The following is a 57671-nucleotide window of genomic DNA, read 5'->3' as shown; positions in this document are numbered from 1 at the left end:
TGGTACAGAAGCTGGGCCCCGAAACAGTGGTCAGCTACGCCAAGCGCCTGGGCATTACCTCGCCCATCGAGGCGGTGCCGGCCGTGGGCTTCGGCTCGTCCGATGTAAGCGTGTACGAGATGGTGGGCGCCTACAGCACGTTCGTCAACAAAGGCATCTGGACTTCGCCGGTGATGGTAACGCGCATCGAGGACAAGAACGGTAATGTGCTGCGCGAATTCGTGCCCCAAACCCGCGAGGCCTTGAGCGAAGAAACGGCCTACCTGATGACCTATATGCTGCGCGGCGCTACCGAGGAGCGCGGCGGCACCAGCATCATCCTCAAAACCGGCTTCAAGTTTCCGTATGAGATGGGCGGTAAAACCGGCACCACCAACAACTACTCCGACGGCTGGTTTATGGGCCTCACGCCCGATCTGGTGTGCGGCATGTGGGTGGGCGGTGAAGACCGCAGCATTCACTTCCGCAACGGCTTTTACGGCCAGGGTTCGCGCATGGCCTTACCCATTTATGGCCTGTTCATGAAGAAGGTGTACGCCGACAAGAGCCTCGACATCAACACCGGCGCCTTCCCCAAGCCCGCCAATCTCACCATCGAAACGGATTGCTCGCGCTATTACGGCGGCCCCGGCGGCCAGCGCGACACCATCCCGAGCAGCGAGAAGCTTAACCAAGTGAAGATGGAAGACTTGAGCGGCGAGGACATCTAGCCTCGCGGATGGTCGCTGGCTTTCTGCTCAATGCACTGACTTTTATGAAATGTGGCCGGGACATCTCGGCCACATTTTTTGTTGGTCGTTTGGTGCAACTTACCTGAAGCTACCAGCGGCTTTCCTCATTCGCGCATCTTCTGCCGAGCCGCAAGCGTAGCTTTATATTGTTCTGTGCTTCTACCAAGAACCTGCGTAATCAGCTGAAAAATCAGCGAAACTCTGTGATGTTATGGCCGCCTCTCCCGAGCTGCAAGACCAAATTCGCCAACTCCCGCACCGTCCGGGGGTGTACAAGTACTTTGGCGACGAAGACACAATTATCTACGTGGGCAAGGCCATTGACCTGCGCAAGCGAGTCAGCAGCTACTTCACCAAACAAGACCACAACAAGAAAACCCAGCAGCTGGTCAAGAACATCCGACGCATCGAATTCACGATTGTAGACTCGGAATCGGATGCGTTTCTGCTCGAAAACAACCTCATCAAGCAGCACCAGCCCAAGTACAACATCCTGCTCAAAGACGGCAAGACCTACCCTTATCTGCTGCTGACCAACGAGCGGTTTCCGCGTCTGATACCCACCCGCACCAAGCGCCCCGGCGACGGCCACTACTACGGCCCCTACGCCAACGTGACGGGCATGAACCTGCTGCTGGAGCTGATGCGGGCGCTGTACCCGTTGCGTACCTGCACTTATAACCTCTCGGAGGCCAACATCGAGGCTGGCAAGTTCAAAGTGTGTTTGGAGTACCACATCGGTAACTGCAAAGGCCCCTGCGTGGGCAACCAGGATGAGGAAACGTACAACCAGTACATCCAGCAAATCCGGCAGATTCTCAACGGCGACCTGCGCCTACCCAAGCAATACTTCCGCGAGCGGATGGCGCAGGCGGCTCAGGAGCAGCAGTACGAGCTGGCCCACCAATTTAAGGTGAAGCTTGACAAGCTCGACGAGTTCCAGAGCAAGAGCACCATCGTCAATGCCAACCTGACGAATATTGACGTGTTTGCTATTGCCTCGAACGAGAAGTCGGCCTTCATCAGCTACCTCAAGGTGATGAATGGCAGCATCGTGCTCACCCAGTCGGTAGAGGTACAGAAGAAGCTCGACGAGCCCGATGACGAGATTCTGGCCGTGCTGGTGATGCAGATGCGCGAGGAGTTCGAGAGTGAGTCGAAGGAAATCCTGACCAACGTAGCCTTACCGCCCTTGCCGCTGCCCGGTGTAGCAATAGCCCAGCCCCAGATTGGCGACAAGCGCAAGCTGCTGGAGCTAAGCCTCAAAAACGTGCTTTACCTGCGCAAGGAAAAGGAGAGCATGAACGACCGGAGCAAGGACCTCAATGAGGTGCGCATCATGGAAACTATCAAGAAGGATTTGCGCCTGACTGAGCTGCCCAAGCACATCGAATGCTTCGACAACTCCAACTTCCAGGGCGACAATCCGGTGGCCGCTATGGTGTGTTTTCGCAACGCTAGGCCCAGCAAAAAGGACTACCGGCACTACCATATCAAAACCGTTATCGGCCCCAACGACTTCGACTCGATGTACGAAGTGGTCACGCGCCGCTACCGCCGCCTCACCGACGAAGGATCCAGCCTACCCCAGCTCGTCATCGTCGATGGTGGTAAGGGCCAGCTCAGCATGGCCGTCAAAGCCATTAAGGACCTCGGCCTATGGGGTCAAATGGCCGTAATCGGTATCGCCAAGCGCCTCGAAGAAATCTATGTACCCAACGATCCGCTGCCACTCTATATCGATAAGAAGAGCGAGAGTTTGCGCTTATTCCAGCGCATGCGCGACGAGGCCCACCGCTTCGGCATCACCTTCCATCGCGACCGCCGCGACGCGGGCACCCTCAAAACTGAGCTCACCGACGTGAAAGGACTCGGCCCCGTCACCGCCGACAAACTCCTGCTCAAGTTCAAATCGGTCAAGAAAATCCGCGAGCTGTCTGAAGCCGAGTTGGTAACTGAAGTCGGCAAAGCTAAAGCCCGCATCTTGGTCGAATACTTCAGCCAAACCGACGCGGCTGTATAAGGAACATTAGTAAGTTAAAAAGCAACAGGCCCCGACCAAATTTGGTCGGGGCCTGTTGCTTTTTAACTGTTGTGCTTCTGGAAGGCGTCCGCGTCTGCGTCATCCTATCATCTGCAACACCTGTGATTTAGAAAGACCACAGGTTGTACTCGTATTCAATCAGGTCGGCGGCGGCTTGCTGCGAGGCGAGGATGCCCTGCTGCTGGCTGCCATAGATTTCGTCGAGGCGCGAGTCGGTCGGGTTCGACACCTTCACGATATAGGAGTTGAACAGCCACAGCTCGAATGCATCAGCCAGGTTCTTGTGCTGGGCATCGTTCTGGGGATTGAACCAGATAGCCTTATCGGGGTTGGCCCGGAACACGCGCACCAAGTCGCTGTACTTGAAGCTGGCAATCGGCTTCTCAATGCCCGCCGTATTGGCGCTTAGCGTAGAAGGTACCAGCAGAGTTATTGACTTGATGTCGTGATACATTCTCGACCGTTTCTTGTCGAAAATCATATCCTCCTTCAATTCCATCTGGTAGATATCCTTGGGACGATAACCATAGCTGGGGGCCGCGGCCGGAGCTGCATTGGCCGCACCTTTCTTAGCAGGAGCGCCCCAATCATCAGTTGATTCGTTGGAGAAGCCTGCAGCCTTTTCCTCCTCGCTGAGGCCAGCAGCAGCCTCCTGATACGACATGTTGCTTACTACCTCCGCTGAGGACAGCGTAGTGGTTAGCGAGTCGTTACGGTAGGCCTGCAGTTCGCCGCGTTTTACGGCATCGAGGATGATACCGCTAATTTCGCGGCCCTCGGAGAACATGGGCTTGTTCTGCTTCTCACGCAGATCAATTGCCCGCCAAATCGTTTTGCGGAACATAATGTCCGAACTCGGAATTGGACGGTACGAGCCGTTGCTGCTCGCGGTAGTAGCTTGTTCCTGCGCCGAAGCTGCCACCGACAGCATAAGACCAGCCGCCAGAGCGGCGAAAGAAAGGACCTTGTTCATACCAAAGTAGTTGAAAGGATTCGGGTAATAAGTAGTGGGTTCAAATAAAGCCGGGAGGGCCAATGCATCCTTCCCCACTACCCAATATCCATACCAACGTTTAGTTCAGCGGAATATTGAACACTTTGGACATTGGCACATCCTCAACGTTACCCTGGAAGTTCTGGCGCTGAACGCCCTTCACTTCGATGTAGAGTCGGTCACCCTCACGAGCAGCATTCACTACAGCTGTCAGATCAGCATTGGGGCCGCTTACGGGAATCATTGGGATGGCCGGACGCTTACCGCGAACCAGCGTTACCTCGTAGCGCGATACCCGGAATCGGGCGTCGTCGGGCAGGAAAGTAGCGAAGCTAGCATCTGGCACCGCCTTCAGGTTCATGTTGCGCACGGCCGTAATAGGCGTGCCCTGCTTTTCGTTAGCCGGACGACCGCCCACCCAGCACTGAATATCGGGCTTAGGAATGCGGCGCACCTCGAATTTCTGCGAGCCGATGGGGTTGCCACCGCTGCTTACGCTCAGCGTTACTTCGCTGGCGTTAGGCACCAGCGTTACTTCGCCTTTGGAAGCACCTTTAATGGTAGCTGCACCGGTAGCCGAGAAGCTCGGGTCATACTGGGCACCCAAAGCGGGTACGTTTACGCTCAGCTTGTTGCCGCACCGGAAATACAGCGCCTGCACCGAAGCCGACTGAATCTGCATTACCGGCTTGGTAACGGTGTAAGGCATCGTCACTTTGAAAGTGGTGTCGCGGCCGTTCTGCTTGAAACGGATAGTACCCGTCCAGCTGGCTTTGGCGTTGCCATCCTTATCAAAGTTGCCCGGACGAGCTGTGAACTCCACTTTGGCGCGGCCATCAGGGCCTACCGAAACTGGCGAGCCGTTGAGGGTCATACTAGGATTGAGGCCCGAGGCCGAAGCCGTCAGGAACAACTCGGCTTTGTACTTAGTGCCGGCCGCTACCGTGTTCGATTCAGCGCTGGCAAAAGCTCCGATTTTGTCGAATACGATGATGGTACCACCTACTCTATCTGACAGCACTTTTAGCGCGTCCGACTCGTATTTCAACACTTCAGCTTCCTTCTGCGACAGTACAGCCAAAGCGGCTACTACCGGCGTGTTTTCGAAGTTGAGCTGGGCGAAGTTTTTGTTCTTCTGCTTCTTTTCTACCACCATCGGATCCTGACCGGCGTCGAGGGCCAAGGGCGTAACGCCGGGAATGATGCCTTTGATGTAATCGGAGTACTTGTTCAGCTCTCCTTTCATCTTGTAGCCGACACCGTCCTTGTTGGCACCCAGCATCAGCTCGGCCACCTTGTCTTCGGCACTCATGTTGGCAAACTCGTTTTTGCCTTTGTTCTCCGTTTTAGTGAGGAGTTGGTCCCGCACCGAAGCCAAATAGGCAATGGTTTCTTTGGTACGCTCGCGCACTTCCTGGCTCTGCTTGAACACCGCCACATCTTTGGGCTGGTTTCGTGCTTTTTCTACCTGGGCCTGAATACCCTTTACCGTTCCGTCGTTCGCCTTCGATACCTTCCCGTTGATAGAGGAAAGGCTGTCGTCGAGGAATTTAAATTTTAACAGAATTGCTGAATCTACCTGCAAGGCCAGAAGCGCGGTGAGTACCAGGTACATCATCCCGATCATCTTCTGCCGTGGAGTTTCCTTTTCTCCCGCCATCTTGTATGCCTGTTGCTATACTATATGAGTGTTGACTTGCTATACCGGATGCGGCTTAGCTACCGGCCCGCATGGCGTTCAGCATGTTGCCGTACACGCGGTTGAGCGAACCCAAGTTGGAAGTCAGGTTAGTTACTTCGGTCTTGAACTGATCGGTTTCCTTGCCAGCTTCGGTCAGGTTCTGCATGGCCTGGGCCAGCGTTCCGTAGAACTGGTTCATGGACTTGAGGTGCGAGTTGGCATCCTGCAGTTCCATTTCGTACACGGCGTTGAGTGCACCCAGGTTCTTGGTTACGTTCTGCACCTGGAGTTGGTAGGCACCCGCATCGGCGGTGGCGTCGGCCATCGTGCTCATAGCATCGGCCGTCTTCGAATACGAATCGTTGATGCGTTCCAGTGACTGGGCAGCCGAGCGAACTTTGGTCGTGTATTCGTCGGTAGCGTTGGTAGCGTCGCCTAAGCCGGCAAGCTGCTGGGTGGTAGTGCTGAGGCGGTTCAGGCCCTGGCCCAGCGAATTGATGGCTTCGGGGGTTACATTCGCATCCTTCAGCATGTCGTCAAGCTTACGGGTCAGGCCCGTGCCGCCATTGTCCTGCTGCAGGAAGCTGGCGTTACCAGTGGAAGGGTCATATCCCTCACTCAGCTCAGGGTAAACCATTGACCAGTCAACTTCCTTGGACGTAGGCTGGAACGCACTCAGAAAGAAGATAACAGCCTCAGTGCCCAAACCCACGATGAGCATTTCGCTGGCACCATCCCAGTGCTGAATTTTGAATAGAGCTCCTACGATTACGACTGCTGCGCCGATACCGTAAATTTTGGGCATCAATACATCGTACAGGAAATTACCGCCTTTAGCTGCCATTTGATTGTGTTGTTGAAGAAGAAGTGGTGAGGTATAAAAGGAGTCTTAAAGAAAAGCTGACTGGCCTAACGGCTGCCACCCGAACCAATCTGGATCATGGCGGTGCGGAAACCGATATAAGAGCGGGCCGAATCCTGGTATTCGAAATTGCGGGTTCCCGTCTCCAGGAAATACGCAATGTCCTTCCACGAACCGCCACGCACTACTTTGCGGGGCTCGTTATCATCAGGGTTAGTCGGGTTCATATCCCATACCACTGGCACAGAAGCTTCCATATAGGCATCGTCGCACCACTCGCCTACGTTGCCCGACATATCATACAGGCCGAAATCGTTAGGGAAGAACGAGGCAACCGGAGCCGTGTAGGCATGTCCGTCGGAAGCATAGTCGCCGCGGCCAGGCTTGAAGTTGGCCAGCATGCAACCGTTGGAGTTCCGCATGTAAGGACCACCCCAAGGGTACGTGGCTAGGTCGCGGCCACCACGGGCGGCGTACTCCCACTCAGCCTCCGAAGGCAAACGGAAATTAGGATAAGGGGCCAGACCGGCTTCTTCGTTGGCCTGGTTTTTTAGCTTGGTACGCCAGTTACAGAAATACTTGGCCGCAAACCAGTCAACGCCTACTACGGGGTAGTCGTCGAAGGCCGGGTGCGTGTAGTAATACTCCATCAGCGGGTCACCCATGTGGTAAGTGAAGTCGCGCACCCATACCGTCGTATCGGGGTAGAGCTCGGTCATTACGTACTCCTCACCCAGCACGTCAATCGAGTCCTGCCGGATGGCATTCATGAACTGGCGATACTGGTTGTTGGTGATTTCCGTCTCATCCATGTAGAAGCCGGCAATAGTTACCTGCTTGTTCATGTTAACCATGGAGGCCGAAATGTCCTGGTCGGTCTGTCCCATGTGGAAAGTACCACCAGGGCAGGGAACCATGCCGTAGGGCACTTCCTGCGGGTTAAATTCTGGCCGGTCTTCTGCGCCCACCAAGTCGCCGGTAGGGCCTTTGCTGAAACCGCACCCGCCCAACAGCAGAGCCGAGAAAGCGACAAGGGGCAGGATGAAAAACTTATTCATTATGAAAAGTAAAAAGACGACCGAGGGGGATAACCAAAGATTACAATTTTTCGGGCTGGCAAATCTAGTGAATCATCCGTTGGTACGCAAGCAATCCGCCCAACACTACACATTTGTCTACCAACTAAAGTATCAGCCGGTTAAACGATTGCTAGACCCGTTTGGCCGGTTGATTGAGCCAATATTTCATTTTCTGCAGCTACAGCACATTTTCTCCTCTTCAAAACAGTCTGCTAGAAGCTATACCGGGGTGTCCGGATAGCTGGCCGGATATTTAAGCTTGGTTTAGGCAAGCGGTAACTCAACATTATCTCAAATGAGCTCGTTGCTTTTGCTTCTTGGCCAAATGCAATTAGGTCATAGGCTAATCCCAACCGAAGCGCATTGTCCTGAGCGAAGGAAACTCCTCCCAGAGCCGTAAACGCATCTCCTGAGCGGTAGCCCAGGCCGCCCCAGAACCGGTCATTGAACGTGGCCCTAGCTCCTACCTCATACGAAGCATTACGCAAAGTCAGTTTGTCGCTGTCGCCAAATTCTCCCGGCAGCACGAGCTTCACTAGTGCAGTCGGGGTAATCACAACGTCCGAAGTCAGATCAATATTGTAGCCACCAGTCAGGTAGACATGGTTCTCAGTCAAATATTGCGCCGTTTTTTCGTTGGCGATGCCCTCACTCTTAAAGCGGTAGCCCGAACGCAGCAGATTGTTCATGCTCAGGCCGGCATAAAATTTTGGTGCTTCGTACCAGACACCTACCCCCGCATCAAATTTAGCATCTGAACCCTCCCGCGGCACGGCTATATCGTTCTCGTCGTTGAACCGGTATGTGCCGTGATAAATATTATTGAGCAGGCCTTGAATCCCGAGACCAAGTATGCCCTCGCCCAACTTGAGATGGCGCGAGTACGAGAGCTGCACGTTGGTCGTATATAACTCGGCAATCCGGTCTCGATAGATACCTATTCCCAAACCACCGGCCAGCACCGGCACTGGCAGGGAGGCCGTGAGGGAGGCCGTAGTAGGCGAACCACCGGAATCGAAGGAGGCATCGTAGCCATAATACTGAATGCGGCCGATGCCAGTGATTTCGCCGTAGCCTTTCACACCAGCATAAGCCGGGTTCAGATGCATGCCATTGAACCCATAGTGGCTGAACTGCGGCTGTTGCTGAGCAGTGGCTTTGCCCATGATCAACAGCGCTCCGGCGCATAGTATATATCTTTTCATATAATCTGCCGTGAGTCAGCCCCGGAGTAGTAGCGGGCCTACGTTCCCAAATGTAACGAAAAACCGCGCTAAATTTTTCATTAAACTCACGAAGTAAACAGCTTTTGCAGGCACCGTCTGCCCCTGCCGTATCTGCCCTTTGTTCTCCGATTTATACTTTACCGGCAGTTTTAGGCGAACCGTTATTCTGATGCAGCCGAATGTAGGCTTCAATAGCGCCCGTCATGGAAGGTGCGTTGGGATGCGGAGCTTCAATATCGAGTAGCAGGCCCGCGTCAAGTACGGCTTTGGCGGTAGTGGGGCCAAAGGCAGCAATACGCGTGTTGTTCTGTATGAAGTCGGGGAAATTGACGAACAGCGAGGTGATGCCTGAAGGGCTAAAAAAGGCAATACAATCGTATTTCACGTCAGTCAGGTCCGAAAGGTCGGCGGCAACGGTACGGTAAATGACCGCCTCGCTGAACTTGAACTTGTTTTCGCGCATAAACTCCGGAATATCATCCTTGCGGATGTCGGAGCAAGGATACAGGAACGTTTCGCCCTTGTGCTTGCGAATGACGTCGAACATATCGGCAGCCGTGCGCTGGCCCACAAACAGCTTGCGCTTACGCAGCACAATATATTTCTGCAGGTAATTAGCTGTCTGCTCCGAAATGCAGAAGTACTTCATTTCGGCCGGCATCTCGATTTTAGCCTCTTGACAGATGCGGAAGAAGTGGTCGACAGCGTTGCGACTGGTAAAAATAATGGCCGTGTGCTCCGAAATGTTGACCTTCTCTTTGCGGAAATCTTTGTAGGAAACCGGCTGAACGTCAATAAATTCACGAAAGTCTACCTTAATACCATACTTTTCAGCAATTGAAAAATACGGTGAAACGTCGCTGGTCGGCTTTGGTTGGCTGACCAGGATAGTGGCTATAGGAACGGCATGACGGCCTTTTCCCGGCTGGTCTTTATTGTCGGCCATTGGGTAGAGAATGAGGGTAAAATCTGGAGCGATAAGGAAGCGTTAGAAAGCGGGGAAGAGCGGCGTGAGTACCTGATTAATAGGTAAAAACGATTAATTTGAGCAAAATGACCAACGGAATCACTTCTGTGGCGCAAAGGTACGAAAACAAATGTAGATTCAGGAGTGACCTTTTACGGTGCAGCGTCCGGGCTACACGCCATACGGTGCCAACCAACAGCAAGGAAACCACCCCGTTGGACACCCATAGTACCGTTTCGGGCAGTTGCCGGTTAAGCCCTAAGTAGAGCAGCATCACGCCAGGCAGAAACAGCCCCATGAACAGCACCGTGCGAATAAACTCGCGGTACTGAATCGTGACCAGCTCAGCCACGTCGAAGATGTAACCCATTGACTCCAGAAACAGGTACTTGCCCAGCACGAAGGCCGCAACCAGCGCCGTGTAAAGCAGCACTTTCACCACAATAGTCGATTCGGCCACGTCGAACAGGCGGCGCAGGATTACGATATTTTCGATGTTAGTATGGATGGCCACCAACAGCAACGCAAACGACAGCGCAAACAGCAGCACTAGCACCAAGTTGAGCCAGGTGAGAGTAGGTTTTACCAGAAAATCCTGTTCGGCTGTTCCCTTGCCCCAAAGGCCTTCTAATTGGTAAATGCGGGCAAAACCTGGCTGGTAAGTAGCCCGCAGCCCTCCGTAGCCCAAACCAATGAGCAGCAAAAAGCCCAAAAATACGTTCTGGCCCTGGTGCCCCCGGGGCCTCGGTTGCGCTCCGGTTGTCAGCGCCTCCCGGGTCCCAACAGGATTTTCGGCCGGAGCCAAAGCGTTCTGAAAAGAGGTGAGGTTGGGAACGGCCTCGGGGTGCCATACGCACAGCAGGTACAGCTTGCCCTGCTGAGCCCCGGCGGGCAATAACGCTGCCAGGTCGAGAGTGTAAGAAGCTGGAGCAGGAGCCGTGAAAACGAGCTGGTTATTGAGAAACAAACTCAGGTCTTTGCGGGCCGTGAAGGTAATGGGCAGCGGCCGGCCGGGCCGCACGCTCAGCCACTGATAATAAGCCTGCTCGGGGGCATGGTAGTTGGGCAGGTATAGTACCAGCCGGTTACGGTTCGGATCCTTGATGAGCCAGTCGGTAGTGAGGCCGGACCGGGGCGGCGGCGGCAGCCGGCGGTACTCGGCAGCCCCGGCTACCAGCGGAAATACCCCCAGCATCAGCAGCAGTAACCACAAGTTCCGAATGAAGAGCGAGCAGCGCACGAAGTTGGTAACTGGGTTTATACAGGCAGTAACGAACAAAATACTCCCGGCACCTTCACTGCTACGCGCCTGCACTCAGGAGGCGATACGCTGACGCTCGGCCCGGCTGTGGTATACTCCCAACAGCAGGCTCAGTAGCAGCGAGAAGCCAACCAGCAGCCCAATCAGCATCATACTACCAAGGTAGGCGAAATTGATGACCAGCAGGATAACAACGACGTTAAGCAGGCCCAGTAGCATAACCGTGCTGATTTGCTGGAAACCCATGGCCAGAATGCGGTGGTGTACGTGGTTTTTGTCGGGCGAGAAGGGTGAACGGCCAGCCATCATACGCACGATAAACACGCGTAGGGTATCAAAAAGAGGCACAAACAGAATACCCAGCGCCACGGCCGGCGACGCGCTGCCAAATGGCTGGCCTACTTTCAAGCCCATCTCAATAAACTGAATGGTGAGGATGGACACGATAAAGCCGCAGACCAGCGAGCCGGTGTCGCCCATGAAAATACTGGCCCGGTGGAAATTGTAGCGCAAAAAACCTAAAATGCCGCCCACCACGCATACCGCCACGAACGCGTAGTTTTGAAAACCAGGCCCGCCGTATTGATAGAAATAGTAGCCGAAGGTACTCACGATAATGAGCACAATGGAGCCCGCCAGCCCATCAAGGCCGTCGATGAGGTTGATGGCGTTGGTGATGCCGACAATGGCAAAAAAGGTGAAGGCGTAGCTGATGCCGATTGGCAACTCGCCAATGCCCAAAATACCCTGGAAGCTGGTAATGCGCACGTCGGCCATAATCATTACCACGCCGGTTGCCAGCAGCTGGCCTACAAACTTCTTGGCCACTGAAATACTCACCAAATCGTCTTTCAGGCCCACGAAAAACAATACAATGCAGCCAGCCAGCAGCTGTTGCACTCCATTATCGAGCGGAGCGAAGATGGTGAGAGCCGACATGAAACCGGCAAAGACGGCTACCCCACCCAAACGCGGCGTCAGCGACTCATGCACGGTCCGCACATTGGGCGTATCGAGCATGTTTTTGAGGTGGGCGATGTAGATAATGGACGGCACGGCGAACATAGCTACCAGAAAGGCCCACAGAAAAGATAGGCTCAACTGTATTCCGAGTGCGTTCATAGAGATGGTTGGCGCTTGTGACAAAAGATTGTTGCTGCCGGAACGGAGCAGACAGACTAAAGAAGACTGGTTTAAGTAGCCAAAATCCCCTGCGGAATAAGCACGCTGATAGGTTTCAGCTGCTCAAAGCCAACGGAATCGGGGGCAAACACAAACTTCCTATCAAACACCTGACCATCTATGTAATAGCTGACCCAGTACTGGTTATGCAGATGGAACAGCGCCGAGTCGAGGGCTTCGATGGGAGCAGCGGCGTGCGGCGGCACTTCGGGCAGCGCGTGACGCAGCGTGGAGGTACGGATGGCTTCTCCCTGCGCATCGGTACCGTAGCCGTTCGAGCTGACGATGACGTTCTGCAGGGGCTGGTCATTGTCGTTGAGCAGGAACACCTGCCAGCCTAGTGCCTCGGTCGTGGCTGTGGCCGCCTGCTCGTCGGGCGTTACGGCCACGCCAACTCCCACAACGGGCCGAAAGGGTATATCTTTTTTCATGAACTCACGGAAATCAGGTCGGAGGCGAACAGAGCAGCAAAGTGTGGCATCAGGCGCTCCTGCACTTCGATAAGGGGCACAACGTGGCCTAGTTCGTGTTGCAACGAGGTAACCGCTTTGTCGGTTATGCCGCAGGGCACAATGTGGCCAAAATAGCTCAGGTCGGTGTTTACGTTGAGGGCGAAACCATGCATGGTTACCCAACGGCTGCACTTTACGCCCAACGCACAAATTTTGCGCGGGTTGGACGCTCCCTCCTCAAAATCGAGCCAAACCCCGGTAAGCCCGGCAATGCGGCCGGCGCGCACGCCGTAATCGGCCAGTGTGAGGATAACGGCTTCTTCGAGCAGCCGCAGGTAGCGGTGTATGTCGGTAAAGAAATTGTCGAGGTCGAAGATGGGGTAGCCTACCAATTGCCCAGGGCCGTGGAAGGTAATATCGCCGCCGCGATTGATGCGGTGGAAGGTGGCGCCGTAAGCGGCTAAACCGGCATCATCGAGCAACAGGTGCTCCGGCTTGCCGCTTTTACCCAACGTATACACCGGCGGATGCTCGCAAAGCAGCAAGTGGTTGAGTGTGGCAACCGAAGGCTCACCACTTTCAGCAGCAAGCCGGTTTCGGGTTTTCAGGGCCAGCGTTTCGGCCAGCAACTGCTCCTGCAACTCCCAGGCAGACTCATAATCAACCCGGCCCAGCAGCCGCACCAGCACTTGGCGGTTCTGGCCGGCGCTGGCCGGCGCTGCTCCGGCTGCCGGTTGGGCTTTGGGAGCAGGGTTCGGAATGGCGCAAGTAGAGAATATGGTGCTCATGACGGGTTAAGCAGGCAGAACGCGGGGGGGCCAGGAATACAGCAGCAGCCTTTATCTTGGCTGTCAGCAAATTGTCAGTTTCTGACTGACCGGATGCAGACGTGTTTTTTCCAAGAAAAGTCAGCAACAGCCCGGCACAGAACCAAGTATGGCCGGTTTCAAATGGCAAACAAAGGTACTAGATTTCGGCCCAACCCGGTACTCGAACTGCTGGCTCCTCTGCCCTGCCGAGCTTCTCTCTACCTATAGTATCTCCCACCATGCTCATTCCATCCCACCAACTCGGCCATGATGGCGAGGAGGCTGCGTTGCATTACCTGCTGGCCCAAGGCTACGAGCTACTGTACCGCAACTTCCGTTTCCGCCGGGCCGAAGTGGATTTGGTGATGCGCCAGCAGCCCGCTCTGCTGGTGCTGGTAGAGGTAAAGGCCCGCTCGTCGGAGCGCTATGGCTACCCCGAAGAGTTTGTAACCGAGCGCAAGCGGCAGTTATTGCGCTTGGCCGCCGAGCATCTGCAGGAAAGTTTGGCTTGGCCCACCGACATCCGGTTTGATATTGTGGCCCTCACCCCGGCCGCCGCCGGCCTACGAGTAGAGCATTTTGAGGACGCTTTTTATTAAGGCGCGCAGCACAGCGGAGGATGCGGATATTACCCCTCACGCTGTTCTGCGCGCCACCCGCAACCTGGGTTACTTGCTTGCTTTCTCCCGATTATCGAGCTTGTCCTTTTCGTAGATGAGGACGCCGTTGCGGTTGTACTCTTTGAGCAACACCGGCTCCTTTACTTCCGGCTCGTAGCCCGACTCGCCGTAGCTGTACACGTAATGGCGGCGGTCCTTCAGGTTGCGAAAGCCCCAATAGTTTATCCATTCTCCCACGCGCTTGCCATTCTCAAACTGACCTTCCCACTCGCGCTTGCCAGTAGCCAGAAAGCGGATGTAGTCGCCCTCCATCTGGCCGTTGAGATAAGGCACTACCTCTTTCAGTTGCTTGCGGGCAGCGTCGTAGTAGGTTACGTTGGCATCGCGCGGGAAGCCCCGCTCGTAGTGGGTTTTGGCAGTCAGAATGTTGTCGGGCGTGAGCTTCTCCCAACGCAGGTGGCGGGTGCCATAGGCGAAGAAACCAGTTTCGATGACTTTGCCGCCGCGCAGCTTTTTGTAGGGGCCATGCATCACCTTATCGGTGGCCGGGTTCAGCTCGCCGCTGGCCTTAAATACTTTGCGCTTGCGCGGATTGTAGTAGTATACTGCCAAGGCCATAGGGTCGGGCTGCCGGAAGGTGCGCAGGTAGTAGAATATTTCCACCTCCTGCCGCTTGCCTTTCTGCCCCGACTTGGTGTAGCCCTTTTTGATAGGCTCACTCAGGAAGATATTCTTCTTTTTCTTAGGCTTGCGCTGGGCGGCGCGCTCCTTAGAACGTGCAGCCCGCTCCTGCTCCTTGGTCAGCGTCACCCGCTTGCCGCCCAGCGTTGGGGCCGCAGCCGTGTCGGCAGTCGTGGTGAGGCTGTCGGGGGCCGCGGCTAGCTGGCCGGCAGCATCGGGCTGGCTGTTGAAGGAAACAGTTTTGCGCGAGCAGGAAGCAGAAGCCCCGGCCAGTAGCAGAAGCCCCGGCAGTAGCAGGGCCGGCAAGGAAGTTAATCGGAACAGACGCATGTAGGAAATCGGGCAGAATTCATTCGGAGCCAGAAACGTAAAGATAACCGGATTTGGTACCAGCTCGCCCCGCCAAAACGGAACGGCAGCCCGACAACGCTAACTCCTCCCCCAGCAAGTTCCCGGCCGTGCTATCGGGAATACACTTTACTTTCGCCTTGCATAAGCCTATGCACACAAAACCCTGACGACTAATGCCATCAGGGTTTTATGCCGCTTAGAACTTTATATACCCTCTAAAGCTACTCGGCAGCCAGCAAATCGGCGCTACGCTTCACGAAGGCAGTCAGGGCCTCCCCTTTCAGCATGCCCTGGGCCAGCAGTGCCAAGTCAAAGGCCTGGCGGGCCAGCTTGCTGCCGGCCTCAGCCTCGGCACTCAGCACGCGCTGCGTAACCGGGTGGTTGGCGTTTACGCTCACGGTGTAGGAGTCGGGCAGTGAGCCGAACATCTGCATGCCGCCACCGCCGCCGGTGCGCTGCATATCCTTCATGCGGCGCATAAACTCGGGCAGCGTGATGATAACGGGCGCATCTTGGGGAGAAAGCGCCTCTACCTGCACGTGCATGTGTTCGTTGCTGATGGCCTGCTTGAACACATCGGTCAGGCGAGTTTTGTCGTCCTCGCTCAGTACGCTTTCGGGCGCGTCGTCCTTCTCGATGAGTTTGCCAGTCGTTTCAGCGTCCACTCGCTTAAAGGTCGTTTTTTCGAGCTTCTGCTCCAGCTGACCAATGAAGTGCGAATCGAGCGGGCCGTCGAGTACGAGTACGTCGTAGCCGCGGTCCTGGGCAGCCTGCACAAAGCCGTGCTGGGCCTCGGCGTCGGTGGTGTAGAGGATAACCGTCTGCTCGTTCTTGTCCTTCTGGTTGGCCTGCACGAACTCCTGGTACTGGGGCAGCGTGAAAGCCTTGCCGGCTATGTTCTGCACCAGCACGAAATCCTTAGCCTTCTCGTAGAACTTCTCGTCCGAGAGCATGCCGTATTTCACAAACATGCCGATATCCGACCACTTCTGCTCGTAGCCTTCGCGGTCTTTGCGGAACAGCTCGGCCAGCTTGTCGGCTACCTTCTTGGTGATGTACTGGTTGATTTTGCGCACCGCACCATCGGCCTGCAGGAAGCTGCGCGACACGTTGAGCGGGATGTCAGGCGAGTCAATCACGCCGTGCAGCAGCATCAGGAACTCGGGCACCACATCCTTCACCTCATCGGTAATGAACACCTGACGCGAGTAAAGCTGGATTTTATTGCGCTGCAGCTGCAACTCATCCTTCACCTTCGGGAAGTAGAGAATACCCGTCAGGTTGAAGGGATAATCCACGTTGAGGTGAATCCAGAACAGGGGCGGCTCCGAGAACGGGTAAAGCTCCTGGTAGAATTTCACGTAATCCTCGTCGGTAAGGTCGGCGGGCTGCTTGGTCCAGATGGGCTTGGTCTGGTTGATAACCTCGCCCTCAAACTCAATCTCGATGGGCAGAAACTTGCAGTACTTGGTGAGGATACCCTTTAGGCGGGCTTCCTCCAGAAACTCATCCGAATCGTCGGCTACGTGCAGCACCACGTCGGTGCCGCGCTCAGCTTTGGCGTGCTCGCCTTCGGTTTCCTCGAGCGTAAACTCGGTGCTGCCGTCGCAGATCCAATGGGCCGTAGCAGTGTCGTCTTTGTAAGATTTCGACCAGATTTCGACCTCCTTGGCCACCATAAAGGCCGAGTAGAAACCGAGGCCAAACTGACCTATAATCTGGTCTTTGGCCTGGGCATCAGTTTCCTTGTACTTCTCCACAAACTCGGTGGCACCAGAGAAGGCAATTTGGTTGATATACTTCTTGATTTCCTCGGCCGTCATACCCAGGCCGTGGTCAGAAACCGTGATTTTGCGGGCTTCCTTATCAACCGTTACGCGCACCTTCAACTCGCCCAGTTCCCCCTTATACTCACCCTGACGGGCCAGGCTCTGGAGCTTCTGGGTGGCATCGACGGCGTTGCTGACCAGCTCGCGCAGGAATATTTCGTGGTCGGAGTAAAGAAACTTCTTGATGATAGGAAAGATGTTCTCGGTGTGAATCGAGATGCTGCCTTTCTCTTGCATAACAGAATCAGAAAAGGTGAATGAAAACAAAAACCGGCCGTTTTGCCAGCCCTATGGGGCGGCCAACGGTGCAGTATCCCGGTTTCAAACCCTGTTCCAGTCTCTCTCCGGCTGTCAGTTTGACAGCGGCCAGCGTTGCTCGGGCCCGCCCTTGGCCCGCCCCTGATGGCCGTCGCCGGTTTGCCGGAGCCAATCGAGGGCCATGGCAGCATCATCGAACACCTGTACCTCGTAGGCGGGCACTAGGTGGCCGGTAACGGCAAGTAGTGCTTCGTGCTGCCAATCTGATTTAAATACCAAGGCCAAGTGTTGTAGCGGCAGAGCCGCCAGCTCTTCCAGCAAATGGTATTCCGCCAGCGGCTGGCCAATAGATGCCAGGTCGGGCATATGCTGTAAGTCCAAGAGACAAGCGCGCACCCGCGGACTGGCCGCGGCCGTAAGCAGGCTTTGCAGGGCCGAGGATGCCCGATGTGGCGCTGCCAAAAACTGCCACTGCGCATGCAACAGCGCCTCATTTCGTTCGTACCTGACCACCAGTGGGCTTTCCAGCGTTTCAACTTCCATCACTTCCGCACTAATAAACGTCTACCCAACACTACATATTTAAAATTCAGGATACAATAATACAGCTAGCGAAGCATACTGCAAATACAAATTTTTGAGAAGGCCCTCAGCACCCCCAAATACCATTATTCCACTTGTGTGTCTGGATGTTATACTATCTCAACGATAGCGCGAAACCATTTAAAATCCATTTATAAATAAATTTTTAAATACAATTCGGCTGGCGGCCATCGTGGCGGACGTTCCTTATTTTACTGTACATTTAGCTCTCATTCGTTCTGATCTGATGCACGCTCTTCGGTCGCGGTTGGCTTTGGTGCTGCTCCTGTGCTTTGCACGGGTGCAGGTACCCGATGCCTGGATTCTGGCACTGCACGAGCATCAGCACACGGTTGATGCCCCGCCGCAAACCGGCCTGGCAGACAACCATGAGGCTACCGTCAGCAGTCAGCACCAGCACTGCGCGGTCGACCACTTTTTCAGCGCGGCCTTCCAGCCCCCGGCCCCACCCGCGTTGCCGGTGCCACCCACGGACTACCAGTTGGCTTGCTCGCTGCCCACGGCTTCGGTGTGGAACTCAGCCACCCGCGCCACCGCCGATTTGCGCGGCCCACCGACGGTTATCACCTAGTAGTAATTTGCCGCCTTGCTCTATCAATTGGGTATCTACTACTCTACATATTATCCTTCCGGTAACAATATGGAGCCTGTGGGGTATGATTGGGCCTTTCTAGCGGGGCTATAGCCTCGCTAGAAAGGCCCCTGTTTTTCTTCATTTTTTCTGGGGCGACCATTTATGCTGGGCGCTATTTTTCTGGCTTCTGGCCGACGGCTTCGTTGCCGTGCCGGGGCCGAGCCGCGTCATCAGCCGCCGACCCGCTCCCCTCCTCTGCTTTTTTATGCTTCGCTTTCTTATCACGACGAGCTTCGCGCTCGGCTCGGGCCTAGCTGTGGCTCAGATTTCCAGCCCAGCACGGACTACAGTGGCCAACGCCCCCATAACCGGCCGCGTTACCGACGCCACGACCGGCGCAGCCTTACCCGGGGCCACTGTTTACTTCCCCGACCTCCGGCAGGCTACTGCGACCGATGCCGACGGACGGTTTAGCTTCACCAACCTGCCCCGGGGAAGATTTCTCATGCAGGTGCGTTTTGTGGGCTACTCGACAATGGCCCGCACCGTGAATACAGACATCGGCGCAACACTCGATGTGGCGATGGAGCAAACGGCCACCGAAATTGGGCAGGTAGTGATAACGGGCGTATCGGCCAGCACCGAGATGCGCCGCTCGCCCGTGCCTACCACCGTGGTCGACCAAGAACGGCTGCGGCAAACCTCGGCCACCAATGCTGTTGATGCGCTGGCCCACGTGCCCGGCCTGAGTCAGATTACCACCGGCGCAGCCATCAGCAAGCCCATTATCCGGGGGCTGGGGGCCAACCGCGTCATCACCCTCAACAACGGCGCCAAGCAGGAAGGCCAGCAGTGGGGCGACGAGCACGGCATTGAAATCGACGAGTTCAGCATCGATAGGGTTGAGGTTATCAAGGGTCCAGGCTCGTTGCTGTATGGCTCGGATGGTTTGGCGGGCGTCATCAATTTTCTACCTCCCGAGCCGGTGGCCGAGGGCCGGGTGCTTGGCGCGGCAGCCGCTACTTACCAGACCAACAACCAGCAGCAGGGCTACTCACTCTGGAACGCGGGCAACCTTAACGGCCTCAACTGGCAGTTGCGGGGCTCGGGCAAGGTGGCCGGCAACTACCGCAACCGCTACGACGGCCGGGTGTACAACTCGGGTTTCCGGGAGCTGGACGGTAGCGGCTACGTGGGCGTGAACAAAAGCTGGGGCTACTCGCACCTCACCTTCAACTCCTTCAACCAGCAGCTGGGCTTGGTTGAGGGTGCCCGCGACTCGCTGACAGGCCGGTTTCTGAAGGCCGTGCCTACTGGTACCGGCGACGTAGCTGATGTACTGACAACCGCGGCCGACTTACGCGGCTACGGCTTGGCTGTGCCCCGCCAGCAGGTCAATCATCTGCGCGTAGGCCTTGATAACAATTTCATTCTGGGCCAGCATCGGCTAACGGCCAACCTGGGCTGGCAGCAGAACCTGCGCCGCGAGTTTGGTAATACCCTCGACCCGGACGAAACCTCGCTCTTCTTCCAGCTGCGCACCGTTGACTACGCCGTGCGCTGGTTTCTGCCCGAAATGAACGGCTGGAACACCACGTTTGGGGTGAGCGGGATGCAGCAGGAAAACCAGAACAAAGGCGTTGAATTCCTGATTCCGGCCTACCGGCTGCTCGACGGCGGCGTGTTTGGAGTAACCAAAAAAAGCTTTGGCCGGCTCGATGTGAGCGGGGGCCTGCGCTACGATCTACGCCGCATCAAGGCCGATGCGCTGTATCTGGATGCCGAGGAGCAGCCGGTGCCGGCGGGCCAGGGCGAAACGAAGTTTGGAGGCTTCAAGAGCACTTTTCGCAACGTGAGTGGCAGCCTGGGCGGGGCCTACCTGCTGGGCGAAAAGCTGGTACTGAAGGCCAACGCGGCCCGCGGCTTCCGGGCACCCAACATTGCCGAGCTGGGCTCGAACGGCAAGCACGAGGGCACCGTGCGCTACGAAATAGGGGAGCCGGACCTGAAGGCCGAAACTAGCTTCCAGCTCGATGGGGGCCTGGCATTTACCTCCGAGCATGTGGACTTGTCGGTCGATGCGTTCCGCAACCGCATCAGCAACTACATTTTCCCGCGCGTACTGGGGGCGGCCGGCGGCGGCGACTCGCTGTCGGTGGAAGGCGACCAGGTGTTCCGCTACGGGCAGGGTGATGCGCGGCTGGCCGGGGGCGAAATCAGCCTCGACTTGCACCCCCACCCGCTCGATTGGCTGCACTTTGAGAACTCGTTTTCGATGGTGCGGGCCGTGCAGCTCGACCAGCCCGCGGGCCAGCGCAACCTGCCCTTCATTCCGGCCGACCGGTTTCAGTCGGAACTGCGGATGAACTTTGCTAAGGTGGGCCGCTCGCGGCTGCGCAACCTGTACGCCCGCACGGCGCTGGAGCACAACTTCGCCCAAAACCGCGTTTTCTCGGCCTTCGAAACCGAAACCCGCACGCCAGGCTATACGCTGGTGAACCTAGGCCTGGGCTCCGACGTGGTATCGGCGAAAGACCGTACGCTGTTCTCGCTCTATCTCACGCTTAATAACGTGTTCGACGTGGCCTACCAGAACCACCTGAGCCGCCTCAAGTACACCGACGTGAATTATGCCACCGGCCGGCAGGGCGTGTTTAACATGGGCCGCAACCTGAGCGTGAAGCTTATTGTGCCGTTGTCGTTTAAGTAGCGCTGTTTCTGATTGGCAAGGAGATGTGCGAGGCAGAATAACGGCCGGAATTGTGGCCGTTCGCAACGCGCCAACGTACTAGCAGCGAATTTCACTTTCGCCCTTCCCATGAAAACGTTTCTTATACTAACTGCCTTCACCCTCACCCTGCTCGGCAGCCACGCTTCGCAGGCTCAGGTAGTCACCGATTCGACCCAGCTGCGCCGCCAGATGCAGGAGCAGCGTACGATGGACGCCAAAGCTACTTTGGATGCCCAGAAGCAGCAAAGCTCCGCAACGAAAACCAGCGTCAACGATTCTAAAGCGCAGGTTAAGGACCAGAAGCAAGCCATGCGCGAGCAGCAGCGGCAGTTGAAGGAGCAGAAGATGGAGCTGAAGCGCCAGCGGGCCACCGCCAAGGAAGCCAGCCGCCAGGAAAAAGAAGCCAAGAAAGCCCTGCGCGACGAAAAGCGCCGGGCCCGCGAGGCTAAAAAGGTTGGTAACGTATAGCCCGGCGGCATTCTACCGACACCACCACGTATAAAACTCCGGCCCCAGGCCGGAGTTTTTGCGTATCAGCAGTTCACACTTCATCCCAATCCGCCTCCTATGGCCGCCAAACCGACCAAGAATACGCTCATGTTTTACCCCTGGCACCATTTCGTGCTGCTGCCGGCGGCCCTTATTCTGGCCATTTATGGCGTACGGCGCTACCTGACGGTGGCCGGCGACGACTCTGAAATTTCGCGTCTCTGGTTTACGGTGGCCGCGCTGGCCGTGGTGGGCCTTGGGGTGCTGCTTATGCTGCGCCAGCACTACGCCCTCACGTTACAGGACCGGCTGCTGCGCCTGGAAGTGCGCCAGCGCTACTTCGAGGTAACCGGCCAGAGCCTGCGCCCGCTCGAAAGCCAGCTTAAGCTGGGCCAGATTCTGGCTCTGCGCTTCGCCGGCGACGCCGAGCTGGCCGAGCTCACCCAGGCCGCCATCCGCGAAAACCTGTCGTCGAAAGACATTCAGGCCCGCATCAAGGATTTCCACTTCGACGATATGCGGGTGTGATAAGCAGGTAGTCAGAGTAGGCGTCGGCAGCTTAAATTTGCGCAGGAAGACAACTACACCGCTAAAGCCTTAGCCGTTTACCCCAACCACTCGTCTATGATTCTTTACAACGTAACCACCAGCCTCGACCCCGAAATTGCCGAGAAGTGGCTGGCTTATATGCAAGACACGCACATGCCGGAGGTAATGGCCACCGGTTTTTTCCTCAAAAGCCAGCTCTGCCGCATGCTCGATGAGGAAGAAGGCGGCATTACGTACGCCTCGCAGTATTATGCCGTGAGCCGGGAGCAGCTCGAAGCGTACCAGGAAGTAGCCGCCCCCGCCCTCCGCGCCGACATGGACAAGCATTTTGGCGGCCGCTACGCGTCGTTCCGCACCATGCTGGAAGTGCTGTAATTACCCAAAAAAGAATGCGGGAGCGGTAGGAATGCGTGGGTACTGTACGTCAGTGCCCACGCATTCCTACCGCTCCCGCATTCTATTGATTACTCCTATTCTTCCCGCACGGCGGCTTCGATGGCCGGGTCGCAGGGAAACTGCTGTATTTGCTCGGCAGTGAGGGTACCGTTATGCCACTCCGGGTCGAGGGTAGCGCCCAGCTTTTTGTAGAAACCGATGGCCGGCTCGTTCCACTCCAGTACCTGCCAGCGCAGGCGGTGGGCGCCGCTGTGGCGAGCTTCGGCTACCACAGCCTCGAACAGCCGCCGGCCCAGGCCCGTACCACGCATGGACTCGGTTACCACTAGGTCTTCCAGAAACAGCATCCGGCCCTTCCAGGTCGAGTAGGCGGTATAGTAGAGCGCGATGCCTACCACGGGGCCATCGGGGACTTCCAGGGCTACAAAAAAGCCGAAGATGGGCGCGGGTCCAAACCCGTCGCGCTGCATATCGGCTAACGTGTTCGTTACCTCCTGCGGGGCTTTCTCGTATTCGGCCAGCTCCTGAATCAGGGCCAGCACCTGCGGCAAATCGGCCTCCCGGCCCCGGCGAATAAACATGGCAGTCTGGTTTGTGATGAACGGTAGGTAAACATACGAACAGCCGGCCGCAAGGCTCCTTTAAAGCAGCAAGAGCAGCGACCCGGTGGGGCGCTGCTCTTGCTGCTTGGTATTGGTATGAAGCGGTAATTACATTACCGGCTGCATTTTCTTGATGGATTCGGTGGCGTTGACGGCGTTGATTTCGCGGGTTTCGTCGGTTTTACCACCCGTTGTATCGACCGGTGCGGGGTAAGACAGCGGCGCAACGGTCATATCTTCCTGCCGCTCATAGTCGGGGTTGCTACAGGAGGTAGCGGAGAGCAGCAGCGAACCGGCCAACAGGCCGAGCAGGGACATTTTTTTCATATCAGAAAGCAAAAGACTAAGGCACTTACGCGGTTTGCAGCCGCAAAGATACGGCGCTTTGTGCTTAGTTGATAGTGCTCCGTGCTTGGGCAGTTTGAAACGCCACAAGCGCGAAGCACTAGCAACTAAACGCTAAAAACCTACTTCTCGAACGGCTGAACGCCCATGTTGTAGAAGGCGAACGACCAGATGTCGGCCCACTCCTGAATCTGGAGCTTGGTGCTTTTGCCGGCGCCGTGGCCCGCGTTTACATCCACCCGAATGAGCTGGGGATTAGGGCCGGTGTTGGCGGCCTGCAGGGCGGCGGCGTACTTAAACGAGTGCGCCGGCACCACGCGGTCGTCGTGGTCGGCGGTGGTAATCATGGTGGCGGGATAGTCGGCGGGCTTCAGGTTGTGCAGCGGCGAGAACTTGTAGAGGTTCTGGAACTGCTCGTAGTTGTCGGAAGTGCCATACTCGGGGGCCCAGTTCCAGCCGATGGTGAACTTCTGGTAGCGCAGCATATCCATCACGCCCACGGCCGGGAAAGCCACTTTAACCAAATCCGGGCGCTGGGTCATGGTAGCGCCCACCAGCAGGCCGCCATTCGAGCCGCCAGCCATGGCCAGCTTTTCGGTGCTGGTGTAGCCCTGCACCTTCAGGTACTCGGCGGCGGCAATAAAGTCGTCGAATACGTTCTGCTTGTTGGGCGTCATGCCGGCCTTGTGCCAGGCCTCGCCATACTCGCCCCCACCCCGCAGGTTAGGAATAGCAATGATGCCGCCGTTTTCGAGCCACAGCATGCGCGCCACCGAGAAGCTGGGCGTGAGCGAGATATCGAACCCGCCGTAAGCGTAGAGGTAGGTGGGGTTTTTGCCGTCGAGCTTCAGACCCTTCTTGTGGGTGATGAACATGGGCACCTTCGTGCCATCTTTGCTGGCGTAGAACACCTGCGTAGTAGTGTAGTCGGCCGGGCTCACATCTACTTTCGGGGCCCGGAACACGGTGCTGGTGTTGGTGGCCAGGTCGTACTTATAGATAGTGGTCGGGTACGTGAACGAGGTGAAGGCGTAGTATACCTCCTTAGCGTCGCGCTTGCCACCAAAGCCTGAGGCCGTGCCTAGGGCCGGCAGGGCCACATCGTGCTTGAACTCGCCCTTCTCGGTATACACCTTAATCAGGCTGCTGGCGTCCTTCAGGTACGAGGCCACCAAGTAGCCGCCCACGTGGTCGATGCCCTCCAGCTTCTGCTGGGTTTCGGGCAGCACGGTTTTCCAGTTTTTCTCCTGGGGCTTTTTGGGGTCGATGAGCACGACGCGGTAGTTGGGCGCGCCGTTGTTGGTGCGCACCAGCAGCTGCCCGCCCACGTTGCCGACCACCGAGTTGTTGTGCTCGTAGCTCGTGATGATGGGCGTGAAGCTTCCCTCCTGCCGCCGGTCAGTCAGGTCGCGCACCGAGAGGCGGTTGCCGTCGGCCTTGCCATCGGTGAGGTACAGGGCCAGGAACCGCTCGTCGTCGGTGGTGCTTACCATGCGGAAGCCCAAGGCACTTTTGGGGTCCTCGTACACCAGCCGATCAGTGCTCTGGGGCTTGCCCAGTTGGTGGTAGTACACCTTGTGGTACTCGTTTTTGCCGGCCAGCTTATTTTCTCCGGCCTTGGGCGCGTCGTAGCGGCTATAGAAGAAGCCGTTCTTGTACCAGGACGCCCCCGACACCTTCACCCAGTCGAGCTGGTCGGACATCGGCTGGCGGGTTTTCAGGTCGAGCACCTTCATCGTCTGCCAGTCCGAGCCGCCGCCGCTGGTGGCGTAGGCCATATAGCGGTTGTCGTGCGAGAAGTAGGTGCCGGCCAGGGCCGTGGTGCCATCGGCCGAAAACTTGTTGGGGTCGAGCAGTACGTCGGGCGCAGCATCGGAGCCCACGGGCTGCACGTAGAGCACGGCCTGGTTCTGCAAACCATCGTTCTTACTGAAATACAGCATGTTGCCCTCCTGCTGCGGAATCCCGAACTTCTCGTAGTTCCAGAGCGTGGTGAGCCGTTCCCGGATTTTGTCGCGGAACGGAATCTGGTCGAGGTAGCCAAACGTCACCTTGTTTTCGGCCGTCACCCAACTCTTGGTTTCGGCCGCATCAGCGTCTTCGAGCCAGCGGTATGGGTCGGCCACGGAGGTGCCGAAATAATCGTCTTTCTGGTCGGATTTGCGGGTTTCAGGATAGTTGAGCACGAATTTATTGGATGAAGAAGCGACGGTTTTAGCATCGGGCGCGGAGGCCGTTGGCGTAACCGGCTGCGAAGAGCGGCAGGCGGCCAAACTGGCCAGGGCCAACATGGGAATGGTAAGGTGGCGCATATGGTGGTGATGGTGGGGTTGAAAGCCGAAGATAGCCGACAAGTTTGGCAGATGCCGACACGGGTTCGAATTCTGAGCTACTTCGCCACGCCCTCGTCTGCCCAATACCAAGATAAATGGTTGTTTCTTTATTTGTAATTTTTCTAAATAACAATTAATTCTTTCCTTTGTAGCCATCAAGATTCATTCTAAACAACTAAAAATGTTTCATCTTCGCCTGCTGGGCCTCACCTCTGCCGCGCTGGTTTGCGCCCTCACCGTGCAGGCCCAGCAAACGGCCACCATCCGGGGCCGCGTTATCACCATCGACGGCCGCCCGGCCGAGTCGGTAACTGTGGGCCTAAAAGGCCGCAGCCAGGGGGCCGTTACAAACGGCAACGGCGAGTACCTGATTGAGCGCGTGCGCGACGGCCAGTACATGGTAGTGGTATCGGCGGTGGGCCTGCAAACAACGGAGCAGCCGGCAACCGTGCGCGACGGCCAGGCCACAGTCTTGGACTTCGTGCTGGCTGAAAACGCCGAGCAGCTCCGGGAAGTAATTATCAGCGGCAGCCGCACCAACAAGTTTGCCCGTAAGGCCAGTGAGTATGTGAGCAAGATGCCGCTGAGCAACCTCGAAAACCCGCAGGTGTACGCCACCGTGGGCAAAGAGCTGCTAACCGAGCAATTGGTGTTTTCGGTGGACGACGCTGTGCGCAACGCCCCGGGCGTGCAGAAAATGTGGGATGCTACCGGCCGCGGCGGCGATGGAGGCGCGTTTTACGGCAGCCGCGGCTTCATCGTATCGAGCCAACTGCGCAACGGCGTGGCCGGCAACGTCACCAGCGACATTGATGCCATCAACCTGGAGAAGCTGGAGGTAATTAAGGGCCCTTCGGCCACACTGTTCGGCAGCTCACTTACCTCGTATGGTGGGCTGCTGAACCGCGTGACCAAAAAGCCGCTCGATGTCTTCGGGGGCGAGGTGAACGTGGCGGCCGGCTCCTATGGCTTCCACCGCGTGTCGGCCGACGTGAACCTGGTGGACGCTACCACCCCCGCCGGCCAGCCCAAAACGCTGGCCTTCCGCCTGAACACGGCCTATACCTACGAAGACAGCTTCCAGAACCTCGACTACCCGGGTTTCACCAAGAGCCTGGCCGTGGCCCCAAGCCTACAGTTCCGGCCCTCCGAGCGACTGACGGTAAACGTGGACGCCGAAATTTACAAAGGCACCAACGTGGGCAAACAGATCATTTTCTTCTACGAGCCCTCGGCGGCGCTGGGCTTCGACCGGGCCGACAAGGGCCCACTCAATTACCGGCAGTCGTACCAGGGCGCGGGCCTGACCCAGGACACGCGCAGCACCAACCTGTTTGGGCAGGTGCAGTACCGGATTTCGCCCGCCTTTACCACTACCACCTACCTCACCAGCAGCCACAGCTACTCCAACGGCTTCAATCCCTATTTCTACCTGCTGCCCAACAACCGGCTGGTGCGCGCCGACCAATCGACGGACAACAGCCAGCGCACCGTGTTCGAGGCCCAGCAGCTGCTCAACGGCGACTTTCGGGTGGGCAACCTGCGCAACCGCCTCGTGGTGGGGCTCGATTATCTGCGCATCAACTCCGACGTGACTTTCCTGGGCGGCAACATTGATACGATTTCGCTGAACGCCCCCAGCAGTACCATCCGCGGCTTTAATAGCACAAGCGTGGCAGCAAAGTACGCGGCCCAGGCCCCGGGCCAGTACCTGATTACGACGACCACCAACACCTACAGCGCCTTTGTATCGGATGTGCTTAACCTGACCGACCAGCTGAGCGTGCTGGCTGCGTTGCGCATCGACCACTTCAACAACAAAGGTGGGCTACTCTACTCGCCGGTGGCGCCGTATTCGCAAACGGCTTTCTCACCAAAGTTCGGGGCCGTGTACCAGCCGGTGAAAGACCGGGTGAGCCTGTTTGCCAACTACCAGAACAGCTTCAACAACCTAGGCGTGTACCTGAATGCCGGCGGTAACAGCCTGGTAGCCCGGCCCGAGCGTGCCAACCAGTGGGAAGGCGGCGTGAAGCTGGATGCCGCCGGCGGCCGCCTCAGCGCCACGGTCAGCTACTACGATATTTATGTGAAGGACCGCCTGCGCATCGTCAACTACAACGCCGATTTCCAGGCCATCAGCGCCCAGGATGCCAACCAGCGCAGCAAGGGCGTAGAAGTGAGCGTAGTGGCCAACCCGCTGCCGGGTCTGAACATGGTGGGTGGTTTGGCCTACAACGACTCGAAGTTTGAAACCCAGGACGAAACCGTGAACGGCCGCCGGCCCAATACGGCCTCCTCGCCCATCGTGGCCAATGCCTGGCTGAGCTACCGCCAGCCCGCCGGCCCGCTGCAGGGCTTGGGAGCCGGTTTCGGGGGCAACTACGCCAACGAAAACAGGGTGCAGAACACCAGCACCAACGTGTTCACGCTGCCCAGCTACACCATTCTGAACGCCAGCTTGTTCTACGACCAGCCCCGATACCGCCTCTCAGCCAAGGTTGATAATCTTACCGACAAGCAGTACTGGACCGGCTACACCACCATGAACCCCCAGAAGCTGCGTAGCATCGTTGGCAGCATCGCCTACAAGTTTTAGAATAATGAGCACGCCGCGCCAGCCGCCCGAACCCAGCGCCGCCGTGCCGGCCTGGAACTGCGCGGGCTGCCGGCTCTGCCACCTCACCCCCGACCGGCAGCTGTGCCGGCTGCGCCACCTGCTGCGCTGGCTGGATGCGCGGCCGGCCCCAGCGGCTCCTCTCCTACCACCGCCCAACCGGCCACCAAATACTCCTACTGAGGCATGACATTCAAAAAAATCATCGGTAAGTTACACCTGTGGCTGGGGCTGGCTTCGGGGCTGGTGGTGTTTGTTGTGAGCATCACGGGGGCCATTTTCGTGTTTCAGGACGACATCCGGGACCTGACGGAGCCCTGGCGCAAGGTAGAGGCGCAGGCCACTGCGCCAGTATTGCCCTCACGGCTGCAGGCGGCAGCCCTGGCCCGACACCCCGGCGTAGCGGCCGAAACGTCCTGGGTTACGTATTTCGGGCCCGAACGCTCGGCTACCGTATTTTTTACCGACAAGGCAGGCGCCCCTATTCAGGTGTACCTGAACCCCTACACCGGCCGCGTGCTGCACGAGTTGGATTTGCGTACGCACTTCTTTACAATCGTACAGGAAATCCATATGCACTTGCTGCTGCCCGAGGCGGTGGCAAGATGGGTAGTGGGCATCAGCATTTCCATTTTTGTGGTGATGATGCTCACGGGCCTAGTGCTGTGGTGGCCCAAGCGCAAGCAGGAGCGCAAGCAGCGGTTTACCATTAAATGGAGAAGCCGCTGGCGGCGCGTCAACTACGATTTGCACAACGTGCTGGGGTTCTACGCGGCCAGCATCGGGCTGGTGCTGGCGCTGTCGGGACTGTTTATGCTGTACCCCTGGCTGCTGGAGCCGCTGGTGCTGGCTGTGGATGGCGGCCGGCCGGCCCCACAGGAAATCATGAAAACCAGGCTCGACACCCTGCAGTGCGCCACCGTCGCCTCCCAACCACTGGCCGATATCGTGTACCGTACGGCGCGCCGCCTCTCTCCTGACCACGAGATGATTTTGCTGGGACCCACCGGCACGGGCAAGGACCCCGCGTTTTGCTGGACCTACCAGAGAGCCCTGCACTACTACCGCCGCGACGAGTACGCCTTCCACCCGGTGTCGGGCCGGCTGCTGGAGTCGCGGTTTCACGCCACCAAAAGCGCCGGCACCAAGCTCGCCGACATGAATTACGACCTGCACGTAGGCCAGATTCTGGGCTTCGGCGGCAAAATCGTGGCTTTCCTGGTTAGTTTGATCTGCGCCAGCCTGCCCGTAACGGGCACCATTGTATGGTGGGGCCGCCGCAACAAAACCAGGCAGAAGCAGCCCCGGCTGCAGGCGGCGTAGCAGCTTTCGCGCCTCTGGGCTGAAGCCCTTGAGCATAAAGCGCCTACTGCATCCGCCCCACCTTCGGAATCACCTGAATCAGGAAGCGTTTGTTGTCGCCTTCGCGGCGGCCTTGGTAGCGGCCGGTGCCGAAGAAGCCGCTGCCCCCGATGATGAGCTCGATGTTGCGGTCCTGGCCGAAATCGAGGCCTTTCTGCTTCCAGAAGTTGAGCAGGTTGAGGGCCCGGCGGTAGCTAAGCTGGTAGGTGGTTTGCTCCTCGCGGGCGTTGCGTGGGTCGCCGGCCGGGTAGCGGGCGGCCATGCCCTCCACAATCACCAAGTAGCGCACGGGCTGGTCGGTTTTGATGCTCTTGAGCACCGTGCGTAGCGTGCGGCCCGCTTGCAACAGGGCAGGCTTGTAGGCATCTTGGATTTCGTCGCGGCCGGCCTTGAACTGCACCGGCACCAGCAGCTCGTGCCGCTCATTGCTAGGGTCGTATTTGAAATACTTGCCTTCCAGCCGCTCCAATGAGCGGCGGATTTTGGTTATCTGCTCCAGCTCCTCGGCTTTGGCTTTCAGCTCGCCGTTGGCCTGCTTCAGCTCCCCCTCGCGGTCTTTGAAAAGCTTGAAGCTGTACACGAACAGCACCAGCATCACCACGAACAACGACGTCATCAGGTCCACATAGCTGGGCCAGAAGAAGTCGTTTTGTTGACGTTTGTTGGAGGTGGGGTTATTCATTTAGCGCTGCAACATAAAATGCATGTTTTATAGAAATCATCGGTTATACACTGGGGTAACCGAATATCACATATATTATTAATCTAAAAATAAAATATCCTAATAACCATTTTAATATATTTAATAGCAGGTTACTGGCTGGCGAGTAGATTTTTGTCTTTTCATGAGTAAGATTCAATTTTTTAGCTTCTACCTTCAGTAGCGACATCACCTCTTCACTTTCCGAATTGCTCTTAATGGACTGGATGACCTTATTTCTAAAATCATCTGATACAAGATTATTTTCTATCAGCAATATATCGGATAATAGTTCTGATATCACTTGCCAGTCACCATCATCTATTATACTTATATCTTTTTTCCTTCTATCTCTAATCCATAAATCTAAATCACCTTTATACTTCTTGTATATTAAGAACTTTTGTTTAGTTATCATTATTAATTCGCAGACAATTACGTCATTCAATTATACAACCGCTGCATCCCGATTTCATAGCATAATTAAGTATGTTACTGCGGCTTCACACCGCCAAACAAACTGTCCATAAACCGCTGTAAACGGTTTTTTGAGGTGGCTTTTACCAGCACCGTGTTCAAATTGGATAGCTCCAGCAGCAGCTTGGCCTGAATCTGAGAATCGAGCTCCACTTTGCGCAGCAGTTCGCGCTGGGTGGCGGTTACGTCGCGGCTGAGGTCGGTTTGCTGGGCGTTGAGGCTCTGAAGGGGCTCCAGCTGCTTAAGTAGCTTCTCGAAGATGTTGTCGGCGTTGAGCTGTTGGTAGTACTGCTGCCACTTTTCGTAGGCCAGCTGGGCCTGCCGCTCGTTCTGGTTCTGGCGCTGGGTGAGGATGTCGGCTAAGCTGATGCCCGCCTGGTCGATGTGCTGCTCGGCCCGGTCGCGCAGGTTGCGCAGCTCCACCTGGTGCTTCTGAAAGAAGTCGAGCATGAGCTGCACCGAGTTGTTGTTGCCGCCCACGTACTGGCCCAGGTCGTTGATGCCTTTCTCGAAGCCGCGCAGCCGATCCAGAATCCCGTTCACGCTCTGGGCCGACTGGTAGCCGTTTTCCAGCATCTGGTTCAGCTTCTGCTGGTAGCCGGTGAAGGCGGCAAACATGTCGGCCGATTCGCTCACCCTATCGAACACGGCAATATTGGCGGCGGCCATCTTGTCGTAGCCAATAGTATCGAGGCGCTGCAAAAAGTCGCTCTGCACCCGGATGTTCTCCGTCACCTTGTCCATGAGCGGATTGAACAGGTCCACCTGGCCCACGAACTGCTGGTTGAAGGCATCGAGCACCGATTTGAGGTTGCTCAGGCTGCCGGCCATATCGGAGTGCAGAATGGGCAGCAGCCGCACCTGCAGCACGGTGTAGTACTGGTTCTGGCGGCCGTCGAGCTGGCGGCGGGCCTCGCGCAGCAGCCCGTTGCCGAGCAGCGTGAGCAGCAAGCCCACGAAAGAGCCGGTCATGGCAATGAGCACCCCGGTCAGGAAGGGCGTCAGCGCGTTTTCGTCGGAAACCCCGTTGCGGGCAATACCTACGAGGCCCAGAATCACCCCTAAAAAGGTACCCAGCAAACCCAAGTACAGGGGCGTAGAAACGTTGGCCTGTACTTCGTTATCAAGCACTTGGCTGCGGCGCTCCGAAATGTCCTTGAGAATCCCAAAATCGGCCGCCGCGCCCTTGTTATGGCGCAGGTAATCGTTGGTATCGAGCAGGATTTCCTGGAACTCGGTCGAGGCGTTATCGGCTTTGAGCAAGGTAGCCGGGTAGGCATCGGCAGGGGCGTCGGCGGCGTATTCGGGCAGGTCGCGGCCGTCGGCCAGCACGAGGCGCTGCTCCACCCGCAACGCTTCGCGGGGTGGATACAGCTGGCCCAGGTGGCGCGTCTTGGCCCGCGTCTGCAGAAACGTGCGAATCTGCAGGCCCACCACCACCACCACCACCAGAACTTCGAGGATAATTTCGAGCATAGAACTACAAATAACGCTATTACTCAGCGGCAAGCCGGTAATAAGTCATCCTGAGCAAAGCGAGGACCTTATTACGGGTAAACGAATCGTAGCTACGGTCGTTAGCGCGTGACAAGGTCCTTCGCTTCGCTCAGGATGACAGACTGGGTTGTTTTCTACTCGAACCGGATAGCTGCTTTCTGCTCAATCTGCCAGCTGCCGGCCACTTTACGCAGTACGCCTTCCTCCTCGGTTACAATCCGGGTAACCGGCTCGGTGGGCTGCTGGTAGCGGCAGGCTTCACGCAACGAATATTGGGCGCTCTGGATAGCGTAGGCGTGGATGGCGGAGTTGGGCGTAACGTTGAACGTCGCCAGCTCGGGCCACTGCGGATCGAAGTGCAACTCGTAGATGCTGTCGTGCTGGGGTTCGTCGGAAAGATCATACTCGCTGAACGCCCCGTTCACCGGCACCTTCACGTAGCGCGTAAACTGCACCCGGGCCGCTGGCTGAGCTGGTGCAGGTGTAAACGCTTGCGCGGGTTCCGGGCTGATTGGAGCAGGCTCGGGCAGTTGCACAGGCGGCACCAAGCTCTCGAACTCGTCGCGCGGAGTGGCTGTGGGCGAACCCACCGGAATGGCGGCCGGCGGGGCCGATACTTCCGAAAGGCTGGCCGGCACTTCAGCCATCCGTGTTTCGGCCGGCTCGGCCACGCTCGCAGCCACAGCCGGGCGGTGCGCAGCAGCCGGTACTTTGGGCGCGGCGGCCGGAGTGGGCATTGGCTCCGATTTCGACCCCGGCCGCTGCTCCAGCTCCTCGGCCACGCGCTGGGCTACTATCTTCTCCACCTCCCGGCGCTGGGCTAGCGTCAGCTGGCCGGCCACGGTGCTGGGGCTGGCAACCGACTTCACGGCGTCGATATCGGTGCGGTGCCGGCCCAGACGGTCGGCCAGATTGGCCACTTTGCGGCTTTGCAGCCAGAACAGCACTAGGCCCAGCAGCGCCAGAATCAACGCCAGCGGGGCAAACAGCTTGTCCATCACGCTTTCGCCCACGCCGCTGGCAGCAGTTGGCTGGCTGGCCACGCCCGCGTCATCTAGCCCCGCATCACCGACCGCGGTAGCAGTTTCATCAAGGCTGGTAGCAGTATCGGCCGAAGCATCGGCCAGTTCGGTGCCGGCCAGGTCGCCGATGGGCGTACCGCTCTGCACATAGCTGGCTAAGGCCGTTTCAAGGGCCGTCAGGCGCTGCATCCGAGCTGGGTCGGCGCGGCGGGCAGCCGACGACTTGAGCCTGTTCACGATTTCTGAGGTCAGCTTTTGCACCCGCGCCTCGTTGCTCCCGAGGCCCGCGTACATCGTGCCACGGCCTTCCAGGGGCTGATAGAGCAGGCTGTACACCTTCTGGCTGTCGGCCTTGATGCTGGTTTCAAACGCCTTCAGCGAACTGTTGCAGTTGAGCTTGTCCTTGAGGTTGGGCCGGCCGTTATCCTCGTACACGTAGCGGGCAGCGGCGCACCAGATTTGCACCTTCTGCTCGTCGAGCGTGGGCTGGCCGGGGGCAGTCTGGGCCGAAGCAGAGCCGGCGGCCAGCAGCAGACCAGTGAGCAGGGAAGCAGCGCGGCGGGAAAGAGTCATAACTAGAAGTTAGATGGTCGGAGGCGTCTGGGCTAGATGGGCAGAGGCCTTACGCCTGCAGCTCCCGGCTCAAATTATACAACGCCTGCTTCAGGGGCAGGAAGAAAAGGGTTTCGGGCAAGGTTTCGTCGGCCGAGAGCTGGCGCTGGAACTGGTGCAGACCCAGGCTGAGGCTGTCCTCGATTTCGCGGAGCAGGATGTCCTTCACGCGCTGGCGGTCCACATCTACGCCTACTTCACGCAGATAGGGTGCCACTTCGTCGCCTTCGAGCACGAGCGTGAGGTAGTTGCGCACGTTGGCCAGCACCTCGTCTTTGAGGGCCGCGTCCACCTGGTTCAGTTTGAGGCGCTGCTGGTTCAGTTCGCCGCCTTCCACGGTGCCGCTGAGCTTCACCGCCTGAATGTTGTCGTAGTCGGTGTTGGTTTTCTCTTCGAAAAGCACGCCGCCGTTGGTGGTGGCCTCCTTGGGGTTATCGGCTAGGATAACGCGGAAGTTGTGGGGTGGTTCGGTGCCCGTTACGGCTTGGAAGATGGCTTTCGTAATCTTCTCAATAGACACCAGCGAACTACCGCCGGCCAGCAGGCGCAGGTACAGGCTGCCCTTGCCCGAGAAGCAGAGGTAGCGCGGCGTTTTCAGCCCGAAATGCTTCGTCAGCTGGGCTGTGTGGTAGATGATGGCCGTGTAGTGCAGGTAGAACAGCACCCGCAGCTGTCGGCCGCGGCCCAAGCCGAGGGCCTGAGTGAAGCGCAACGCATCATCGTACTTGAAGAGCAGGCTGGTCACGTCGGCCGAGCCGAAATCACTGTTTTTGAGGGCCGCCTGCAGATAGCCTTTGTACTCCTGGTTCTGCTCCGAGTCGGGCAGGCTCTCCACATGGCTCACACCGAGGCGGAGCAGACCGTTCTGCTTAGGCGCACCCTGCACGCGGGCGTAACCGTCGCCCCACAGGTCGTCGCCGGCAAAGCGGAACGAGGTGCTGTAGGCCGGTTTCTGGTCGGCGAAGAGCAGCAAGTCAGTAGTGCCGCCGCCGATGTCGATGTTCACCACGTTCTCGTCGCGGTTGGGCACTACCTGGTTGGTGGCGGTGAGGTAGTAGTAGGGCGCCACCGATTCGGTGAGGCAAATGGTGGGGCGCTTGGCCTTGAACACCTGCTGGAAGGCCTCATCCCAGACCTGCTGGAACTGGTTGCGCAGGAAGCCATCGAAGCTCAGCGGCGCAAACCATACCACCCGGGTGTCTTCGAGAATACCGCCGTGCAAAGCCGCCTTGTGGCGCAGCAGCAGCAGAATTTCCTTGAAGAACGCCTCGATGCGCGACACGCCCTGGGGGTCGAGTTCGGCACTCCACTTCAGGTTGGTAACAAAGCGGTTCTGGGGCAGTTCGGCGGTGGTTTCGGTGTTGATACTGAAGCCGATGTTGATGTTGCTGAGCGCTTTGGCCGGCTCGTTGGCAAATGAGGTGGTTTCGCACACGGCGGTCCGAATCGGGAACTCGTACACCGAGCCGCCCTCGCCGATAAAGCTGGGCACGAACTCGCGGTTTTGCAGCGTGGCCACGTCGGAGTTCAGCTGCCCGGCCCCAAAACGGTAGCGCTGGGAAGCCGATTGGCCGGCGTCGGCCAGCGGGGCACTAAGCCACTCCACCTGCACATCGGCCTCGCCGATGGTGAGCGGGCGCGGGTGGGCCGAGGGCGAATCGGCGTAGGCCACGTGGGTGTTGGTGGTGCCGAAGTCGATGGCGAACGTGAAGCGGCGGGTGCCGCGCTCCAGCTCACGCCAGCGCGGCACAAACAGGCCCCGGGCCGGCTCTGCGCCGAGTGTGGCGGGCGGGCAGGTTATTTCGGCCAGGTCGAAATGGGTGCCGGTGATTTCGTAGTAGGTGCTGCCGGCCGAGGCCACGCTTTTCTGAGTGCGCTCGTAGCGGGTGGCGCGGCGGGCGGCGCCCTGCTCAGTAATTCGCTCCCCATTCACGAAAAACGTGAGGTCGTAGCGGCGGCTGAGCATGGTGGGCGAGTTGTCGGCATCCACCAACATCACCTTGTACAGGTCGTTGAACTCGGGCTGGTGGCGCACTTTGTAGAACGGGAATACGCCCACGCCCACGTTGGCCTTCACAATGCGGCCCTTCTCCGGAATCTCGCGGCCCTGGGCGTCCTTGGGGTTCTGGGGGTTGGTATAGTAGCTCCTCTCAAAGGTGATGAAGCGCCCGCCCTGCACCGGCACCTGCAGCTGCACGCGCACGTGGCTGAGGTCAATGGTGAAGGTGAGCAGCTCGGCCAGCTCGTTTTCGGTGAAATACTCGAAAAACGCCTGTTTCAGGGGCAGCAGGTAGGGGAAACGCGCGCGGCCCTGCCCGTCGGCGCCGTACTGGAACGTGACTTTGCCGGTGTGGAAACGCTGGGTGTTCAGCTCGTAGGGCAGCTCCACCAGCGAGTCTTCCAGCAGGTCGCCTACCGTGATATAAGGGTATTTGAAGCCTTTGCCGGGCAGCACCCGGTTTTCCAGCGCCAGTTCGTCGTGGTAAGGCACCGGCGTGCGGTCGTCCCAGGGCTGGCCGTTGAGGTAATTGGCCCCCGGCATCGTCAGGTTGGGGCGCAGCACCAGCGGGCGCGGGCGGCCGTTGCCGGCTTCGCGGGTGGGCTGAATGAACAGGTCGGAGCTGGTCACGGCCGACTGGTCGGCGCGGCCGGGCAGGGGCACGCCCTTTACGCTTACCAAGTTGCCCTGAGCGTCGGCCAGGGCCGGGTAGCGGGTCGCGAACTGCTGGGCGCTCCGGTCGCCCTGCATCTGCAGCTGGTTGATTTTGGTGCGGTCTAGGCCAGCGTACACGCTGCCGGCAAATTCGCGGCGCTGCAGGGCCGGGTAGGCCAGAAACAGCTCGTACACGAACTCGCGGAACTGCGGGTCGCGGTCGTCGAGCAGCACGGTTTGGTGGTCGAAGTAGTGGCCGCGGGCCTGGGGCCGCTCCAAGTCTAGGGCGCCCACGCCGGGGCCGGTAAACAGCATCGTCAGCGGCGAGGTGCCGCCCAGCAGGCGCGGCCCGCCTGTCAGCTCCGGCGACTCATAGTACACCAGGTACATGTCGGAGAAGTCGCGGAACCGCTCATCCTGCATGTACAGCTTCAGGGTTTCGCCCAGCAGGCGCGTGCTCTCGCTCTGCCGCATCCGCTGGATTTCAGCCTCCGCGTTCCAGCGGCGCAGCGTGATTTTGCGGCCGGCCTGGGTGTAGAGGTGGTAGTTGTAGAGTAGCTCCAGCAAGTCCCAGAAGTGGGTCGTCAGCTCATGGTACACCGAGCCGGGGTTGCTCTTGCCCTCCCGGGCCAGGAAGTCGAAGGCCGTCTCAAACAGGTGCATCCGCGCAAACGGCGTCGGGATGCTCACCGCCAAGTTGCGCGACTTACCGCCTGCCGGGTCGGTGACGGTATTGATTTCGGTGCTCGTGACGGGGGCGGTTTTCTGCCAGCCCTGCACCTGCTGGGAGCCGTTGTTGTGTAAGCGAAGGACTTTGGGCATGTTATGCGGAAAGACGTGTAGAAATTTAATATTATTTACAGTTTTCTATAAGTTTACTTACACCATGATTCGCATCTACCAATAAGTCTTCTAATCCCATAGCATTAGAATGTTGCGGGTCTTGAATAAAAACCAAATCTGCGTGTTCATTATGATAAACCCTTGAATAGACCTCCTGCCCATCATTGAGCTTGAAATTCACCATTACTTGCCAATCACCTGGCAACTTACCATTACCTGATCTATTTTTACCTAGCACCTTATATCGTGATACGAATTCTCTAATAGTTGCCGTATCACGAATTACTATTGGATAATCAATTAAAGAAACCGGGTCGGGCAGAGGATAAAGTTCGATTGACTTTACCTGAGCAAATTCTAAGTGTTGAATATTTGACAGACTTCGCTTCACATGATTATAACTATCCGATGTTGACGAAATTATTTTCAGGAGCACAAACAAGATGAAAATGGCTACTATAATGCTCTTGGCTTTCAGACTCATTTCTGTGTTTCAGGTAGCAAACGACTAAAAACAGTTCAACCAAATAACATCAGCAATAAAGCAACCACCGCAGCGTCCCCTCCTTTCCAAGGAGGGGAATTTTCGTTTTTAGACCACCTTCACCTTCTCCTCAAAGGCCTTGTCGGTCACCTGATAGAACAGGTCGAGCAGCTTGCGGAAATTGTCGGGCTCGGCAATGGACTTTTCGGTTTTGTTGAGGCTGTCGAGGAAGTAGTTGTGGCTCATGCCTTTGTTGAAGAAGTCGTTCCACTTCTTTTCCACCGGCTTGCCGAGAATCATGGCGTTGAAATCGTCGGTTTGCAGGTCGAAGGGCCGGAAGGCACGGCGGTTCTGGGCCAGCTCCTGCAGCCACTGGTCGACACCCGAGTTGGGGCTGTGCAGGAAGGTATTGAGCTCCCGGAAAATGGGCTCGTTGCGCAGGGCGTAATCGAGCTTGAGGTTGTCGTGGTAGGGCGCCTTGTCGGTGGGCAGGTGCTGCTTGTGGTAGCGCGTGAAGTACAGGAACTGCGTGAGCTGCTGGGCCACCATTTCGCGGGTTTCGTCGGGCAGGTGGCTGAACTGGATTTCCGGCGCGTCGGTGCCGAGGCCGTACTCGTGGAAGTGCGGGCCGCCGGTGCGCAACTCGGCGGGCGAGTAGTTCATGAAATCCACGATACTCAAGGCGGCCAGCAGCTCAATTATGTGAGCCTTGTTTTTCTGCTGGGTGCCGCCGGGCTGGTTTTCGTAGGGCGTATCGGGCGTGTCGGCCAGGTAGTAGAGCGCGTCGAGGCCCGGCAGATTGTGCTCGTAGTAGCTGAGCGCCGCCTTGGTTTTGGTCAGGAAGTTGTTGGAGTCGATAACGGCCGAATCCTCGCTCTGGAGCGCGAAATAAGGCATGACCGTCACGGCGCCGGTGGGCGCGTCGCGCAGGTAGCGGGCGTTGCTAAGGCGGGTGTTAGGGTCCTTCAGGTTCTTGAGCATCAGCGGGAAACCCGCCGCGCCGGTGCCACCAAAAATGCTTGACACGAAGAACACCCGGTCGCCATCCTGGAAGTTATCGGCGAAAAACCGCATTTCAGCGCTTTCCACCAGCTTGTTCAGCACAATGCTGCCCACGTTGGGCGAGCCCCGGAAGCCAATGGTGAGCGGGCTTTCGAGGTTATCGGGCGTGAACAGCAAATCCACCAAACCCTTCGAATCCACGCTCAGCCCATCGTAATCCAAGTACTGCCGGAACGTCTGGTTGATGCCGCCGAAGTCGAAGATGAACGTGTCCTTCACCGAGCCGTTCACGTCCTGCGAAATACCGCTCAACGTGCTAATATCGGTCTGGAAGAAGCCTTCTTCACGGGGGCCGAGGTGCTGGTAAATCTGCTGGTAGTTCTGCAGCAGCTCCACCGTGCGGTTCATGTCGCCGTTGTGGGCGTCGGGGTCGATGATGATGGGCACCACCCGGTCGCAATTGGGCAGCTTTACGCCCGCCGCCAGCAGCATCGTGAGCGAGCGAATCACCCGCGAGCCCGTGCCGCCAATACCAAATAAGAACAGTTTAGCCATGATGTTGCTGATGTTGAACGAAACTCCCCTCCTCAGCTGAGAAAGGGACGTTCAGCCGCAAGGCTGAACTGGGGTGGTTGACTCGTTGCTGATGTTGTTTGGTTGAACACCGTGCATTTACTCGTCCAACGAATCCACCACCCCTAGCCTCTCCTCAGCTGAGGAGGGGAACTAACTTTCTAGCTCTAGAAGGGAGTGGTGCTGGCGTTAGTCGAGGCCTTGCGCAGCAGCAACGAAAAAATGAAGAACCAAGCCATGCTCAGAATGGCGTTCCAGGTGGCCAGCCAGTAGATGTAACTGTGGTCGGCGACCTGCTGAGAGTGGGCCTGCCAAATGCCAATACCAAAAGCCAGCAGCGCATTCAGACCCAGAAACAGGCCCCAGTGGCGGCCCTTATTGAAAGTAGCTACGCCCATGGCCCGGTTGATGAGCAGGTAGAAAATCACTGCCAGACCCAGCGACAGACCAATGTTCAGCAGGCCGATGTTGGGAAATACTACGTCGCGGTACACCGGCGTATCGGCCGGGGGCTGGGGGTTGCCGATGATTTCGTAGAGGAAGCGGAAGAATGCTTTCATGCAAAAGATTAACGCCCGGCACCGGCCTGGCAACTCGTGAAACGATATAACAGAAGCGAAATTGCGGGCCGCTCCGAAAGACCCAGGCACTGGCCCCTAGTGGCTCCCCGAACGACTATCGTGCCAACCCTAACGGCAGCCCGATGGCAGCGGCGACCCACCAAGCGCACGGCGCGGCCGCTTACCGGGCCGGTTGCAGCGTAAGCGGCAGCTCGAAAACGGTAGGGCGGGCGCCGACAGAAGCCTGCAGACCATCGAGTAGGCTGCTTAGGGCGAAGGTTTTAGCGGCTGGCACGGCATCGTTTTTCGTCGTCCATTGGGCGACCCAGGCGGAGCGCTGGTTCTGCAGCTTGAGCACCAGCGGGCGCGAGGCCGGCGGCACTTTAGTCAGGCGGATTTTGGCAAAATGCGTGAACCGGCTTTGCGGGCCGCTGCTGCCTTTGGTCTGGGCGGTGGCGGCGGTTACGCCTGTTAGCTTGGCGTCGGTGTCCACGGTCTGCACCTGTAAGTTCTGCTGCAGGTAGGCCAGCTCGCGGTACTGGGCGGGCAGGTTCTGCAGGTCGAGGCCCACCACAAACTCCACCGGCTGCTGGGCCGAAGCCTCGCTGACGGCCACCACGCGGTAGCTGTCGGCGGCGCGCTTGCTGGCCCCGGCGTCGCCGTAGTACCAGCTGCCCTTGTTCTCAAACTTATCGAGTACCGAGTAAACGGGCCGCGGGTACACCACGCCGAAGTGAGCCTGCCGAGCCGTTTCATCGGTCAGCAGGGCAGCATCGAACTGCCGCACGGCATCGGAGGGGCCGATAACCCAGTAGTAATATGGTATGTCGGTGTCGCAGCAGTTGGTTTTTTTGCCCGTTGCCACCAGCGCCGGGTAATAAGTACCCCGGAAATCGGACGTGAAACCGTACACCGATACAGCCAAGTCGGCCTGCGCGCCATTGCGTTGCAGCGCATCGGTGATGTCGGTTTTGATGTAGGGAATGGCCCCGGCGTTTTTGGGCGAGTAGATGAAGTCCGAAATCAGCACGTTCACAGTGCCCGGCTGGTAGTAACGGGTCATCAGGGTATCGAGCACGGCGGGCAGCTCGGTGCTTTTGGCCGGCTGCCGGATGCCGGCGCGCACCGTCGTCGACAGGTTGCCGTACGATTCGGCGTAGGGCTTCTCTTTAAGCAGGAAGAACGACTTCTGCTTGGCTGCTGCCGTACGGTTCACGTCCGATAGAAACTGGGCTACTCGCTGCTGAAACTGCGTATTTCCCCCGTCGGCAGCTGTTTTAGGCATGAAGCCCTCCATCGAGCCCGACACCTCCAGCAGCACGTTCACGCGCTGCAGCGGCTGGTCCGTAGCAGCCATTTCAGGCGTGGCCGACGACGTATTGGGGTTGTCGCTGAGGATTGCGTCAGTCATTGTGCCAGCCTTACCGCCCTCCTCTTTCATATCGGAGCGGGAGTAGCAGCCGGGTAGCAGCAGTAGCGCCAGGCCCAATGCGGGCAGCAGACGGGACGAAAGGGAGGTGGGGTAGCGCATCGGGTTAAAGTAACGACTTTCTGGCGGGAGGGTTGGGGCCGTAGTTGCACGCTATGCAGGTTACCTGATGCTAGCTGTAATCAATCTCCGTGTTATCACCGATGTTGAGGCTGTGCTTAGTGCCTTTAAATAAGGCGTCGGAGCCGACGATGCAGTCGTGCATGACGGCCGAGCGCAACTCACTATAAGAGCCAATGATGGACTCGCTCAGGATAACGTTCTGCACGATGGTCCGGTCGCCGATGGCCACGTTGGGGCCGATGATGGAGCCCGCAATCTGGCAGTCGCGCCCGATGCTGACGGGCGGGATGATGATGGTGTCAGGAAACTCGGGATAGTCGTGGCGGCGCAGGAACTCGGGGCGGTTGAGCAGCCGGGCATTGGCTTCGAGCAGCGAGCTTTTGCGGCCGCAGTCAAACCAGTTATCCACTGGCACGCTCACCATTTCGGCCCCGTCCTCAATCATGAGCATGAGCGCGTCGGTGAGCTGGAACTCGCCGTGGGTGCGCTGGTCCTGCCCGACGATGCGCTCCAGGGCCGAAGCCAGCCAGTCGGCGTTGGCAATCTTATAGAGGCCCACCAGCGCGAAGTTTGACTTGGGAATGCGCGGCTTCTCGACCACCTTGGTAACGAGGCCACGAGGGCCATTTTCTACAATACCGAACAAAGCCGGTGTTTTCACCTCCTTCACGGCCAGCACATTGCCGGGCATGGCTATCAGCGCCCGCAGGTCCACATCCACAATCGTGTCGCCGAGCAGAATAAGTACCCCGTCGGGCTCGTGGCGGAACTGCTCGCGGGCCAGCCACAGCGCATGGGCAATGCCCTCGCGGGGTTCCTGCACGATAAAACTGACTTTCAGGCTCGGGTACTGGCGACGCACGTAGTTCTCGACCTTCTCGCCGAGGTAGCCGATAATAAAAACGAACTCGTGCACGTCGGCTTCCACCAACCGATCAATGATATGGCCCAGAATGGTGTTGCCGGCCACCGGCACGAGCGTTTTGGGCTGGGTGTGCGTGTGCGGACGTAAGCGGGAGCCGATGCCGGCTACGGGAATGACTACTTTCATAAACAGAATCGGGAAGCGCCGAAGCGCAAAATACACAATAGCGGCCGAGCCGCCCATAGCACAACCGCCGGGCGGCGAATTCGTACTTTGCAGCGCAGCCAGCACCAGCCAATAGCTTAGTGTGCGAACCTGCTACAACTGGTTTTTTCTCTCTCCCTCTCTTCCATTTTCCCAAACCTCTCTTTTATGAAACGCTTTCTGCTCTACTTTGCCGGCATTGTATTGATGCTTTCCCAGTCGTCGTGCGGCTACAACTCGATGGTTACCAAGGACCAGGCCGTGAAGGGCCAGTGGGCCAACGTGCAGAGCTCCTACCAGCGCCGCTCCGACCTGATTCCGAACCTGGTAAATACGGTGAAGGGTGCCGCCAACTTCGAGAAATCGACACTGACGGAAGTAATTGAGGCGCGGGCCAAGGCCACCAGTGTGCAGCTGAACGCCGACCAGCTGACGCCCGAGAACCTGCAGAAATTTCAGGCTGCCCAAAGCCAGGTGGGCGCGGGCCTCGGCCGTCTGCTGGCCGTATCGGAAAACTACCCCGAGCTGAAGGCCAACGCCAACTTCCAGGAGCTACAGGCCCAGATTGAGGGCACTGAAAACCGCATCAATGTGGAGCGTAACAAGTTCAACGGCCTCGTAAACGATTACAACGCCTACATCAAAAGCTTCCCCAACAACCTGTTTGCCGGCCTGTTCGGCTTTGCCGAGAAGCCCTACTTCGAGGCCGATGCTGCCTCGCAGAAGGCCCCGACAGTACAATTCTAAATCAGTTGCCAGTTAAAGGGGGTGTCATGCTTCATCTGGCGTCCGCTTGCCGAGGCATGACACCTTTTTTTAAGTGAAACCTGATAATTGGCAACTGACATGACTAATCCTCTCACTCCCGAACAGGAAGCGGCGCTGGTGGAAGCCATCCGGCAGGCCGAGTTGCGTACTTCGGGCGAAATCCGGGTGCATCTGGAAGACTCCTGCCCCTCGCCCGACCCGCTCGACCGCGCTGCCCAGGTGTTTGCCGATCTGGGGATGCACCACACGGCCCAGCGCAATGGGGTGCTGTTTTACCTGGCGTGGCAGAGCCGGCAGTTTGCCGTTATCGGCGACGCAGGCATCAACTCGGCCGTGCCCGACGACTTCTGGGAAGCAGCCAAGGAGAACGTGCTTAAGCATTTTCGTTCCGAGAAGTACGTGCTGGGCCTAGAAGCCGGCATCCGGCTGGCGGGCGAGCAGTTGCAGCGCTACTTCCCCTACAATGCCGCCACCGACAATAACGAGCTGGACGACTCCATTTCGTTCGGCGACCCGACCTCCAAGCGCCCATGAAGCATCTGTTAATGAATTTGAGGCGGCCGGCCGGCTGGCTGCTGGCTTTCGGGCTGCTGTTGCTGGCGCTGGTGGCCACGGCCCAGGATGTGCCGCCCCGGCCCAACCCGCCCCGCCTCGTGAACGACCTGGCCGGGATGCTGCGGCCCGACGAGGTAGCCCAACTGGAGCGGAAGCTGGTGGCTTACAACGACTCCACTTCGTCGCAGATTGCGGTGGTGACGGTACCCAGCCTGGGCGACTACGACATTTTCGATTATGCCCAAAAGCTCTACCAAGCTTGGGGAATCGGCCAGAAAAGCAACAACAACGGCGTGCTGCTGCTGGTGGCCAAGCAGGAGCGCAAGGCGCGCATCCACACCGGTTACGGCCTCGAAGGGGCTATTCCAGATGCCATTTCCAAGCGTATCATTTCCAATACCATCGTTCCGGCTTTCAAGCAGGAGCGCTACTACAACGGCCTCGACCGCGCCACCGACCAGCTTATCTCGCTCGCTCAGGGTGAATACAAAGCTGATCAGACCACTAAGCGCCGTGCTTCATCCGACGACAGCGGCTCGGGCATTATGTTCTGGCTCGTTATCGGCGCCCTGATTTTGTTCATCCTGTTCCGTAACCGCGGCGGGGGTAGCGGCGGCCGGCGCAACCGTGGCTTCGGCGGCAGCATGATTCCACCCCTCATCTTCGGCGACTTCAGCGGCGGCCGCGGCACCTTCGGAGGCGGCTTCGGCGGTGGCGGCGGCGGTTTTGGCGGCGGTGGCTTCGGCGGTTTCGGGGGCGGCAGCAGCGGCGGCGGCGGCGCCTCCGGCAGCTGGTAGACACACACCTGTCACCCAGACAAAGCAAGGACCTGAAAAAAAGCTACTCTCTCTCGAGGCAGGCTTCTTTCCAGGTCCTTGCTTTGTCTGGGTGACAGGCAGCGGTTTCACTCACTCATTTTATACACCGGCCGCTCATAGAACGGGCGCAGCAGTTCGATTACGTCGAGGGCATCGGCCAGCGCCTGATGGGCTACGGTATCGTCGGCAAAGCCCGCGCGGGCCTTGCAGGTTTGCATAGTGGGCAAGCGGGTGTCTTTGCGCCAGTTAAGGTAGAAGGCAGCCGGGTCGAGCATGGCGGGTTCGGCTCGCATCAGCGTACCGTAGCCGGGCAGCTCGCGCAGAAATCCCAGGTCGAAGGAGGCAATGTTCTTGCCGGCCATGGTTACGGCCACACAATCCTTCTTATCGGTTTTGAAGCCCTGCGCCAGCAGGAATTCGCGCAACTGAGGCAGCAGTTCGGTCGGCTCGCACAACTCGGGGTTGGGCTCTTTGCTGGCCAGCTCGCGTAGCAGCCCGGCATTGAGGGCCAGCGCCCCGGCCGTGCCCAAGTACTCGGGGTGGCGCACCACGCGTCGGAAGTAAGGCAGCTCAGCCAGCGGCCGCAGGTTTTTGGTGTCTTCCACAACGGCGGCCAACTCTATAATCTGGTGGCGGGCCGGCCGGCCGCCGGTGGTTTCGAGGTCGAGCGAAATGTAGCGCATAGTGGAGGCATGTACGGGCGATGCCGGCGCGTGTTGGGCCCTACCTGATAGTGATGGCCGGAAGTTTATTTTGAACTTAGCTCACCAACACTCTTATTATTAGCCAGATTATCTCGTTTTTTGTTTGTCACTCTATTATTGCTCTTACGATTCTATTGCAAAGTTTTCTATGCCTTTACAAATACCGTTCGGCCTGCTGTTGACTATCGTGCTGTTGCTGGCCGGCAAGGTTACCTCGGCCCAGGGCCAACCTGCGCCGCCAGCCGCAGCTTATGCCGCCCCGGCACCTGCTGCTGTGCAAGGGCTCTACCAAGCCGCCGACCCGGTTTCGTCGCTACTCTACAACGGGCCCGAATACGTGAACTATGCTATGCGCTACGGTGAGCGGTTGGGCCATCAGTTTTTCCTGACGCCCGAGCTTCAGCCCGGCTCTGTGCTTTACTACCAGCAGCCCTTCGCCAACCTGCAGTTGCGCTACGATGTGGTGCTCGACCAGGTGGTACTAGAGCAACCCACCAGCCCACTGATGCTACGGCTGGTAAACGAGAAGTTGGAGCGCTTCACCATCGGCGGCCACCACTTCGAGCAGCTGAAGTCTGACAGCACGGCTGGCGGTCTGCCTGCCACCGCCTACTACGAGGTGTTGTCTGAGGGCCCAGTGCGGCTGCTGGCCCGCCGCGCCAAACGCAGACAGGAACGTATCGAAGGCCGCATAGTAAAGGTTGAGTTCATTGGTACCGACCGGCTGTACGCCTACAAGGCGGGGCGCTACTACACCGTTAATTCCAAAGCGGGGGTGCAGAAACTGCTGGCTGACCGCGAATCGGAGATACGCGATTATATGCGCCAGAACCGGCTGAAGCTGAGCAAAAAACAGTTCGAGAACGTGGTATTATTGCTGGTGAATCACTACAACCAGCTTCCGCCCCGATAACAGCCCGTCGGCCCGGCGCCTTTGCGCATGCTGCTCTCTTTAAAGCTGGCTATAGGTAGCCGGCAGTTTCCTTTTCGCCCGCGCTTTTATCCTGACATGAAGCACTTATATTCTTTGCTTTTTTCACTGTTGCTGCTGCTAGCCGGGCACGGCAGCTACGGTCAGCAGCAGCAGCCGGCAAAAACCATTACCGGCAATTTTGAGCAGGTCCCGTTCCGGCAGTTTGTGCGAGAGTTGGAAATCCAAACTGATTACCGCTTTTACTTCGAAGCCGGCACGCCGCCTGACAGTTTCCGGGTGAGTGTGCGCGTAAGCGAGCAGCCGCTGAAAAGGGTACTGGAGCAGGTTTTTGACGGCACACCTTACCGCTTCGCTCTCACCAATGACTATCGAGTGTTCTTAACTACGGGCACCAGTATCGAGCCCCAGCTTTCAACAACTTTTTTTCGGCCGACAGGCTCGCCTCCCGAGGGCCCGGTAGTAGCTGCCCCCGAAGACCTAACGCCCACCACCGCTCCCGGCCGCTCGCGTTACGTGAGTGCGGCTGAATACAAGGTCTACCAAATAGGAACCGGCAACGGCACTGGACTGGTTACGCTGGCCGGCCACATCAAGGACATTAAATCCGGTGAACCCGTTATCGGGGCCACTATATATTCTGAGGCTCCGAGTATCGGCACCAACACCGACCAGTTCGGATTCTACTCGCTAACGCTACCAGCTGGGCGCTACACGTTGCAGGTGCGGAGCGTGGGCAGCAAAAACACCCGTCGCCAGGTGATATTGCGCGGAAACGGCCGCCTGGAAATCGAGGTGGAGGAAGATATCACAACGCTCAGGGAAGTAGTGATTGAGGGTGAGAAGGACAAGAATGTATCGAGCACCCAGATGGGCCTCGAAAAGCTGGATATCAAAACCATTAAGCAGGTGCCCACAGCCTTTGGTGAGGCCGACATTCTGCGGGTAATACTCACGTTGCCAGGCGTAAAATCGGTGGGTGAGGGCAGCACCGGCCTGAATGTGCGCGGCGGCGCCACCGACCAGAACCTGATTCTGTTCAACGACATGACCGTGTACAACCCCTCACACCTATTCGGGTTCTTTTCGGCCTTCAACCCCGATATGCTGCAGGGCGTGGAGCTGTACAAAAGTGCCATGCCGGCCAAATACGGCGGGCGGCTCTCGTCGGTGCTCGATATTACCACCCGCGAGGGCAACAAGAAGCAGTTCGGAGCTACGGGTGGTATTGGGCCGCTTACCAGCCGCCTGACTTTGGAGGGACCTATTATCAAGGACCGTAGCTCGTTTCTGATTGGAGGCCGGGCCAGCTACTCCGACTGGCTGCTACGCCAGCTCGATGACAAGAAGTTTCGTCAGAGCTCGGCAGCCTTCTCCGATTTAAGTGCTCATATCAGCCATCAGATCAACGACCAGAACTCGGTATATGCCACCGGATACTTCAGTACTGACCGTTTTAAGCTGGCTTCTGATACCACCTACCGCTACGCCAATAAGTCGGCCAGCCTTAAGTGGCGCCACAATTTCAGTAACCAGCTCTACGGCGTACTCACGGGCGCTTTCAGCCAATACGATTACGACATCACTAGCGAAAACAACGATGTTAACTCGTCGCGGCTCCAATACGCCATCAACCAAACCAGCCTACGGGCCGACTTCAGCTACTACCCCAATCCCAAACACTCGGTTGATTTCGGGGCCAGTTCACTGCTCTATAATGTAAGCCCCGGAGGCCTGACACCACTCAATGAAAACTCGCTCGTGTTACCCAATGTTCTGGCCCGCGAGCAGGCATTGGAAAGCGCCGTCTACGTGTCGGACAAGATTGATGTGAACCAGCGTCTATCGGTGTCAGTAGGGCTGCGCTACTCGCTCTACAATGCGTTGGGACCTCGCAGTGTATATGAGTATGCAGCGGGCGAGTCGCGCTCCGAGAGCACCATCATCGATACGGTGCGCTATGGCTCGGGCAAGGTGCTGGCTACCTACCACGGCCCCGAATACCGGGTGTCGGCCCGCTACTCGCTTTCCGACAACTCGTCGGTTAAGCTCAGCTATAACCGCACCCGCCAATACATCAGCCAGCTCACCAACACAGCCTCCGTGTCGCCGGCCGACACCTGGAAGCTGGCCGACAACAATATCCGGCCCCAGATAGGCGACCAAGTGTCGGCGGGTTACTACCGCAACTTCAAATCGAACACCATCGAAACGTCGGTGGAAGTGTACTACAAGTCGTTGCGCGACTTTGTGGACTACAAGGGCGGGGCCGTACTGCTGCTCAACCCCACCATCGAAACCGACATCATCAACGCCGAGGGCAAGGCCTACGGGGTAGAGGTATTGGTGCGCAAACTAACAGGCAAAATGAACGGCTGGCTGAGTTATACTTACTCCCGCTCGCTGGTGCGAGCCAATGTCGGCACGCCCGCCGACCAAATCAACGACGGCCGCTACTACCCCAGCAATTTTGATAAGCCCCACGACGTGACACTAGTGGGAAACTACCGCTTCAGCCGCCGCTTCAGCACCTCACTCAACTTTACCTACAGCACCGGCCGGCCCATTACACTTCCCATTGCCAAGTACTTGGTTGGCAACACTCTGCGTGTGCTTTACTCTGACCGCAACGCCTATCGGGTACCCGACTACCTACGGGCCGATCTGGCGCTCAACATCGAGGGAGGCCACAAAGCGCAGAAGCTGGCCCACAGTTCCTGGACGGTGGGCGTATATAACCTCACTGGCCGGCAGAACCCCTACTCCATCTATTTTAAGTCAGAAAACGGCCAGATACGGGGCTACAAGCTGTCGATTTTTGGTCGGCCCATCCCAACCATTACTTATAACTTCAAGTTCTAGATGAAAACGCCTGCTACTTTTTTACGCGGCCTATTGGCTATAGTGCTACTGCTGCCAATTGGCTGCGTGGAGCCTTACGCCCCCGACGTTATTGATGCCCCGCCGAGCTTGCTCGTAGTCGATGGCTTTATCAACGCGGCCGGTCCCACTACCATTCGCCTCTCGCGCACGGCCTCGCTCGCGGCCACTATTACCCCACCGCCCGAAGCCCGGGCCCGGCTGGTTATCGAGCAGCAGAACGGCCCCAATTATCCCCTGACCGAAACCACGCTGGGCACCTACGTTTCGGCCGCTAATGTGCTGCCCGCCGGCAGCCTCTGCAGGCTGCGTATCACTACGGGCACGGGCAAGGAGTACGCCTCCGACTTCGTGCCTGTGAAGCTTACGCCGCCCATTGAAACCTTGCGCTGGACGCCGGCTAACAACCAGGTTAATGTACTAGTGAGCACGCGCGACGATACGGGGGCCTCGCAGTACTACCGCTGGGAATACGAACAGACCTGGGAAATAACACCGCCCTACCGGCCCAGCGTCGAGTATGTCAAGCTTGGGTCGGATACCGGTTTCATGCGCAGAATCGCCATTCCTTACCCCACGCTTTGCTGGACCAGCAATAAGTCTACCCGGATTCTGCTCAGCCAGACCACGGCCCTAAGCCAGGACATAGTGGTAGATTTTCGGGTACAGGGGTTGTCCGCCGGCTCGCCTGAACTTAATACCCGCTACAGCATTCTGGTACGCCAGCAGGCCCTAACGGCGGCGGAGTATACCTATTGGGAGCAGCTACGCAAGAACACGGAGAATATCGGCTCGCTCTTCGACCCACAGCCCAGCCAGAGTGTGGGCAACGTGCGCAGTCTGAGCGCAGACGACGCATCGCTGGTGCTGGGATTTGTGGGAGCACACTCGGTTACGGAAAAGCGGCAGTTTATTTCTTATGAGGAATTGCCCAGCAACTGGTCCCGTAGTACGGGTTATGAGGCCTGCCTGCCACCCGACACGGTATTCCTTGGCAGCCGGGGACTTGACCCACCGTCTGCTACCCCCGCCCAAATTCAGTTTTTGGCTTTCGCCTCCCAGCTCTACCTCCCAATCGACGCTATTCCTAACTTATCTTCAGCTGTTGCCTTCACGGCTAAGAAGCGCGACTGCGTAGACTGCCGCACCCGCGGTACGGCCGTGCGTCCTTCATTCTGGTAAGCTTTTACTACACCTTATGCCTTATCTAATTAACTGCTCCCTATTGCTTCGGCGCGGTTTGCTACTAGCCAGCCTGCTGTGGCTTACCGTGGGTGCGGCATGGGCGCAGTCCGACTCGCTTAGGCAACTGACCAAGCAGTTTGAGCGCCAGGCCCAGCAGATGCCCCGCGAACAACTGTTTCTGCACATCGACCGGCCGCTGTACCTAAGCGGCGAAACAATGTGGTTCAAGGTATACGCCGTAGGTGGGGCGGCTTCGCGGCCGCTAGCCCTGAGCAGCGTAGCTTACGTGGAAATACTGGATGCCAAGCAGCAGCCGGTACTGCGCGATAAAGTAGCGTTGCAGAATGCCACCGGCCAAGGTACGCTGGCCCTGCCCGCGTCGCTGGCCTCGGGTCGCTACACGGTGCGGGCTTACACCCGCTGGATGCAGAATTACGGTCCCGAAGCCTACTTCCACGGCACCGTAACGGTGGTCAATACCTTCGCCTCCTCCGGGGCCATACCAGCACCCGACTCAGCGGCCCTAACGGCGCAGTTTTTTCCTGAAGGAGGCTACCTGGTTCGTGGCCTGCGCAGCAAGGTAGCCTTTCAAGTAACCGACCGCCGGGGCCGTAGCGTAGCAGCCACGGGCACTGTACTCGACGCTCAGGGGGCAGTGGTGGCCACATTTGCTACCCGGCATGGCGGCCGGGGCAGCTTCATGCTCACCCCAGCCGCCACAGGTTCGACAGCTTACTCAGCCGTCGTCATCCCACTACCAGCGGCCACCACAAGTGTCAGTACTAAAGCTACCGCTAGTACCAGCCGGCTGCCGGCGGTGCGCGACCAAGGCTATGTACTGAGTATTGTTCCTTCCCTGTTAGTGGGCCATCTCAAAGTGGTAGTACAAGCCACTGCTGACCAGCCCGACAACGTACTACTTCTAGTACATGCCCGCCAGCAGCAGGCATTAGCTCGGGCGATATACTTAACAGCTGGTCGAGGCGAATTCAGCTTCAAGGAAGACTTATTACTGGACGGGGTTTCGCACTTTACTCTATTCAGTGAAGCTCACCAGCCTTTGTGTGAGCGGCTGTTTTTCCGGGTGCCGCGCCGGACGCTACCTATTACGGCCCGCCCCAGCCAGCCCCTTTACGCGCCTCGTAGCAAGGTGAGCCTGACGGTAACGGCGGGTAACAATGCCTCCCAGCCGGCTAGCCTCTCAGTGGCCGTTTACCGGCTCGATTCGCTTAATTCGGTCCCCACCATCTCCATCGAGCATTACCTAGGTCTGACGTCTGAGCTGCGCGGTGCCGTGGCCGACCCCGGGTATTACTTTACGGCTACCGGCCCCGAAGCTACTGCCGCCACCGAAGACCTGTTACTGACCCAGGGTTGGAGCCGCTTCCGCTGGAACGACGAAGCGCTAAAGCGTCCGGCGGCGCTACCTACCTTCTTGCCTGAATTGCACGGCCCCGTAGTGCGCGCCCGCCTTACGCGTGCGAACTCCACCGAGCCCCAGCCTGGTCTGCTAACTTACTTCTCGATACCAGGCCGGACTGTGCGGCTCTACAATGACCAAAGCGACGCCAACGGCATTCTGCAGTTCAAACCCGTCAGCCTCTATGGGCCTCAAACGGTGATGCTGCAAACCGACCCACGCCAAGATACTACTAGTCGCTTAACGCTCCTCGACCCCTTCTCCGAGCAATTCACCCCCTTTCCTGCCCCTACTTTTATCTTGATGCCCCGGTTCCAAACCGATTATGCCCGCCGCCACCTTCAGGCCCAAGTGCAGACGGTATACGCGGGCAAGAAGTACGACCGCTACCGCACGCAGCCCATCGATACTATACCCTTCTACGGCCAGCCCAGTGCCTCCTATCGCCTCGACGAATACACTCGCTTTAAGGTGCTGGAAGAAGTGCTACGCGAGTACGTACCAGGCGTGCAGGTGCGCATCCGAAAGGATGGTTTCCATTACCAAGTATTTAACGAGCCAACCCGCACTTTTTTTGAACAGGACCCATTAGTGTTGCTCGATGGCGTGCCTGTGGCCAACATCAATAAGATAATGGCCATACCAGCCATTAAAATCCGGCGGCTCGATGTGCTGACTAGCCGCTACCTACAGGGCGGAGCCTCCTATAGCGGTCTAGTGAGCTTCAGCACTTACAAAGGCGACCTCGAAGGTTTCCAGCTCGACCCGCGGGTGCTGATCCAGGAGTATGAGGGCCTACAGGAGCAGCGTGAGTTCTACGCCCCGCGCTACGATACACCCGAGCAGCAGCGCAGCCGCCGTCCCGATATGCGCGAGCTGCTGTACTGGAACCCAGCCGTAACCGTGACCAGCCCCGGCGCGGCCCCGCAACCGCTGGAGTTTTTCACTGGCGACCAGCCTGGCCGCTACCTCATCGAGGTGCAGGGCCTTGATGCCAGCGGCGCGGCTGGCAGCAGCCGTAGTACCTTCGAGGTGCAGCCCAGCCTTTAGTTTATTGGCTGACTGCTGTAGCTGACATTTTTTTGCTCGGAATATCCTTGAGCAGTGGGGAATAAGCTATTCGCTGAAAGCCACAACCTAAAAACGCGGCCCGTAGCACTCCAATAAGAAGGAGGCGTACAGGCCGCGTTTTTAGGGTACTATCTACTCAGTCGCCGAGTGACTGGTAACGGAGATACTAGCCAATAGCTCGAATTTAAGCCGACTGCTTGCTTTCGAGCTTCTGGAGCTTGTCGTAAGTCTGCTGCGACTTCTCATACTGGCGCTCTACCTCCTGGCGCAATTGGCCGGTGAGATTTTCGCTGGCTAGTGCTTCCTTATAGGCTTTGATGGCCCACTCTTCGCCGTATACATTGGAGGCGAGGATGGCCTTTTCGTCGAAGCCGGTAACGGTGGCTTTGGCATCCATCCAGCGGCGGTATAACTTGCCTTTGAGCGTGGTGCCGGTTTCGCGGCCGCCACCCAACTGGCGCAGATGCTGGTTGAGCTGGTTGGCAAATTGCTGGCTCTGGCTCACAAGCTGTTTGTAGTAGCCGGTCAGCTCGGCATCCTTGCTCTCATCAACAGCCCGCTTGTAGCCGGCAATCCGGTCATTCACGAACAGCAGTAACTCCTGCAGCGTATCGGTTTCGCCATCAGAAACTGCCGTTTTTTTGCCCTGGCTTTTGTTGACAAAGTAGCTTACGCCCAGGGCCAATAGGGCGCCGCCTACGAGCTTGCCGATCATTCCGGATGACTTGGCTTTGGTTTTGTGGTCGTTGTTGGAGTCGGTTTGGGTAGATTTCATAAGGAAAGTGCGGTTAGTTTCCCCCGGCTTACGCCAAAACCAGGCACTTGGTTAGCCAAAAACCATCGATACCCTAGTGGTCGTGCCGGGTACCAGCCTCCACGGCCACGGTCAGCCGGTTTTCGGCTGGCGGCACAGGGCAGTCGTAACCCGCAGCGTAGGCGCAGGAGGGGTTATAGGCCTTGTTGAAATCGAGCACCACCTGCCCGCCCCGAATCTGGCCCCGGCGGAAATCGAGGTAGCGGCCGCCGCCATAGGATCCGTGGCCGTTGGTGCGGTCGGTGAAAGGTACAAACAGGTAGTCGCGGTAAGCAGGGTTAGCCAGCAGGTCGAGGTTCTGGTACACCAGCAACTGCCGGGGCTGGCCGCCCAACTCGAAATGCAACTCGCCATACTTGCGGTACAGCGGCCGCTTGCCTGTGCTGGTGGGCATGGCGAAAACCGGCCCCAGCGAGTCGGGCACGAAACGGGCCAGCAGGCAGGCCGCATAATCGATCGGGTAGAAGGGCAGCCCCGCAAAGCTCCGGCGCGCTTCGGCCGGGAGCGGACTGCGGGCCGGGTCGGTGAACTCGGCGTTCAGCTCGCGCTGGAAATCGGCAACCTGCTGCGTGTGCTCGGCTAGGGTTGGCTTTTGAGCGGTAGGCTGGGCCCATAGCGGTGCGGCCATCAGCAGCAGCGCGGGCAGTAAATGAAATAAGCGGCAAACCATTGGCAGCGAAAATAGTAGAGAGGAAGCCCCGAAACCGGTGCCAAGATACGGCTCGGTGGCTCCTGACCCTGCCCGCTCAGCCGCCAGACTGGACCACTTTTCCTTCTCGCTCCACCTTCCGTACCTTCGCTATCCTATGACCGATTCCGCCGCCACACCCGCCCCTGCCCCCGCCCGCAAGCTGTTCCTGCTCGACGCCTTTGCTCTGATTTACCGCGCCCACTTCGCCTTCAGCAAGAACCCGCGCGTGAACTCCAAGGGCCTCAACACCGGCGCTATTCTGGGCTTTACCAACACGTTGGTGGAAGTGCTGCAGAAGGAGAAGCCCACGCACATTGGGGTGGCGTTCGATGCGGCCAAGAAGACGTTTCGGCACGAACAGTACGCCGAATACAAGGCCCAGCGGCAGGCCATGCCCGAGGATATCGGCCTGGCCATTCCCTATATAAAGCAGATTATCAAGGCCTTTCACATCCCCATTCTGATGGTGGAGGGCTTCGAGGCCGACGACGTGATTGGCACACTGGCCGGCCGGGCCGAGCAGCAGGGTTTTGGCGAGGTGTACATGATGACGCCCGACAAAGACTACTGCCAGCTCGTAACCAACTGCGTGAAAATCTACCGGCCAGCCTTCATGGGCAACGCCGCCGAAATCCTCGATGTGGCCCACGTGCTCCAGCGCTTCGAAATTGAGCGGGTGGAGCAGGTAATCGACATTCTGGGCCTGCAGGGCGACGCCTCCGACAACATTCCGGGTATTCCGGGCATCGGCGAGAAGACGGCCAAGAAACTGATTCAGGAGTACGGCTCGGTAGAGGGCCTGATTGCCAACGTGGATAAGCTGAAAGGCAAGCAGCAGCAGAACGTGCGCGAATTTGCCGAGCAGGGCCTCATGAGCAAGGAGTTGGCCACCATTCACCTCAATGTGCCCATCGAGTTCGAGGCCGATAAGCTCGTCCTCGACCAGCCCGACATGGAGGAGTTGCGCCGTCTTTTCGACGAGCTGGAGTTCCGCCAGCTGGCCGCCCGCGTGCTCGGCGACGGAGCCGCTTCGGCCGGCGTAACTACCGGCGACCAGAAATCAAAAGCCAAAAGCCCCAAAGCCGCCCCCGGCCAGACTTCGCTTTTTGGGGGTGGAGGCGGCAGCGGCGTTACCCACGCCGCCGCGGCAGCTGCTGCCGAGGTGGCCGCCGGCCCGCGCCGCACGCTGGAAGATGTGGCCCACCAGTACCACCTAATGGACACGCCCGAGCTGCGGGCCGAGTTGCTGGAGTTCCTATTGCAGCAAACCGAAGTCAGCTTCGACACTGAAACCACCGGCCTCGACACCATGACGGCGCGGCTCGTGGGCCTTTCGTTCTGCTGGCTGCCCGGCGAGGCCTACTACGTGCCCGTCCCTCAGGAGAACGAAGAAGCGGCACAGGCGCTGGTGGATGAATTCCGGCCGTTTTTCGATGCCAAAACCATCGTGAAAGTCGGCCAGAACATCAAGTACGACCTCACCATCCTCAAGCACTACGGCGTCGAAATCCGGGGGCCGCTGTTTGACACCATGCTGGCCCACTACCTGCTGGAGCCCGACATGCGCCACGGCATGGATGTATTGGCCGAAACCTACCTGCATTACACGCCGGTGCCCATCACGGCCCTCATCGGCCCCAAAGGCAAGAACCAGAAAACGATGGCCGACCTGCCGCCCGCCGAGGTGTCGGACTACGCCTGCGAGGATGCCGACGTGACGCTGCAGCTCAAGCACGTCTTCGAGCCGCTGCTAAAGGAAGTGGGCCTGCTCGATTTGCTGAACGAGGTGGAAAACCCACTGGTGCCGGTACTGGCCGCCATCGAGTACGAGGGCGTGCAGATTGATTCGGTAGCCATGGGCGAGTATTCGGCCGAGCTGCAGGGCTACATCACAGAACTGGAAGGCCAGATTTACCAGGAGGCCGGCGAGGAATTCAACATCGGTTCGCCCAAGCAGTTGGGCGAGGTGCTGTTCGATAAGATGGACCTCGGGGGCAAGAAAATTAAGAAAACCAAAACCGGCCAGTACGCCACCGGCGAGGAAATCCTGAGCCAGCTGGCCGGCGACGCGCCCATTGCGGGCCTGATTCTGGAGTATCGGCAGCTGAGCAAGCTGCGCTCCACCTACGTCGAGGCCCTGCCCCAACTCGTGTGCGAACTCGACGGGCGGGTTCATACCAGCTTCAACCAGGCCGTAACGGCCACCGGCCGACTGTCCAGCACCAACCCCAACCTGCAGAACATCCCCATCCGCACCGAGAAGGGCCGCGAAATCCGCAAGGCCTTCGTGCCCCGCGACGCCGGCCATGTGCTGCTGGCGGCCGACTACTCGCAGGTGGAGCTGCGCATTATGGCCGACTTCGCGGGCGACAAAACGATGATTGAGGCCTTCCGGCTGGGCCAGGACATCCACACGAGCACGGCCAGCAAGGTCTTCAAAGTGCCGCTGAGCGAGGTGGACGGCGAGATGCGCCGCAAGGCCAAAACCGTCAACTTCGGCATCATCTACGGCATCTCGGCTTTTGGCCTGGCCCAGCGCATCGGCATCGGCCGCAAGGAAGCCGTGGAGATTATCGAGACTTACTTCGAGGAGTTTCCGTCGGTGAAGCAGTACATGGACGAGAGCATCAACCGGGCCCGCGAGCTGGAGTACGCCGAAACGCTGCTCGGCCGCCGCCGCTACCTGCGCGATATCAACTCGCGCAACGCCACGCTGCGCGGCTACACCGAGCGCAACGCCATCAACGCCCCCATCCAGGGCACCGCGGCCGACATCATCAAGAAGGCCATGATCAACATCCACGAGTGGCTGGTGCAGGAAAAGCTCGGCACCCGCATGATTCTACAGGTCCACGACGAACTCGTATTCGACGCCGTACGCGAGGAGGTGGACTATATCACGCCCAAAATCAAGGAACTCATGGCCACTGCCCTGCTCCTGCCCCACGGCGTGCCGCTGGAAGTGGAAGTAGGCGTGGGCGAGAACTGGCTGCAGGCGCACTAAGTTTTCCGGCAAACCAATGGATCAAGCTACAAAACAAGGTGTTGTTACCGAGCTGATTAGTCTCCTCACGCAGGGCAATGCCCACGTTACATTTGAGGATGCCTGCGCCGACCTTACACCCGCGCAGTGGAACCAACAGGTGCCTGAGGCGCCGTATACTA

At 58.1% G+C, this 57671-nt stretch carries 48 protein-coding genes (1 of these 48 running past the window's edge); 19 read left to right on the top strand and 29 right to left on the bottom strand.

From position 1 onward, the window contains the following. Positions 1–710, top strand: partial view of a transglycosylase domain-containing protein gene (locus HW556_RS07940; protein WP_176899507.1) — the 3' end only. It extends 1552 nt beyond the left edge of the window; only the last 710 of its 2262 coding nucleotides appear in the window; the start codon falls outside the window, past its left edge; it ends in the stop codon at positions 708–710. Positions 711–942: 232 nt separating this feature from the next. Next, positions 943–2754 (top strand): excinuclease ABC subunit UvrC, encoded by a 1812-nt coding sequence (gene uvrC / locus HW556_RS07935; protein ID WP_176899489.1) that lies wholly within the window; start codon positions 943–945, stop codon positions 2752–2754. 127 nt (positions 2755–2881) lie between these two features. Here the strand turns inward: uvrC and porN are convergent, their stop codons facing one another. The 10 genes from porN to lipB all read right to left on the bottom strand — a co-directional run bounded on the left by porN (position 2882) and on the right by lipB (position 13267). Continuing rightward, positions 2882–3748: a type IX secretion system ring subunit PorN/GldN gene (gene porN, locus HW556_RS07930; RefSeq protein WP_176899488.1), complete on the bottom strand. Its 867-nt coding sequence runs from the start codon at positions 3746–3748 to the stop codon at positions 2882–2884. Positions 3749–3848: 100 nt separating this feature from the next. After that, positions 3849–5429: a type IX secretion system motor protein PorM/GldM gene (porM, locus tag HW556_RS07925; RefSeq protein WP_176899487.1), complete on the bottom strand. Its 1581-nt coding sequence runs from the start codon at positions 5427–5429 to the stop codon at positions 3849–3851. A gap of 55 nt (positions 5430–5484) precedes the next feature. Then, a complete protein-coding gene (gene porL / locus HW556_RS07920; protein ID WP_246289565.1) occupies positions 5485–6294 on the bottom strand; it encodes a type IX secretion system motor protein PorL/GldL in 810 nt (269 codons plus the stop codon). A 65-nt stretch (positions 6295–6359) separates the two neighbouring features. Then, the gene (gene porK, locus HW556_RS07915; protein WP_176899486.1) at positions 6360–7370 is read right to left on the bottom strand and encodes a T9SS ring complex lipoprotein PorK/GldK; all 1011 of its coding nucleotides are present in this window, start codon (positions 7368–7370) and stop codon (positions 6360–6362) included. A gap of 233 nt (positions 7371–7603) precedes the next feature. Beyond that, complete coding sequence (locus tag HW556_RS07910; protein ID WP_176899485.1) at positions 7604–8596, bottom strand: PorP/SprF family type IX secretion system membrane protein; 993 nt, start codon at positions 8594–8596, stop codon at positions 7604–7606. A 151-nt stretch (positions 8597–8747) separates the two neighbouring features. Continuing rightward, positions 8748–9563: a uroporphyrinogen-III synthase gene (locus HW556_RS07905; RefSeq protein WP_176899484.1), complete on the bottom strand. Its 816-nt coding sequence runs from the start codon at positions 9561–9563 to the stop codon at positions 8748–8750. A 76-nt stretch (positions 9564–9639) separates the two neighbouring features. After that, positions 9640–10797 carry a DUF4271 domain-containing protein gene (locus HW556_RS07900; protein ID WP_176899483.1) on the bottom strand — a complete coding sequence of 386 codons (1158 nt, stop codon included), beginning with the start codon at positions 10795–10797 and terminating at the stop codon, positions 9640–9642. Between the two features lie 102 nt (positions 10798–10899). Beyond that, positions 10900–11967, bottom strand: a complete 1068-nt coding sequence (locus HW556_RS07895; RefSeq protein ID WP_246289563.1) for an MraY family glycosyltransferase — start codon at positions 11965–11967, stop codon at positions 10900–10902. 71 nt (positions 11968–12038) lie between these two features. Then, positions 12039–12458, bottom strand: coding sequence for a hypothetical protein (locus HW556_RS07890; protein WP_176899482.1), 420 nt, complete (start codon positions 12456–12458; stop codon positions 12039–12041). Then, positions 12455–13267, bottom strand: coding sequence for a lipoyl(octanoyl) transferase LipB (gene lipB, locus HW556_RS07885; RefSeq protein WP_176899481.1), 813 nt, complete (start codon positions 13265–13267; stop codon positions 12455–12457). Before lipB ends, HW556_RS07890 begins: the two co-directional genes overlap by 4 nt. Positions 13268–13527: 260 nt before the next feature. Between lipB and HW556_RS07880 the strand changes: the two genes are divergently transcribed. Then, on the top strand, positions 13528–13887 hold the full coding sequence (locus tag HW556_RS07880) for a YraN family protein (protein ID WP_176899480.1): 360 nt from the start codon (positions 13528–13530) through the stop codon (positions 13885–13887). A 69-nt stretch (positions 13888–13956) separates the two neighbouring features. Here HW556_RS07880 and HW556_RS07875 read toward each other — a convergent pair whose 3' ends face one another. The 3 genes from HW556_RS07875 to HW556_RS07865 all read right to left on the bottom strand — a co-directional run bounded on the left by HW556_RS07875 (position 13957) and on the right by HW556_RS07865 (position 17573). Continuing rightward, the gene (locus HW556_RS07875) at positions 13957–14919 is read right to left on the bottom strand and encodes a toxin-antitoxin system YwqK family antitoxin (protein ID WP_176899479.1); all 963 of its coding nucleotides are present in this window, start codon (positions 14917–14919) and stop codon (positions 13957–13959) included. 242 nt (positions 14920–15161) lie between these two features. Then, complete coding sequence (htpG, locus tag HW556_RS07870) at positions 15162–17006, bottom strand: molecular chaperone HtpG (protein ID WP_176899478.1); 1845 nt, start codon at positions 17004–17006, stop codon at positions 15162–15164. 114 nt (positions 17007–17120) lie between these two features. After that, positions 17121–17573, bottom strand: coding sequence for an STAS/SEC14 domain-containing protein (locus HW556_RS07865; protein WP_176899477.1), 453 nt, complete (start codon positions 17571–17573; stop codon positions 17121–17123). A gap of 283 nt (positions 17574–17856) precedes the next feature. On the opposite strand from HW556_RS07865, the gene HW556_RS07860 reads away from it, so the two are divergent. From HW556_RS07860 to HW556_RS07840, 5 genes are all read left to right on the top strand, one after another. After that, complete coding sequence (locus HW556_RS07860; RefSeq protein WP_176899476.1) at positions 17857–18201, top strand: hypothetical protein; 345 nt, start codon at positions 17857–17859, stop codon at positions 18199–18201. 268 nt (positions 18202–18469) lie between these two features. Continuing rightward, positions 18470–20914, top strand: coding sequence for a TonB-dependent receptor (locus HW556_RS07855; protein WP_176899475.1), 2445 nt, complete (start codon positions 18470–18472; stop codon positions 20912–20914). A gap of 108 nt (positions 20915–21022) precedes the next feature. Continuing rightward, positions 21023–21403 (top strand): hypothetical protein, encoded by a 381-nt coding sequence (locus tag HW556_RS07850; RefSeq protein ID WP_176899474.1) that lies wholly within the window; start codon positions 21023–21025, stop codon positions 21401–21403. A gap of 99 nt (positions 21404–21502) precedes the next feature. After that, on the top strand, positions 21503–21952 hold the full coding sequence (locus HW556_RS07845) for a DUF6526 family protein (RefSeq protein ID WP_176899473.1): 450 nt from the start codon (positions 21503–21505) through the stop codon (positions 21950–21952). A 96-nt stretch (positions 21953–22048) separates the two neighbouring features. Next, complete coding sequence (locus HW556_RS07840; RefSeq protein WP_176899472.1) at positions 22049–22348, top strand: DUF4286 family protein; 300 nt, start codon at positions 22049–22051, stop codon at positions 22346–22348. Positions 22349–22443: 95 nt separating this feature from the next. Here HW556_RS07840 and HW556_RS07835 read toward each other — a convergent pair whose 3' ends face one another. From HW556_RS07835 to HW556_RS07825, 3 genes are all read right to left on the bottom strand, one after another. Continuing rightward, complete coding sequence (locus HW556_RS07835) at positions 22444–22950, bottom strand: GNAT family N-acetyltransferase (protein ID WP_176899471.1); 507 nt, start codon at positions 22948–22950, stop codon at positions 22444–22446. A 129-nt stretch (positions 22951–23079) separates the two neighbouring features. Next, positions 23080–23298, bottom strand: a complete 219-nt coding sequence (locus HW556_RS07830) for a hypothetical protein (protein WP_176899470.1) — start codon at positions 23296–23298, stop codon at positions 23080–23082. Positions 23299–23438: 140 nt separating this feature from the next. Then, on the bottom strand, positions 23439–25628 hold the full coding sequence (locus tag HW556_RS07825) for a prolyl oligopeptidase family serine peptidase (protein ID WP_176899469.1): 2190 nt from the start codon (positions 25626–25628) through the stop codon (positions 23439–23441). Positions 25629–25830: 202 nt separating this feature from the next. Here HW556_RS07825 and HW556_RS07820 point away from each other — a divergent pair, with 202 nt between their 5' ends. The 3 genes from HW556_RS07820 to HW556_RS07810 are packed head-to-tail and all read left to right on the top strand — an operon-like array spanning position 25831 to position 29586. After that, on the top strand, positions 25831–28245 hold the full coding sequence (locus HW556_RS07820; protein WP_176899468.1) for a TonB-dependent receptor: 2415 nt from the start codon (positions 25831–25833) through the stop codon (positions 28243–28245). Between the two features lie 4 nt (positions 28246–28249). Then, a complete protein-coding gene (locus HW556_RS07815; protein WP_176899467.1) occupies positions 28250–28453 on the top strand; it encodes a hypothetical protein in 204 nt (67 codons plus the stop codon). Further along, complete coding sequence (locus HW556_RS07810; protein ID WP_176899466.1) at positions 28450–29586, top strand: PepSY-associated TM helix domain-containing protein; 1137 nt, start codon at positions 28450–28452, stop codon at positions 29584–29586. Before HW556_RS07815 ends, HW556_RS07810 begins: the two co-directional genes overlap by 4 nt. 43 nt (positions 29587–29629) lie before the next feature. Here HW556_RS07810 and HW556_RS07805 read toward each other — a convergent pair whose 3' ends face one another. From HW556_RS07805 to HW556_RS07760, 10 genes are all read right to left on the bottom strand, one after another. Continuing rightward, on the bottom strand, positions 29630–30307 hold the full coding sequence (locus tag HW556_RS07805; RefSeq protein WP_176899465.1) for a hypothetical protein: 678 nt from the start codon (positions 30305–30307) through the stop codon (positions 29630–29632). Between the two features lie 43 nt (positions 30308–30350). Then, a complete protein-coding gene (locus HW556_RS07800; protein WP_176899464.1) occupies positions 30351–30743 on the bottom strand; it encodes a hypothetical protein in 393 nt (130 codons plus the stop codon). Positions 30744–30817: 74 nt separating this feature from the next. After that, complete coding sequence (locus HW556_RS07795; protein WP_176899463.1) at positions 30818–32278, bottom strand: hypothetical protein; 1461 nt, start codon at positions 32276–32278, stop codon at positions 30818–30820. Between the two features lie 155 nt (positions 32279–32433). Beyond that, a complete protein-coding gene (locus tag HW556_RS07790; protein WP_176899462.1) occupies positions 32434–33894 on the bottom strand; it encodes a hypothetical protein in 1461 nt (486 codons plus the stop codon). Between the two features lie 49 nt (positions 33895–33943). Further along, the gene (locus HW556_RS07785) at positions 33944–37408 is read right to left on the bottom strand and encodes a hypothetical protein (RefSeq protein ID WP_176899461.1); all 3465 of its coding nucleotides are present in this window, start codon (positions 37406–37408) and stop codon (positions 33944–33946) included. 31 nt (positions 37409–37439) lie between these two features. Further along, positions 37440–37820, bottom strand: coding sequence for a hypothetical protein (locus HW556_RS07780; RefSeq protein ID WP_176899460.1), 381 nt, complete (start codon positions 37818–37820; stop codon positions 37440–37442). A gap of 201 nt (positions 37821–38021) precedes the next feature. Further along, positions 38022–39470 carry a hypothetical protein gene (locus HW556_RS07775; protein WP_176899459.1) on the bottom strand — a complete coding sequence of 483 codons (1449 nt, stop codon included), beginning with the start codon at positions 39468–39470 and terminating at the stop codon, positions 38022–38024. Between the two features lie 185 nt (positions 39471–39655). Beyond that, positions 39656–40048: a hypothetical protein gene (locus tag HW556_RS07770; protein ID WP_176899458.1), complete on the bottom strand. Its 393-nt coding sequence runs from the start codon at positions 40046–40048 to the stop codon at positions 39656–39658. A gap of 181 nt (positions 40049–40229) precedes the next feature. Continuing rightward, a complete protein-coding gene (locus HW556_RS07765) occupies positions 40230–41579 on the bottom strand; it encodes a hypothetical protein (protein ID WP_176899457.1) in 1350 nt (449 codons plus the stop codon). Between the two features lie 70 nt (positions 41580–41649). Next, complete coding sequence (locus HW556_RS07760; RefSeq protein ID WP_176899456.1) at positions 41650–42651, bottom strand: sugar phosphate nucleotidyltransferase; 1002 nt, start codon at positions 42649–42651, stop codon at positions 41650–41652. Between the two features lie 186 nt (positions 42652–42837). Here HW556_RS07760 and HW556_RS07755 point away from each other — a divergent pair, with 186 nt between their 5' ends. From HW556_RS07755 to HW556_RS07745, 3 genes are all read left to right on the top strand, one after another. After that, the gene (locus tag HW556_RS07755) at positions 42838–43416 is read left to right on the top strand and encodes a LemA family protein (RefSeq protein WP_116940111.1); all 579 of its coding nucleotides are present in this window, start codon (positions 42838–42840) and stop codon (positions 43414–43416) included. Positions 43417–43515: 99 nt separating this feature from the next. Further along, on the top strand, positions 43516–43971 hold the full coding sequence (locus HW556_RS07750) for a TPM domain-containing protein (protein ID WP_176899455.1): 456 nt from the start codon (positions 43516–43518) through the stop codon (positions 43969–43971). Continuing rightward, positions 43968–44789, top strand: a complete 822-nt coding sequence (locus tag HW556_RS07745) for a TPM domain-containing protein (protein ID WP_176899454.1) — start codon at positions 43968–43970, stop codon at positions 44787–44789. The genes HW556_RS07750 and HW556_RS07745 overlap by 4 nt, the downstream gene beginning before the upstream one ends. Before the next feature lie 107 nt (positions 44790–44896). On the opposite strand, the gene HW556_RS07740 is transcribed toward HW556_RS07745, so the two are convergent. Then, positions 44897–45493 carry a 3'-5' exonuclease gene (locus HW556_RS07740; protein ID WP_176899453.1) on the bottom strand — a complete coding sequence of 199 codons (597 nt, stop codon included), beginning with the start codon at positions 45491–45493 and terminating at the stop codon, positions 44897–44899. A gap of 169 nt (positions 45494–45662) precedes the next feature. Here HW556_RS07740 and HW556_RS07735 point away from each other — a divergent pair, with 169 nt between their 5' ends. From HW556_RS07735 to HW556_RS07720, 4 genes are all read left to right on the top strand, one after another. After that, the gene (locus tag HW556_RS07735; RefSeq protein ID WP_176899452.1) at positions 45663–46427 is read left to right on the top strand and encodes a hypothetical protein; all 765 of its coding nucleotides are present in this window, start codon (positions 45663–45665) and stop codon (positions 46425–46427) included. 96 nt (positions 46428–46523) lie between these two features. After that, positions 46524–49307 (top strand): TonB-dependent receptor, encoded by a 2784-nt coding sequence (locus HW556_RS07730; RefSeq protein ID WP_176899451.1) that lies wholly within the window; start codon positions 46524–46526, stop codon positions 49305–49307. Continuing rightward, entirely contained in the window at positions 49308–50507 is a 1200-nt protein-coding gene (locus tag HW556_RS07725; protein ID WP_176899450.1) for a DUF4249 domain-containing protein, read from the top strand. It begins immediately after the preceding gene. A gap of 16 nt (positions 50508–50523) precedes the next feature. After that, on the top strand, positions 50524–52980 hold the full coding sequence (locus tag HW556_RS07720; RefSeq protein ID WP_176899449.1) for an MG2 domain-containing protein: 2457 nt from the start codon (positions 50524–50526) through the stop codon (positions 52978–52980). 205 nt (positions 52981–53185) lie between these two features. Here the strand turns inward: HW556_RS07720 and HW556_RS07715 are convergent, their stop codons facing one another. After that, the gene (locus tag HW556_RS07715; protein WP_176899448.1) at positions 53186–53776 is read right to left on the bottom strand and encodes a ferritin-like domain-containing protein; all 591 of its coding nucleotides are present in this window, start codon (positions 53774–53776) and stop codon (positions 53186–53188) included. Between the two features lie 73 nt (positions 53777–53849). Next, positions 53850–54485, bottom strand: coding sequence for a DUF1684 domain-containing protein (locus HW556_RS07710; RefSeq protein WP_176899447.1), 636 nt, complete (start codon positions 54483–54485; stop codon positions 53850–53852). A gap of 136 nt (positions 54486–54621) precedes the next feature. Between HW556_RS07710 and polA the strand changes: the two genes are divergently transcribed. Next, positions 54622–57510, top strand: coding sequence for a DNA polymerase I (polA, locus tag HW556_RS07705; RefSeq protein ID WP_176899446.1), 2889 nt, complete (start codon positions 54622–54624; stop codon positions 57508–57510). The last annotated feature ends 161 nt before the right edge of the window (positions 57511–57671 follow it).

It is taken from the genome of Hymenobacter terrestris, assembly GCF_013377905.1.
GTDB classification, from domain to species: Bacteria; Bacteroidota; Bacteroidia; order Cytophagales; family Hymenobacteraceae; genus Hymenobacter; species Hymenobacter terrestris.
Note: the sequence above shows the minus strand (reverse complement) of the source record. Positions and strands in the feature narration are given on the sequence as shown.

What these genes read in the sequence shown, in the direction of transcription:
- uvrC (WP_176899489.1), top strand. Translation starts at nt 943, where the DNA reads ATGGCCGCCTCTCCCGAGCTGCAAGACCAAATTCGCCAACTCCCGCAC.
- lipB (WP_176899481.1), bottom strand. Translation starts at nt 13,267, where the DNA reads ATGAGCACCATATTCTCTACTTGCGCCATTCCGAACCCTGCTCCCAAA.
- HW556_RS07895 (WP_246289563.1), bottom strand. Translation starts at nt 11,967, where the DNA reads ATGAACGCACTCGGAATACAGTTGAGCCTATCTTTTCTGTGGGCCTTT.
- HW556_RS07845 (WP_176899473.1), top strand. Translation starts at nt 21,503, where the DNA reads ATGGCCGCCAAACCGACCAAGAATACGCTCATGTTTTACCCCTGGCAC.
- HW556_RS07875 (WP_176899479.1), bottom strand. Translation starts at nt 14,919, where the DNA reads ATGCGTCTGTTCCGATTAACTTCCTTGCCGGCCCTGCTACTGCCGGGG.
- HW556_RS07850 (WP_176899474.1), top strand. Translation starts at nt 21,023, where the DNA reads ATGAAAACGTTTCTTATACTAACTGCCTTCACCCTCACCCTGCTCGGC.
- HW556_RS07800 (WP_176899464.1), bottom strand. Translation starts at nt 30,743, where the DNA reads ATGATAACTAAACAAAAGTTCTTAATATACAAGAAGTATAAAGGTGAT.
- HW556_RS07735 (WP_176899452.1), top strand. Translation starts at nt 45,663, where the DNA reads ATGCCTTTACAAATACCGTTCGGCCTGCTGTTGACTATCGTGCTGTTG.
- HW556_RS07755 (WP_116940111.1), top strand. Translation starts at nt 42,838, where the DNA reads ATGAAACGCTTTCTGCTCTACTTTGCCGGCATTGTATTGATGCTTTCC.
- porN (WP_176899488.1), bottom strand. Translation starts at nt 3,748, where the DNA reads ATGAACAAGGTCCTTTCTTTCGCCGCTCTGGCGGCTGGTCTTATGCTG.
- HW556_RS07910 (WP_176899485.1), bottom strand. Translation starts at nt 8,596, where the DNA reads ATGAAAAGATATATACTATGCGCCGGAGCGCTGTTGATCATGGGCAAA.
- porM (WP_176899487.1), bottom strand. Translation starts at nt 5,429, where the DNA reads ATGGCGGGAGAAAAGGAAACTCCACGGCAGAAGATGATCGGGATGATG.
- HW556_RS07860 (WP_176899476.1), top strand. Translation starts at nt 17,857, where the DNA reads ATGCACGCTCTTCGGTCGCGGTTGGCTTTGGTGCTGCTCCTGTGCTTT.
- HW556_RS07795 (WP_176899463.1), bottom strand. Translation starts at nt 32,278, where the DNA reads ATGCTCGAAATTATCCTCGAAGTTCTGGTGGTGGTGGTGGTGGTGGGC.
- HW556_RS07815 (WP_176899467.1), top strand. Translation starts at nt 28,250, where the DNA reads ATGAGCACGCCGCGCCAGCCGCCCGAACCCAGCGCCGCCGTGCCGGCC.
- HW556_RS07720 (WP_176899449.1), top strand. Translation starts at nt 50,524, where the DNA reads ATGCCTTATCTAATTAACTGCTCCCTATTGCTTCGGCGCGGTTTGCTA.
- HW556_RS07855 (WP_176899475.1), top strand. Translation starts at nt 18,470, where the DNA reads ATGCTTCGCTTTCTTATCACGACGAGCTTCGCGCTCGGCTCGGGCCTA.
- HW556_RS07825 (WP_176899469.1), bottom strand. Translation starts at nt 25,628, where the DNA reads ATGCGCCACCTTACCATTCCCATGTTGGCCCTGGCCAGTTTGGCCGCC.
- HW556_RS07880 (WP_176899480.1), top strand. Translation starts at nt 13,528, where the DNA reads ATGCTCATTCCATCCCACCAACTCGGCCATGATGGCGAGGAGGCTGCG.
- HW556_RS07785 (WP_176899461.1), bottom strand. Translation starts at nt 37,408, where the DNA reads ATGCCCAAAGTCCTTCGCTTACACAACAACGGCTCCCAGCAGGTGCAG.
- polA (WP_176899446.1), top strand. Translation starts at nt 54,622, where the DNA reads ATGACCGATTCCGCCGCCACACCCGCCCCTGCCCCCGCCCGCAAGCTG.
- HW556_RS07770 (WP_176899458.1), bottom strand. Translation starts at nt 40,048, where the DNA reads ATGAAAGCATTCTTCCGCTTCCTCTACGAAATCATCGGCAACCCCCAG.
- HW556_RS07905 (WP_176899484.1), bottom strand. Translation starts at nt 9,563, where the DNA reads ATGGCCGACAATAAAGACCAGCCGGGAAAAGGCCGTCATGCCGTTCCT.
- porL (WP_246289565.1), bottom strand. Translation starts at nt 6,294, where the DNA reads ATGGCAGCTAAAGGCGGTAATTTCCTGTACGATGTATTGATGCCCAAA.
- HW556_RS07840 (WP_176899472.1), top strand. Translation starts at nt 22,049, where the DNA reads ATGATTCTTTACAACGTAACCACCAGCCTCGACCCCGAAATTGCCGAG.
- HW556_RS07835 (WP_176899471.1), bottom strand. Translation starts at nt 22,950, where the DNA reads ATGTTTATTCGCCGGGGCCGGGAGGCCGATTTGCCGCAGGTGCTGGCC.
- HW556_RS07830 (WP_176899470.1), bottom strand. Translation starts at nt 23,298, where the DNA reads ATGAAAAAAATGTCCCTGCTCGGCCTGTTGGCCGGTTCGCTGCTGCTC.
- htpG (WP_176899478.1), bottom strand. Translation starts at nt 17,006, where the DNA reads ATGCAAGAGAAAGGCAGCATCTCGATTCACACCGAGAACATCTTTCCT.
- HW556_RS07745 (WP_176899454.1), top strand. Translation starts at nt 43,968, where the DNA reads ATGAAGCATCTGTTAATGAATTTGAGGCGGCCGGCCGGCTGGCTGCTG.
- HW556_RS07740 (WP_176899453.1), bottom strand. Translation starts at nt 45,493, where the DNA reads ATGCGCTACATTTCGCTCGACCTCGAAACCACCGGCGGCCGGCCGGCC.
- HW556_RS07765 (WP_176899457.1), bottom strand. Translation starts at nt 41,579, where the DNA reads ATGCGCTACCCCACCTCCCTTTCGTCCCGTCTGCTGCCCGCATTGGGC.
- HW556_RS07790 (WP_176899462.1), bottom strand. Translation starts at nt 33,894, where the DNA reads ATGACTCTTTCCCGCCGCGCTGCTTCCCTGCTCACTGGTCTGCTGCTG.
- HW556_RS07810 (WP_176899466.1), top strand. Translation starts at nt 28,450, where the DNA reads ATGACATTCAAAAAAATCATCGGTAAGTTACACCTGTGGCTGGGGCTG.
- HW556_RS07715 (WP_176899448.1), bottom strand. Translation starts at nt 53,776, where the DNA reads ATGAAATCTACCCAAACCGACTCCAACAACGACCACAAAACCAAAGCC.
- HW556_RS07890 (WP_176899482.1), bottom strand. Translation starts at nt 12,458, where the DNA reads ATGAAAAAAGATATACCCTTTCGGCCCGTTGTGGGAGTTGGCGTGGCC.
- HW556_RS07725 (WP_176899450.1), top strand. Translation starts at nt 49,308, where the DNA reads ATGAAAACGCCTGCTACTTTTTTACGCGGCCTATTGGCTATAGTGCTA.
- HW556_RS07730 (WP_176899451.1), top strand. Translation starts at nt 46,524, where the DNA reads ATGAAGCACTTATATTCTTTGCTTTTTTCACTGTTGCTGCTGCTAGCC.
- HW556_RS07760 (WP_176899456.1), bottom strand. Translation starts at nt 42,651, where the DNA reads ATGAAAGTAGTCATTCCCGTAGCCGGCATCGGCTCCCGCTTACGTCCG.
- porK (WP_176899486.1), bottom strand. Translation starts at nt 7,370, where the DNA reads ATGAATAAGTTTTTCATCCTGCCCCTTGTCGCTTTCTCGGCTCTGCTG.
- HW556_RS07820 (WP_176899468.1), top strand. Translation starts at nt 25,831, where the DNA reads ATGTTTCATCTTCGCCTGCTGGGCCTCACCTCTGCCGCGCTGGTTTGC.
- HW556_RS07750 (WP_176899455.1), top strand. Translation starts at nt 43,516, where the DNA reads ATGACTAATCCTCTCACTCCCGAACAGGAAGCGGCGCTGGTGGAAGCC.
- HW556_RS07775 (WP_176899459.1), bottom strand. Translation starts at nt 39,470, where the DNA reads ATGGCTAAACTGTTCTTATTTGGTATTGGCGGCACGGGCTCGCGGGTG.
- HW556_RS07710 (WP_176899447.1), bottom strand. Translation starts at nt 54,485, where the DNA reads ATGGTTTGCCGCTTATTTCATTTACTGCCCGCGCTGCTGCTGATGGCC.
- HW556_RS07805 (WP_176899465.1), bottom strand. Translation starts at nt 30,307, where the DNA reads ATGAATAACCCCACCTCCAACAAACGTCAACAAAACGACTTCTTCTGG.